This window comes from Modestobacter sp. VKM Ac-2982 (assembly GCF_026967935.1).
Lineage (GTDB): Bacteria > Actinomycetota > Actinomycetes > Mycobacteriales > Geodermatophilaceae > Modestobacter.
Genome location: NZ_JAPVBL010000004.1, coordinates 510,900 through 566,921, shown reverse-complemented (window position 1 = coordinate 566,921; position 56,022 = coordinate 510,900). Strand labels below are relative to the sequence as shown.

Annotated in this window: 60 protein-coding genes (2 of these 60 running past the window's edge); 35 read left to right on the top strand and 25 right to left on the bottom strand. The window is 73.3% G+C overall.

All coding sequences use genetic code 11. From position 1 onward, the window contains the following. Positions 1–259, bottom strand: partial view of an MMPL family transporter gene (locus O2W20_RS17280; RefSeq protein ID WP_269173958.1) — the beginning only. It extends 2,162 nt beyond the left edge of the window; only the first 259 of its 2,421 coding nucleotides appear in the window; it begins with the start codon at positions 257–259; its stop codon lies beyond the left edge, outside the window. A 93-nt stretch (positions 260–352) separates the two neighbouring features. On the opposite strand from O2W20_RS17280, the gene O2W20_RS17275 reads away from it, so the two are divergent. Next, positions 353–925: a hypothetical protein gene (locus tag O2W20_RS17275; RefSeq protein WP_269173957.1), complete on the top strand. Its 573-nt coding sequence runs from the start codon at positions 353–355 to the stop codon at positions 923–925. Positions 926–1,099: 174 nt separating this feature from the next. Next, a complete protein-coding gene (locus O2W20_RS17270) occupies positions 1,100–1,333 on the top strand; it encodes a hypothetical protein (protein ID WP_269173956.1) in 234 nt (77 codons plus the stop codon). Between the two features lie 8 nt (positions 1,334–1,341). Here O2W20_RS17270 and rfbF read toward each other — a convergent pair whose 3' ends face one another. After that, a complete protein-coding gene (gene rfbF, locus O2W20_RS17265; RefSeq protein ID WP_269173955.1) occupies positions 1,342–2,235 on the bottom strand; it encodes a glucose-1-phosphate cytidylyltransferase in 894 nt (297 codons plus the stop codon). A gap of 364 nt (positions 2,236–2,599) precedes the next feature. Between rfbF and rfbH the strand changes: the two genes are divergently transcribed. From rfbH to O2W20_RS17245, 4 genes are read left to right on the top strand one after another with little or no spacing between them, the layout of a single operon-like run. Continuing rightward, positions 2,600–3,961 carry a lipopolysaccharide biosynthesis protein RfbH gene (gene rfbH / locus O2W20_RS17260; protein ID WP_269173954.1) on the top strand — a complete coding sequence of 454 codons (1,362 nt, stop codon included), beginning with the start codon at positions 2,600–2,602 and terminating at the stop codon, positions 3,959–3,961. Position 3,962: 1 nt separating this feature from the next. Then, positions 3,963–5,006 carry a CDP-glucose 4,6-dehydratase gene (gene rfbG / locus O2W20_RS17255; protein ID WP_269173953.1) on the top strand — a complete coding sequence of 348 codons (1,044 nt, stop codon included), beginning with the start codon at positions 3,963–3,965 and terminating at the stop codon, positions 5,004–5,006. 2 nt (positions 5,007–5,008) lie between these two features. Next, complete coding sequence (rfbC, locus tag O2W20_RS17250) at positions 5,009–5,551, top strand: dTDP-4-dehydrorhamnose 3,5-epimerase (protein ID WP_269173952.1); 543 nt, start codon at positions 5,009–5,011, stop codon at positions 5,549–5,551. Beyond that, positions 5,548–6,432 (top strand): NAD-dependent epimerase/dehydratase family protein, encoded by an 885-nt coding sequence (locus O2W20_RS17245; protein WP_269173951.1) that lies wholly within the window; start codon positions 5,548–5,550, stop codon positions 6,430–6,432. The genes rfbC and O2W20_RS17245 overlap by 4 nt, the downstream gene beginning before the upstream one ends. Positions 6,433–6,442: 10 nt before the next feature. On the opposite strand, the gene O2W20_RS17240 is transcribed toward O2W20_RS17245, so the two are convergent. Continuing rightward, positions 6,443–7,219: a hypothetical protein gene (locus O2W20_RS17240; RefSeq protein WP_269173950.1), complete on the bottom strand. Its 777-nt coding sequence runs from the start codon at positions 7,217–7,219 to the stop codon at positions 6,443–6,445. Then, positions 7,216–8,052 (bottom strand): hypothetical protein, encoded by an 837-nt coding sequence (locus O2W20_RS17235; protein ID WP_269173949.1) that lies wholly within the window; start codon positions 8,050–8,052, stop codon positions 7,216–7,218. Before O2W20_RS17235 ends, O2W20_RS17240 begins: the two co-directional genes overlap by 4 nt. A 271-nt stretch (positions 8,053–8,323) precedes the next feature. On the opposite strand from O2W20_RS17235, the gene O2W20_RS17230 reads away from it, so the two are divergent. Then, on the top strand, positions 8,324–9,394 hold the full coding sequence (locus O2W20_RS17230; protein WP_269173948.1) for a glycosyltransferase family protein: 1,071 nt from the start codon (positions 8,324–8,326) through the stop codon (positions 9,392–9,394). Between the two features lie 9 nt (positions 9,395–9,403). Here the strand turns inward: O2W20_RS17230 and O2W20_RS17225 are convergent, their stop codons facing one another. Beyond that, positions 9,404–10,135, bottom strand: coding sequence for a spermidine synthase (locus tag O2W20_RS17225; RefSeq protein WP_269173947.1), 732 nt, complete (start codon positions 10,133–10,135; stop codon positions 9,404–9,406). 26 nt (positions 10,136–10,161) lie between these two features. Further along, positions 10,162–11,511 carry a reverse transcriptase family protein gene (locus tag O2W20_RS17220; RefSeq protein ID WP_269173946.1) on the bottom strand — a complete coding sequence of 450 codons (1,350 nt, stop codon included), beginning with the start codon at positions 11,509–11,511 and terminating at the stop codon, positions 10,162–10,164. Between the two features lie 279 nt (positions 11,512–11,790). Here O2W20_RS17220 and O2W20_RS17215 point away from each other — a divergent pair, with 279 nt between their 5' ends. Beyond that, positions 11,791–12,411, top strand: a complete 621-nt coding sequence (locus O2W20_RS17215) for a hypothetical protein (RefSeq protein WP_269173945.1) — start codon at positions 11,791–11,793, stop codon at positions 12,409–12,411. A gap of 12 nt (positions 12,412–12,423) precedes the next feature. On the opposite strand, the gene O2W20_RS17210 is transcribed toward O2W20_RS17215, so the two are convergent. Further along, complete coding sequence (locus tag O2W20_RS17210; protein WP_269173944.1) at positions 12,424–12,828, bottom strand: hypothetical protein; 405 nt, start codon at positions 12,826–12,828, stop codon at positions 12,424–12,426. A gap of 101 nt (positions 12,829–12,929) precedes the next feature. Beyond that, a complete protein-coding gene (locus tag O2W20_RS17205) occupies positions 12,930–13,268 on the bottom strand; it encodes a hypothetical protein (protein ID WP_269173943.1) in 339 nt (112 codons plus the stop codon). A 123-nt stretch (positions 13,269–13,391) separates the two neighbouring features. Between O2W20_RS17205 and O2W20_RS17200 the strand changes: the two genes are divergently transcribed. Next, positions 13,392–14,381, top strand: coding sequence for an LLM class flavin-dependent oxidoreductase (locus tag O2W20_RS17200; RefSeq protein WP_269173942.1), 990 nt, complete (start codon positions 13,392–13,394; stop codon positions 14,379–14,381). Between the two features lie 3 nt (positions 14,382–14,384). Here O2W20_RS17200 and O2W20_RS17195 read toward each other — a convergent pair whose 3' ends face one another. Then, positions 14,385–15,716, bottom strand: coding sequence for a C40 family peptidase (locus tag O2W20_RS17195; RefSeq protein ID WP_269173941.1), 1,332 nt, complete (start codon positions 15,714–15,716; stop codon positions 14,385–14,387). A 159-nt stretch (positions 15,717–15,875) separates the two neighbouring features. Here O2W20_RS17195 and O2W20_RS17190 point away from each other — a divergent pair, with 159 nt between their 5' ends. Together O2W20_RS17190 and O2W20_RS17185 are read left to right on the top strand one after the other, a co-directional pair. Continuing rightward, positions 15,876–16,073, top strand: a complete 198-nt coding sequence (locus tag O2W20_RS17190; RefSeq protein WP_269173940.1) for a hypothetical protein — start codon at positions 15,876–15,878, stop codon at positions 16,071–16,073. A gap of 60 nt (positions 16,074–16,133) precedes the next feature. Next, a complete protein-coding gene (locus tag O2W20_RS17185) occupies positions 16,134–16,742 on the top strand; it encodes a GDSL-type esterase/lipase family protein (RefSeq protein ID WP_269173939.1) in 609 nt (202 codons plus the stop codon). Position 16,743: 1 nt separating this feature from the next. On the opposite strand, the gene O2W20_RS17180 is transcribed toward O2W20_RS17185, so the two are convergent. Continuing rightward, the gene (locus tag O2W20_RS17180; RefSeq protein WP_269173938.1) at positions 16,744–17,124 is read right to left on the bottom strand and encodes a thiol-disulfide oxidoreductase DCC family protein; all 381 of its coding nucleotides are present in this window, start codon (positions 17,122–17,124) and stop codon (positions 16,744–16,746) included. 22 nt (positions 17,125–17,146) lie between these two features. After that, the gene (locus tag O2W20_RS17175) at positions 17,147–17,908 is read right to left on the bottom strand and encodes an endonuclease/exonuclease/phosphatase family protein (protein WP_269173937.1); all 762 of its coding nucleotides are present in this window, start codon (positions 17,906–17,908) and stop codon (positions 17,147–17,149) included. 80 nt (positions 17,909–17,988) lie between these two features. Here O2W20_RS17175 and O2W20_RS17170 point away from each other — a divergent pair, with 80 nt between their 5' ends. Further along, positions 17,989–18,540 (top strand): nucleotidyltransferase, encoded by a 552-nt coding sequence (locus tag O2W20_RS17170; protein ID WP_269173936.1) that lies wholly within the window; start codon positions 17,989–17,991, stop codon positions 18,538–18,540. Positions 18,541–18,624: 84 nt separating this feature from the next. Here O2W20_RS17170 and O2W20_RS17165 read toward each other — a convergent pair whose 3' ends face one another. Genes O2W20_RS17165 through O2W20_RS17155 form a run of 3 tightly spaced genes read right to left on the bottom strand, consistent with a single transcriptional unit; the run spans position 18,625 to position 22,077 of the window. Further along, positions 18,625–19,404 (bottom strand): succinate dehydrogenase/fumarate reductase iron-sulfur subunit, encoded by a 780-nt coding sequence (locus O2W20_RS17165; protein WP_269160516.1) that lies wholly within the window; start codon positions 19,402–19,404, stop codon positions 18,625–18,627. Then, entirely contained in the window at positions 19,401–21,347 is a 1,947-nt protein-coding gene (locus O2W20_RS17160) for a fumarate reductase/succinate dehydrogenase flavoprotein subunit (protein ID WP_269173935.1), read from the bottom strand. Before O2W20_RS17160 ends, O2W20_RS17165 begins: the two co-directional genes overlap by 4 nt. A 19-nt stretch (positions 21,348–21,366) precedes the next feature. After that, positions 21,367–22,077 (bottom strand): succinate dehydrogenase cytochrome b subunit, encoded by a 711-nt coding sequence (locus O2W20_RS17155; RefSeq protein WP_269173934.1) that lies wholly within the window; start codon positions 22,075–22,077, stop codon positions 21,367–21,369. A 184-nt stretch (positions 22,078–22,261) separates the two neighbouring features. On the opposite strand from O2W20_RS17155, the gene O2W20_RS17150 reads away from it, so the two are divergent. The 3 genes from O2W20_RS17150 to O2W20_RS17140 all read left to right on the top strand — a co-directional run bounded on the left by O2W20_RS17150 (position 22,262) and on the right by O2W20_RS17140 (position 24,696). Further along, on the top strand, positions 22,262–22,873 hold the full coding sequence (locus O2W20_RS17150; RefSeq protein ID WP_269173933.1) for a sulfite oxidase-like oxidoreductase: 612 nt from the start codon (positions 22,262–22,264) through the stop codon (positions 22,871–22,873). A gap of 4 nt (positions 22,874–22,877) precedes the next feature. Continuing rightward, positions 22,878–23,666: an FAD-binding oxidoreductase gene (locus O2W20_RS17145; protein ID WP_269173932.1), complete on the top strand. Its 789-nt coding sequence runs from the start codon at positions 22,878–22,880 to the stop codon at positions 23,664–23,666. A gap of 160 nt (positions 23,667–23,826) precedes the next feature. Further along, entirely contained in the window at positions 23,827–24,696 is an 870-nt protein-coding gene (locus O2W20_RS17140; RefSeq protein WP_269173931.1) for a formate/nitrite transporter family protein, read from the top strand. Positions 24,697–24,698: 2 nt separating this feature from the next. Here the strand turns inward: O2W20_RS17140 and O2W20_RS17135 are convergent, their stop codons facing one another. Beyond that, a complete protein-coding gene (locus O2W20_RS17135) occupies positions 24,699–25,247 on the bottom strand; it encodes a DUF1990 family protein (RefSeq protein ID WP_269173930.1) in 549 nt (182 codons plus the stop codon). A gap of 40 nt (positions 25,248–25,287) precedes the next feature. Here O2W20_RS17135 and O2W20_RS17130 point away from each other — a divergent pair, with 40 nt between their 5' ends. The 4 genes from O2W20_RS17130 (at position 25,288) to O2W20_RS17115 (ending at position 31,538) form a co-directional block, all read left to right on the top strand. Continuing rightward, complete coding sequence (locus O2W20_RS17130; protein ID WP_269173929.1) at positions 25,288–26,157, top strand: HipA family kinase; 870 nt, start codon at positions 25,288–25,290, stop codon at positions 26,155–26,157. Beyond that, positions 26,154–26,549 carry a DUF3037 domain-containing protein gene (locus O2W20_RS17125; RefSeq protein ID WP_269173928.1) on the top strand — a complete coding sequence of 132 codons (396 nt, stop codon included), beginning with the start codon at positions 26,154–26,156 and terminating at the stop codon, positions 26,547–26,549. Before O2W20_RS17130 ends, O2W20_RS17125 begins: the two co-directional genes overlap by 4 nt. A gap of 231 nt (positions 26,550–26,780) precedes the next feature. Beyond that, positions 26,781–29,009: a PhoX family protein gene (locus tag O2W20_RS17120; RefSeq protein ID WP_269185517.1), complete on the top strand. Its 2,229-nt coding sequence runs from the start codon at positions 26,781–26,783 to the stop codon at positions 29,007–29,009. A 297-nt stretch (positions 29,010–29,306) separates the two neighbouring features. Beyond that, positions 29,307–31,538, top strand: a complete 2,232-nt coding sequence (locus O2W20_RS17115; protein WP_269173926.1) for a PhoX family protein — start codon at positions 29,307–29,309, stop codon at positions 31,536–31,538. Between the two features lie 48 nt (positions 31,539–31,586). On the opposite strand, the gene O2W20_RS17110 is transcribed toward O2W20_RS17115, so the two are convergent. The 5 genes from O2W20_RS17110 to O2W20_RS17095 all read right to left on the bottom strand — a co-directional run bounded on the left by O2W20_RS17110 (position 31,587) and on the right by O2W20_RS17095 (position 35,175). Beyond that, positions 31,587–31,880, bottom strand: coding sequence for a 4a-hydroxytetrahydrobiopterin dehydratase (locus tag O2W20_RS17110; protein WP_269173925.1), 294 nt, complete (start codon positions 31,878–31,880; stop codon positions 31,587–31,589). Positions 31,881–31,904: 24 nt separating this feature from the next. Beyond that, positions 31,905–32,618, bottom strand: coding sequence for a phosphoadenylyl-sulfate reductase (locus tag O2W20_RS17105; RefSeq protein ID WP_269173924.1), 714 nt, complete (start codon positions 32,616–32,618; stop codon positions 31,905–31,907). Positions 32,619–32,781: 163 nt separating this feature from the next. Continuing rightward, positions 32,782–34,461: a nitrite/sulfite reductase gene (locus O2W20_RS17100; protein WP_269173923.1), complete on the bottom strand. Its 1,680-nt coding sequence runs from the start codon at positions 34,459–34,461 to the stop codon at positions 32,782–32,784. A 92-nt stretch (positions 34,462–34,553) separates the two neighbouring features. Next, entirely contained in the window at positions 34,554–34,640 is an 87-nt protein-coding gene (locus O2W20_RS22825; protein WP_371327776.1) for a putative leader peptide, read from the bottom strand. Positions 34,641–34,692: 52 nt separating this feature from the next. Further along, the gene (locus tag O2W20_RS17095) at positions 34,693–35,175 is read right to left on the bottom strand and encodes an RrF2 family transcriptional regulator (RefSeq protein WP_269173922.1); all 483 of its coding nucleotides are present in this window, start codon (positions 35,173–35,175) and stop codon (positions 34,693–34,695) included. A gap of 6 nt (positions 35,176–35,181) precedes the next feature. On the opposite strand from O2W20_RS17095, the gene O2W20_RS17090 reads away from it, so the two are divergent. The 9 genes from O2W20_RS17090 (at position 35,182) to O2W20_RS17050 (ending at position 44,242) form a co-directional block, all read left to right on the top strand. Continuing rightward, positions 35,182–35,967: a (deoxy)nucleoside triphosphate pyrophosphohydrolase gene (locus O2W20_RS17090; protein ID WP_269173921.1), complete on the top strand. Its 786-nt coding sequence runs from the start codon at positions 35,182–35,184 to the stop codon at positions 35,965–35,967. Between the two features lie 412 nt (positions 35,968–36,379). Then, the gene (locus O2W20_RS17085) at positions 36,380–38,074 is read left to right on the top strand and encodes an ABC transporter family substrate-binding protein (protein ID WP_269173920.1); all 1,695 of its coding nucleotides are present in this window, start codon (positions 36,380–36,382) and stop codon (positions 38,072–38,074) included. Positions 38,075–38,300: 226 nt separating this feature from the next. Beyond that, positions 38,301–38,819: an ABC transporter permease gene (locus O2W20_RS17080; protein ID WP_269185516.1), complete on the top strand. Its 519-nt coding sequence runs from the start codon at positions 38,301–38,303 to the stop codon at positions 38,817–38,819. Continuing rightward, positions 38,800–39,291 (top strand): ABC transporter permease, encoded by a 492-nt coding sequence (locus O2W20_RS17075; protein WP_269185515.1) that lies wholly within the window; start codon positions 38,800–38,802, stop codon positions 39,289–39,291. The genes O2W20_RS17080 and O2W20_RS17075 overlap by 20 nt, the downstream gene beginning before the upstream one ends. A gap of 27 nt (positions 39,292–39,318) precedes the next feature. Continuing rightward, positions 39,319–40,275 carry an ABC transporter permease gene (locus O2W20_RS17070; RefSeq protein ID WP_269173917.1) on the top strand — a complete coding sequence of 319 codons (957 nt, stop codon included), beginning with the start codon at positions 39,319–39,321 and terminating at the stop codon, positions 40,273–40,275. A gap of 8 nt (positions 40,276–40,283) precedes the next feature. Beyond that, positions 40,284–41,582, top strand: a complete 1,299-nt coding sequence (locus tag O2W20_RS17065; protein WP_269173916.1) for an ABC transporter ATP-binding protein — start codon at positions 40,284–40,286, stop codon at positions 41,580–41,582. Continuing rightward, positions 41,579–42,643 (top strand): ABC transporter ATP-binding protein, encoded by a 1,065-nt coding sequence (locus O2W20_RS17060; protein ID WP_269173915.1) that lies wholly within the window; start codon positions 41,579–41,581, stop codon positions 42,641–42,643. The genes O2W20_RS17065 and O2W20_RS17060 overlap by 4 nt, the downstream gene beginning before the upstream one ends. A 289-nt stretch (positions 42,644–42,932) precedes the next feature. Beyond that, entirely contained in the window at positions 42,933–43,829 is an 897-nt protein-coding gene (gene mshB / locus O2W20_RS17055; RefSeq protein ID WP_269173914.1) for an N-acetyl-1-D-myo-inositol-2-amino-2-deoxy-alpha-D-glucopyranoside deacetylase, read from the top strand. After that, the gene (locus O2W20_RS17050) at positions 43,826–44,242 is read left to right on the top strand and encodes a hypothetical protein (RefSeq protein ID WP_269173913.1); all 417 of its coding nucleotides are present in this window, start codon (positions 43,826–43,828) and stop codon (positions 44,240–44,242) included. Before mshB ends, O2W20_RS17050 begins: the two co-directional genes overlap by 4 nt. Here the strand turns inward: O2W20_RS17050 and O2W20_RS17045 are convergent. Next, the gene (locus O2W20_RS17045) at positions 44,199–44,951 is read right to left on the bottom strand and encodes a GNAT family N-acetyltransferase (RefSeq protein WP_269173912.1); all 753 of its coding nucleotides are present in this window, start codon (positions 44,949–44,951) and stop codon (positions 44,199–44,201) included. The genes O2W20_RS17050 and O2W20_RS17045 overlap by 44 nt on opposite strands. Positions 44,952–44,968: 17 nt before the next feature. After that, a complete protein-coding gene (locus tag O2W20_RS17040; protein WP_269173911.1) occupies positions 44,969–47,818 on the bottom strand; it encodes a bifunctional diguanylate cyclase/phosphodiesterase in 2,850 nt (949 codons plus the stop codon). Positions 47,819–48,016: 198 nt separating this feature from the next. Between O2W20_RS17040 and fdxA the strand changes: the two genes are divergently transcribed. Together fdxA and dapC are read left to right on the top strand one after the other, a co-directional pair. Beyond that, complete coding sequence (gene fdxA / locus O2W20_RS17035) at positions 48,017–48,337, top strand: ferredoxin (protein ID WP_269173910.1); 321 nt, start codon at positions 48,017–48,019, stop codon at positions 48,335–48,337. After that, the gene (gene dapC / locus O2W20_RS17030) at positions 48,334–49,437 is read left to right on the top strand and encodes a succinyldiaminopimelate transaminase (RefSeq protein ID WP_269173909.1); all 1,104 of its coding nucleotides are present in this window, start codon (positions 48,334–48,336) and stop codon (positions 49,435–49,437) included. The genes fdxA and dapC overlap by 4 nt, the downstream gene beginning before the upstream one ends. Here dapC and O2W20_RS17025 read toward each other — a convergent pair. Further along, the gene (locus tag O2W20_RS17025; protein WP_269173908.1) at positions 49,434–50,366 is read right to left on the bottom strand and encodes an AraC family transcriptional regulator; all 933 of its coding nucleotides are present in this window, start codon (positions 50,364–50,366) and stop codon (positions 49,434–49,436) included. The genes dapC and O2W20_RS17025 overlap by 4 nt on opposite strands. Positions 50,367–50,447: 81 nt before the next feature. On the opposite strand from O2W20_RS17025, the gene O2W20_RS17020 reads away from it, so the two are divergent. Both O2W20_RS17020 and O2W20_RS17015 read left to right on the top strand, forming a co-directional pair. Then, positions 50,448–51,281, top strand: coding sequence for an NAD(P)H-binding protein (locus O2W20_RS17020; protein WP_269173907.1), 834 nt, complete (start codon positions 50,448–50,450; stop codon positions 51,279–51,281). Then, positions 51,278–51,748 (top strand): anthrone oxygenase family protein, encoded by a 471-nt coding sequence (locus O2W20_RS17015; protein WP_269173906.1) that lies wholly within the window; start codon positions 51,278–51,280, stop codon positions 51,746–51,748. Before O2W20_RS17020 ends, O2W20_RS17015 begins: the two co-directional genes overlap by 4 nt. A 14-nt stretch (positions 51,749–51,762) precedes the next feature. Here the strand turns inward: O2W20_RS17015 and O2W20_RS17010 are convergent, their stop codons facing one another. Continuing rightward, positions 51,763–52,455 (bottom strand): hypothetical protein, encoded by a 693-nt coding sequence (locus tag O2W20_RS17010; protein WP_269173905.1) that lies wholly within the window; start codon positions 52,453–52,455, stop codon positions 51,763–51,765. A gap of 341 nt (positions 52,456–52,796) precedes the next feature. Further along, a complete protein-coding gene (gene dapD / locus O2W20_RS17005; RefSeq protein ID WP_269173904.1) occupies positions 52,797–53,780 on the bottom strand; it encodes a 2,3,4,5-tetrahydropyridine-2,6-dicarboxylate N-succinyltransferase in 984 nt (327 codons plus the stop codon). Between the two features lie 165 nt (positions 53,781–53,945). On the opposite strand from dapD, the gene dapE reads away from it, so the two are divergent. The 3 genes in view from dapE to O2W20_RS16990 are tightly spaced (at most 2 nt apart) and all read left to right on the top strand, a layout consistent with a single transcriptional unit that may run on beyond the window. Next, positions 53,946–55,076, top strand: coding sequence for a succinyl-diaminopimelate desuccinylase (gene dapE, locus O2W20_RS17000; protein ID WP_269173903.1), 1,131 nt, complete (start codon positions 53,946–53,948; stop codon positions 55,074–55,076). Then, positions 55,073–55,900, top strand: coding sequence for a TIGR00730 family Rossman fold protein (locus tag O2W20_RS16995; RefSeq protein WP_269173902.1), 828 nt, complete (start codon positions 55,073–55,075; stop codon positions 55,898–55,900). Before dapE ends, O2W20_RS16995 begins: the two co-directional genes overlap by 4 nt. 2 nt (positions 55,901–55,902) lie before the next feature. Further along, on the top strand, positions 55,903–56,022 hold the 5' end (the start) of the coding sequence (locus O2W20_RS16990) for a DivIVA domain-containing protein (protein ID WP_269173901.1). It continues 282 nt past the right edge of the window; the window shows 120 of its 402 coding nt (coding positions 1–120); it begins with the start codon at positions 55,903–55,905; its stop codon lies beyond the right edge, outside the window.

Below are 56,022 nucleotides of genomic sequence, written 5' to 3'. Positions count from 1 at the left end.
CCTGGACGGCCGCCGCCGGGCTGTCCTCGGGGAGCAGGTTGCCGATGTCGGCCCCGCCGCCCCCTCCGGCCGTGGGGAGGAACAACGACACCACCACGGTCAGCAGCAGCCAGCCTGCCACCACGAACCAGCGAGCCTTGACGACGGCGTCCCGGTAGGCGCGGGCGGCCCGTCGGGTCGCGTACCGGGCCGGTCGGGTCGCCCACCGGGCGGCACGGGTCAGCCCGGAGAGGCCTCGCGTCACGGCCGTGGCTGGCACCGGGGCCTCCAGCCTCGCGGTCCTACCGATTGAGCTGAGCAGCCGTAGGCTACCGGCGGTTGTGCGCCTGCGCTCGACGGTGAGAGGACGACCATGGCCGATCCCGAGACCGATCCTGACGTCGATCCCGCGAGCAGGCCCCCGGCCTCCGGGACGGGCGCCGGCCGTGCGGTGCGCTGGTGGCTGGCCGCGGCCACGTTCGTGGTCGGGCTCTTCGTCGGGGGGCTCGTCGTCGGCCTGCTGAGCGAGGGGTCGGCGCCGGTCCCGATCGCCGCCCAGGACGCCCCCGCGACCGACGACGCCGTCCCGCTGCCGGATGCCCCGGCGACGGGGGAGACCGCCGAGGTGGTCGTCAACGCCGCCTGCCTGCGGGCCGTCAACGGGGCACAGGACGTCGTCGCCGTCATCGACGACCTGGGTGAGGCGGTCAGCGAGTTCAACGCCGCCCGGCTGGACGAGGTGGTCCGGCGGCTGCAGCCCCTGCAGGGGCGGCTGAGCGCCGACATCGCCGGCTGTCAGGTCGTCAGCGAGGTGCAGGAGGCCACACCGTCAGGGACGCCCACCGGGGCACCTCCCGGGACGCCCACCGGGACGCCGCCGGGTGAGCCGGCCCCGCCGGCCCCGCCGGCCCCGCCGGCCCCCACCACTGTGGCACCGCCGAGCTGATCCGGGACACTGGCGGCTCGGCGTCCGGACGGCGGACCGCACCCGCCCGGCACCCACAGGCAGGGCACACCTGCAGCACAGCGGCGTGCCGACGAGCCCGGTGAGGCTGGCGGCATGCCACTGCGGACCTCACCCGGCACCGATGCGAGCGCACCAGTCGGGAGGGCGCCGGACATGGACGACGGTGCGCCCCCGCCGCGGCGGGACTTCCCGTTCCCCGAGCCCAGCGGTCACCACATGCGGGAGTGGCCGCTGGTCTGGGACCCGCAGCGCGGGCACTACGGCCGCACCTGCCCGCACGGCGTCGGTCACCCGGACCCCGACGACGTCGTGTTCCTCCAGTCGGTCGGCGGCGTCTCCGGCGTCCATCCCTGCGACGGCTGCTGCATCGCCCCGCTCCGGGACTGACCCGGCGGTCACCTCGGACCGACGACGAGGCCCCGATCCTGGTCGCTGGGCCGCGGCGCGGGGATCGACCCGAGACCGGCCGGGTCCCCGTCGGTCACCGGAGCCGGGGCGACGGCGGCCGGACGGTCCCAGACCGCCCACGGTGCGTTGCCGGCGTTCCACAGCTCGTTGAGCAGCACGTGCTCCCGGGAGGTGTCCATCGGCTGCCAGAAGCCGTCGTGCCGGTACGTGGCCAGCTGGCGGTCGCGGGCGATCGCCTCCAGCGGCTCGTGCTCCAGCATGAGGTGGTCGCTGTCCCGCAAGTGGTCGAAGACGCTGGGCTCGAAGACGAAGAAGCCCACGTTGACCCAGCCGTCGGACTGCGGCTTCTCCCGGAACCGGGTGACCACGCCGTCCTCGTCGGCGTCGACGAGGCCGAAGCGCGAGGTGGGCCGGACCGTGGTCAGCGTGGCCTGGCGACCGTGGCCCTCGTGGAAGGCGAGGAGCGCCGCCAGGTCGATGTCGGCCAGGCCGTCGCCGTAGGTGACCAGAAACCGCTCCCCGCGCACGTGCTTCTCGATGCGCTCCACCCGTCCGGCGGTCAACGTCGTGGGGCCGGTGTCGGCGACGGTCACCGTCCAGTCGCTCTCCTGGTGGGCGTCGTGGAAGGTGATCTCGTCGGGCCGGCCCAGCGTGACGGTGAAGTCGTTGTTGTGTGCTGCGTAGTTCAGGAAGTACTGCTTGATGTGCTCGCCCTTGTAGCCGGCGCAGATCACGAAGTCGGTGTGGCCGAAGGTCGAGAAGTACTTCATCAGGTGCCACAGGATCGGCTTGCCGCCGACCTCGACCATCGGCTTGGGGCGGAACTCGGTCTCCTCACGCAGTCGGGTACCGAGTCCACCAGCGAGCAGAACGACCTTCATCACGCCTCACCTCTCGTCGGGAGGGCCGCAGCCCCGATCAGGGCCCGACCAGGGCCCCGAGCAGGGCGCCGGCGGACCGCCGCACGCACCCGCCGTGGGGGCGCTCCGCCCCCAGCCGGGGCAACGTATCCGGCGGCCCGGTCCCGGCCCCGCTGCTCCGCCGTCGACGCCGCGCGTCGGTCCTCATCCACCCCCACCGTCACGGGTGCACCGCCGGGACCACCCGACCCGCGAGTCCGGTGGGCGCTCCCGCAGCCGGTGTCATAGTGAGGAGACCCCGGCGCGGCCCCCTTGCCGCCTGCCTCAGCGGACGTCCCGCAGCGCTCCCCGCGGCCTCACCCGGCGGAGCACCGACAGGAGGACCTTGACCACCGACGCGCCCGCCCCCTTCGACGCGCCCGACACCATCGACGCGCACCCCAGCCGGGACGGGATCCTGACCGCGGTGCGCGACTTCGCCCGCGGTTCCCTCGCTCCGGCGCCCTTCGTGCCCGGTGAGAGCACCGTGCCGGTGTCGGGCAAGGTCCTCGACGGGGACGACATCGCCGCCCTGGTCGACGCCTCGCTGGACGGCTGGCTGACCTCCGGCCGGTTCACCACGGAGTTCCAGCGCTCCCTCGCCGACTACGTCGGGGCCCGCTCGGCGACCTTCGTCAACAGCGGGTCGTCGGCGAACCTGGCCGCGTTGTCCGCGCTCACCAGCCCGAAGCTGGGGAAGCGCCGGCTGCGGCCGGGGGACGAGGTGCTCACCGTCGCGGCCGGCTTCCCGACCACGGTGAACCCGATCCTGCAGAACGGCCTCAAGCCGGTGTTCGTGGACGTCGAGATCGGCACCTACGACGCGATCGCCGACCAGCTGCGCGAGGCGGTCGGGCCGAAGACGCGGGCGATCATGATGGCCCACACCCTGGGCAACCCCTTCGACCTCGACGTCGTGACCGAGCTCTGCCAGGAGCACGACCTCTGGCTGGTCGAGGACTCCTGCGACGCCCTGGGCTCCACCTACCGCGGGCAGCGCACCGGCAGCTTCGGTGACACCGCCACGGTCTCCTTCTACCCCGCGCACCACATCACCACCGGGGAGGGCGGGGCGGTCTTCACCAAGTCCCCCCTGGTGCGGCGCCAGGTCGAGTCGTTCCGGGACTGGGGGCGTGACTGCTACTGCGAGACCGGCGTCGACGACACCTGCGGCAAGAGGTTCCAGTGGCAGCTCGGCGACCTCCCCGAGGGCTACGACCACAAGTACACGTACAGCCACATCGGCTACAACCTCAAGGCGACCGACATGCAGGCGGCGCTCGGGGTCAGCCAGCTGCGCAAGATCGACGAGTTCGTCAAGCGCCGCAACGAGAACTTCCACTACCTCTACGGCCTGCTGGACGGCGTGGAGGGGCTGATCCTGCCCCGGGCCACCGAGCACTCCGAGCCGTCCTGGTTCGGCTTCCCGATCACCTTGGCCGAGGACTTCCCGATCGACCGGCAGGCCCTGCTCCGGCACCTCGACGAGAAGAAGATCGGCACCCGGCTGATCTTCGCCGGCAACCTGCTCCGGCAGCCTGCCTACCTGGGGCTCGACGCACGGGTGATCGGCGACCTGCGGAACTCCGACATCGTGATGACCCGGTCGTTCTGGCTGGGCGTCTACCCGGGCCTGACCACCGAGATGCTCGACTACGTCGCCGACGTGCTGACCAGCTACCTGCGCGAGAACGCCGGGAAGCGCTGACGTGCGGTTCCTGGTCACCGGCCACACCGGCTTCAAGGGCGCGTGGCTGGCGCTGGTGCTGCACCACCGCGGGCACGAGGTCAGCGGGCTGTCCCTGGACCCGGCACCCGGGTCGCTCTACGAGCGCGCCCGGGTGGGCGAGTTGGTCGCGGCGGACCTGCGGGTCGACGTCCGGGACGCCGGGGCGGTGCGGGACGCCGTCGCCGCGGTCGCCCCGGAGGTCGTGCTCCACCTCGCCGCCCAGCCGCTGGTCCGTGAGTCCTACCGGGATCCGCGGGGCACCGTCGAGACCAACGTCATGGGCACCTTCAACGTCCTGGACGCCGTCCAGCGCGCCGGTGGGGTCCGGGCCCACCTGGTGGTGACGACGGACAAGGTCTACCGGAACGTCGGCCAGATGTGGGGGTACCGGGAGCCCGACCCGCTCGGTGGCCACGACCCCTACTCGGCCTCCAAGGCCGCGGCCGACCTGCTCACCCAGTCCTGGATCGCCAGCACGGCGTCGGTGGTGCCCACCGCGATCGCCCGAGCCGGCAACGTGGTGGGTGGAGGTGACGTGAGCCCCGAACGGCTGATGGTCGACCTGCTGGCCGCCTTCTCCGCAGGCACGCCGGCGGCGGTGCGCAGCCCGGGAGCCGTCCGGCCGTGGCAGCACGTGCTGGACTGCCTGGACGGCTACCTCGAGCTGGTCGACGCGCTGCTCGACGGGCGTGCCGCGGGCGCGGCGTTCAACGTCGGCCCGCCGGCGTCCAGCTGCCTGACGGTCGGGGAGGTCGCCACCCAGGTCGCCCAGCGGTGGGGGACCGGTGCCTCCTGGCGCGACGACAGCCACGGCAGCCACCCGCCGGAGGCCGGGCTGCTCACCCTCGACCCGCGCAAGGCCGAGGTGGAGCTCGACTGGCGGAGCGTGCTGTCCCTGGAGGAGACGCTGGACCTGACCGTCGACTTCGCCCGCCGGGTCGAGGCCGGCGAGGACGCTCGCGAGGTCGCCCTGGCCCAGGTGGCCGTCGTCGCCGACCGGGCCGCGACGCGACGGGACCGCTGACCGTGGAGCTGCGGGAGACCCGGCTGCCCGACTGCCTCACGCTGCACCCGGTCGTGCGGCCCGACGAGCGCGGCGCCTTCGTGAAGACCTTCCTGGCGTCCGCGTTCGCCGAGGCGGGTCTGCCGACGCACTTCCCGGAGCAGTTCTACAGCCGGTCCACCCGCGGGGTGGTCCGGGGTCTGCACTTCCAGACCCCGCCGGCCCCGCAGGCCAAGGTGGTCCACTGCGTGGCCGGGGAGGTGCTCGACGTCGTCGTCGACCTGCGGGCCGGGTCCCGTACCTACGGGGAGCACGTCACGGTCCGGCTGAGCTCGGCGGAGTGGAACGGGGTGTACGTGCCGGTCGGCTTCGCGCACGGCTTCGCGGCGCTCTCCGCGGAGGCGACGGTGGCCTACCTGGCGACCGCGGAGTACCAGGCGGGCACCGACGGCGGCGTCCACTGGGACTCCGCCGGCATCCGCTGGCCGTTCGACGCGCCGGTGGTCTCCGCCCGGGACGCCGGTCTCCCGGCCCTCGCCGACTTCCGGACGCCGTTCTCGTGGTGAGCCGGCGGGCCCTCGTGACGGGCGCCAGCGGCTTCATCGGACCGCGGCTGGCCCGCCGCCTCCTGGACGACGGGTGGGACGTCGCCCTGCTGGCGCGGTCCACGTCGCGGGTCGCCGAGGACCTGCGCGCCCGCTGCACGGTGCTGCCCAGCGATGTGCCCGCCGCAGAGTTCGGCGCGCAGTTGCGGGGCCTGGCCCCCGACGCCTGCTTCCACCTGGCCACGCACTTCACCGGCGTGCACACCGCGGCGGACATCGGCCCGCTCGTCGCGTCGAACCTCGAGCTGGGCACCCGGCTGGCGGACGCGCTGGCCGGCTCGCCGGGTGCGGCGTTCGTCAACGTGGGCACCGTCTGGCAGCACCACGACGCCCGCGCCTACGGCCCGTCCTCGCTGTACGCGGCGACCAAGCAGGCGTTCGTCGACGTCCTGCAGTTCTTCGCCGAGTGCACCCCGCTGCGGGTGGTGACCGTGGAGCTGTCGGACACCTACGGACCGGACGACCCACGGCCCAAGCTGCTGCCGCTCCTGGTGCGGGCGGCGCACACCGGGGAGCCGTTGCGGTTGTCGCCGGGGCAGCAGCTGGTCGACTACACCCACGTCGACGACGTGGTCACGGCGTTGCTGCAGGCCGTGCCGTTCGCCGGGGCCGGGGCCCCGTCGTACTCCGTGCACGGCACACCGTTGCCGCTGCGGGAGTTCGTGGCGCTGGTGGGCGAGGTGCTGGCCACTGAGGTGCCCGTCGAGTGGGGCGCCCGGGAGTACCGGCCGCGGGAGATGATGACCCCCTGGACCCACCACCCGGACCTGCCGGGCTGGGTGCCGGCGATCGCGCTGCGCGACGGGCTGACCGCGGTGCTGCGCCGGGCGCCGATCGGCTGACGAGGAGTCGTCAGCCCCCGCTGGTGTACGTCAGGTCCTCGCTCACCACGATGGCCCGGTTCTGCGTCACCCGGTCACCGGGCCAGGTGGCCACCAGACCGGCGAGCAGCATCCCGTGCAGCCGCTCGAGGCAGAAGCCGGTCGCCCGGCGCTGGTACCCCTCGCGCGGTACCGCGGCACGTGACTCGAACGCGTCGGCGACGCGCTCGAGGTCCTCGAGCAGCTGGACGTACCACCGGGTGGGGTACACCCCGATGGTCGGCGCGACCACCATGACCGACTGGGACAGGAAGCTGGCGGCCGCGCGGTCGTCGATCACCCCGAGGTCGATGGCGATGCCCATGAAGTGCAGCAGGTCGCGCACCGCGTGGTTGCGCCCGTACTGACCGAGGACCGTGCCGACCTGGGCGACCGAGGGCAGGAGCAGGGTCCCGGGTGCGGGCTGGAAGACGTCGTCGGGCAGCTCGCCGAACTCGGCCGGCGTCACCATGCCGTAGACGTCGGAGGGGACGCCGACCGGACGCGTCACCGGGTAGCGGCGGTACTGGGCGATGCCGCACATCTCGTCGTCCGACGGCGGTCCGGACTCCGACCACGACGCCTGCAGGTGGCGGCGGAGCGCGAAGAGCGTCGCGTACTCGCTCAGCTCGGGTCCGCGGCCCGCGTACTGCGGGTGTTCCGCGGAGAGGTCGAGCACGTCGTCCCCGGCGGGGACGGTGGAGATGGCCTCCATGAACGGGCGCAGCGGCCGGTCCAGGGGACGGTGGGTGACGACGAAGTACCTCACGCGGACGGCTCCGATCCGCTGGGGTGGTAGATCCCGTCCGGGCTCACGAGGAGGGCCGGGTGGGTGATGAGCGCGTCCCACCGGGAGACGAGCGAGGACAGCACCAGCCCGTGCAGCCGTTCGAGGCAGAAGGCGATGATCCGGCGCTGGTAGCCCTCCCGGGGCACGCCCACGCTGGCCTCGAAGGCGTCGACGACGGACTCCAGCGCCACCATCGTGGCGACGTACCAGTCCACCGGGTACACGCCGACCGCCGGCGCGGGGACCATCACGTCCTGGCTCAGCCAGGACGTCGCCTCCGCGTCGGTCACGACCCCCAGGTCGATCGCCAGCGCCATGAAGAAGAGCAGGTCGCGGGTGGGGTGGTAGGTGCCGAAGTGCGCCAGCAGTGTGGGGACGACCTTCATCGGCGCGGGGAAGAGCACGGTGTCCGGTGGGGGGACGAACAGGTCGCGGGGGAGCGTGGTGAACTCCTCGGGCCGCACCACGCCGTAGGCGTAGGAGCGTGTGCCCGTCGGCCGGGTGACCGCGAACCGGCGGTAGTGCGAGATGCCGACCATGCCGCCGTCGGTGCCCTCCCCACGCTCGCGGGCTTCCTCCAGGAGGCGCCGGACGGCGAACAGGGTGGCGTACTCGCCGAGGACGGGGTCCCGGCCGGCGAGCTCCGGGTAGCGGCCGCCGAGGTCGGTCACCCCGTCACCGGCGGGAGCGGTCGACACCGCCTCCATGAAGTCCGGCAGCGGCCAGTCCAGGGGCCGGTAGGCGATGCTGAAGTAGCGCACGAGCTCCCCAGGGTCCACCGGCGCCTGCACCGGGTCGGGCGGCTGCCGCACGACGTGGGGGAGTGTGCCGGGCGGGCTGCGGCCGGCTGGGCTGACACGCGCGACGCGTCCCCCGGCGGCCGCGTGCGCCCCAGCGGTCCCAGGTGCCACGCGGCGACGGCTGCGCCGGCCCGGTCGGCTGCCGGGCGGGCACGATCCCGCTGCGGGCTGCCGATGGAGGGAGGAGACGTCCCTCCGTCCCGTCGGTCGGGGCTCCCGGACGGCGCCGGACCCACGGTGCCGCAGTCGCGAAAGGCCTACGTCGACGATGCACGTGCTGCTGATGAACCAGGGCCACATCGGCCCCGACCACTACCGCGTCAAGGAGCCGGCCCGGGCCGTGCAGGAGGCGGGGCTGGGCGTCGCCGTCACGGTCGAGCGGGGCCTGGCGACCACCATGCGCCCGGTCGTCGAGGGCGGCGAGCCCGAGGTCGTCGACGTCGACGCCCAGGGAGCCGACGTGGTGGTGCTCCAGGCGCCCAAGACCAAGGAGATGCTGCAGTGCATCCGGGTCCTCCAGGCCCAGGGGGTCGCGGTGGTCGTGGAGTTCGACGACCTGCTCTCCGCCGTCCCCTTCGGTCACATGGGGCACAAGGGACTGGTCCGGGGCGGGCGGGCGAAGATCGCGCTGGAGTGCGCCAAGGAGGCCGACCTGGTCACCACGTCGACCCCGGCGCTGCAGCAGGAGTACGCATCGCACGGGCGGGGCGTCGTCGTCCCCAACGCCGTCCCGCGTCGGATCGCCGAGCTGCCCCCGGCCTACGAGCGTGACCCCGGGGTGGTGCGGATCGGCTGGACCGGGAACGTCGCCGGCCACCCCTACGACCTGCAGGAGATGGGGTCGGGGCTGCAGCAGGCGCTGGACCGGACCCGTGGGCGCAGCGAGTTCGTGGTGCTGGGGCAGAAGTGGGACGCCCGGGAGAGGTTGCGGCTGCCCGAGGAGCCGTCCGAGGTCCCGTGGATCCCGGACGTCGACGAGTACAGCCGGGCCATCGGTGAGCTGTTCGACGTGGGCATCGCCCCGCTCCGCATCGACCGGTTCAACACCTGCAAGAGCTGGCTGAAGCCGCTGGAGTACTCCGCCCGCGGGGTCTACTGCGTGCGGGCGCGCACCGAGGAGTACGAGCGCCTCGGGCTCGGGATGCCGGCCCGCGCGCCGAAGGACTGGGCGAAGTGGGTCGCCGCCGGGGTCACCGACGCCGACCGGCGTCGGGAGATGGCCGCGGCTGCGCGCGAGCAGGTGCTGGCCGGCCACCTGATGGAGCACACCGTCGAACGCTGGGTGGCCGCCTGGCGGCAGGCCCTGGACAACCGGGCCCGCGCCATGCGCCGGGGCGTGCTCGCGCAGGCGTAGCGGGCCGGGTCAGCGCGGCTTCGTGCCGAGGTAGACCGTGTTCGTGGCCGGCCGGTCCTGCAGGGGGTTGGGGAAGCTGACGACCTCGGCGGCGACGTCGGTGAAGACCTCGGCCAGGACGGAGAGGTAGCCGTCCTCGGGCGGGTCGTTCGACCACAGCGAGAACACGCCTCCCGGCCGCAGGTGCCGGGCCAGCCGCCGGGTGCCGGCGATCCCGTAGAAGCCGGCGCTGCCGTCGGCGAGCAGGTGCTGCGGTGAGTGGTCGATGTCGACGACGACGGCGTCGAACACCCGGCCGGGCGTCGCGGGGTCGAAGCCGGCGCCCTCGGCCATCGCGAAGAAGTCCCCGTGCACGAGCCGGCAGCGGGGGTCGGCGGTGAGCGTGGGGCCGACCGGCACCAGCCCACGCTGGTGCCAGCCGATCACCGGCTCGAGCAGGTCGACGACCACCAGCTCCCGCACCCGCGGGTCGGCCAGGACCGCCTCCGCGGTGTAGCCGAGCCCGAGCCCGCCCACGGCGACGTCCAGCCCGGGCGCACCGGGGGCGGGCCCGTCGAGCCGCGCCAGGGCGAGCCGGGCCACCGCCACCTCGGCCACGGTGAACTGGGTGGACATGAGGAACTCGTCCCCGAGCTTCACCTCGAAGACGTCGAGTCCGGTCACCGGGTCCCGCCGCCGTCGCAGGCTCACCTCGCCGATCGGCGTCGGGCTCCAGTCCAGCTCCTCGATCCGGGCGCTCATCCCGGGACCACGATCATCGGCCGAGCCTACGAGGGCGGGGCAGCCGACCAGTCGATCCGGTCGGCCAGGGTGTGCAGCCGGGCGCCGAACCCCGGGTCGACCGAGGCGGCCCAGGCCACCCGCCCCAGCACGTGGTCGCGGAAGGTGGCCGGGTCGTGGCCCCGGGTCTGGGTCGTCCAGCCGTGGACGGCGCAGTTGTGCAGCAGCGCCCGCAGCGCGTCCCGCTCCGGCCGCGGCAGGGTGGGGTGGTCGTTGACCACCGTGCCCAGCACCGACTGCCGACGGGCGGCGCTGGTGGCCGAGGTCTTCGCCGCGTTCACCCGGAAGCCCTCCTCCTCGACCACCGCGGTGACCAGGGCGGCGAACCGGTCGCGGGCGATCCGCCGGTCCCCGCTGAAGGTCAGGTCGTCGACGTAGCGGGTGTAGGTGGCACCGGCGGCCGTGGCGAGTCCGGTCAGCCGGCGGTCGAGGCGGTGGCAGACCAGGTTGGCCAGCGCCGGGGACGTCGGAGCGCCCTGCGGCAGGTGCGGCACTGCCAGCCGCTGACCCAGCCGCCGGTGCCGGTCCCGCGCCTCGATCCCGTCCGGGGCAGGGACGTGCCGCCACACCTCGGTCGGCAGCACCGTCGTCACCAGGCCGGTGAGCACGTGCGCCACCGGCTCGGGCAGACCGGCGACGCCCAGCAGCAGCCCGTGCACCCGCCCGGCGGCGACGCTGGCGAAGAACGCCTCCAGGTCCATCCGCAGCACGACGGCGGACCCGGCGTGCGGGGCGACCGCGGTGCGCACCGAGCGTCCGGGCACGCAGCCGTGCGCGGCGTCGTGCACCGGGATGCGGTCGAGCACGTGTCGCAGCACCCGCCGCTGCGCCTCCTTGAGCCGGGGCTTGGGCGCGGCGAGCAGCCGGACCCCCGCCGGGCGCGGCACCACCCGCCACCGGTAGTGCCGCAGCGCCTCACCGGACGTCCGCTCCAGCCGGCGGGCGTCGGCGAACCACGCCAGCTCGCCGGCGTCGACGTCGAGCAGCCGGGCGACCGCGGCCTGGTCAGGCAGGTCGGCGACCGGCCACCGGCGCCAGGCCAGCGCGGTCGGCACCGGTTCCCACCGGACGGCCCGGGGGAGTGGTCGCTGTGACTGCCCGCGTTCCCACCCCTGGGTCGTCCGGACGACGCGGGCCAGCTCCCGCGGCCGGTCGACCGGGGCGGTGGGGCAGACCGTCTGGACCTCCCCGACCAGTGTGCCCACCCAGGTGCGGGCGCGGGCCTGGCCCAGCGCCACCGCCACCCGGCGGACCATGTCCCGCCGCCGCCACGGGCCGGCCAGCAGCGCGGTCGCGATCGCTGCGGCGGTGGTCGCGGCCTGCCGCTCGGCGGTCACCGCGACCTCCCGGGTGCACGGCGGGGCGGCCAGCCGCTCCTCGCTGGAGGCGCCGCCTGGTGCGCGGAGCGCACAGCGCGGCTCATGACGCCATGCCCGACCTGCTCACGATGCCCCGGGGTTGCCCCGGGGTGATCGGCTGCTGCCGATCGTCCTGCCCGCCCCGCCGTGCACCCGGCCACCGTAGTGGCTGGGCCGGGAGACGGATCCGGGACACAGGCACCCGTCGTGCCCCAGGATGGGCTGCCCGCACCACCCGACCCACCCAGGAGCACCGCTGTGACCTCGTCCCCCTTCGGCCAGCCGCCGGCCCCGATGGTCGTGCCTGCCTTCTTCGTCTCGCAGCGGGTCACCATGATGGTCAACCGCTACGAGATCCGGGCCGTGCAGCCCGACGGCTCCGAGGGCCACCTGCTCGCGCTGGCCGAGCAGAAGCGGATGAAGCTGAAGGAGGAGGTGGTCTTCTACGCCGACGAGGCCAAGAGCCGCCCGGTCTTCTCCTTCAAGGCCCGCCAGCGGCTGGACGTCTCGGCCCAGCACGACGTCCTCGACGAGCACGGTGCACCGCTGGGCATGTTCAGCAAGCAGTTCGGGGCCAGCCTGCTCCGCTCGACCTGGACCCTCTCTGCCCCGGGCATCGAGGCGGTCGGCCGCGAGCGCCGACCGGCCCTCGCGGTCGTGCGCCGGGTCTGGACCGCGCTCCCCGTCGTCGGCGACGTCCCGGTGCCCTTCGTCTTCCACTTCGACTTCGTCGACACCGCGACCGGGGCCCCGGTGCTGATCAGCGAGCGGAAGAAGGCCATCCGGGACCGCTACACCGTCACGGTGCCCGACCCGCGGCTGGACTTCCGGGTCGCCGCCGCGATGGCCGTGGCCCTGGACGCGCTGCAGAGCCGCTGAGCCGGGCCGGCGCTACAGGTACCGGCTCTCCAGCTCCGCGAAGAAGGCCTTCGCCAACGCGGTGAAGTCGGCCTCGCGGACGGCGATCTCGTCGCCCACCCGGTACTTGAGCACGGTGCGCGCCGGGTCCAGCCGGACGTGCTTGTCGGCGATCATCCTGCCGCCGTGCACCAGCGACTCGGCGATCAGCCGCACCTCGTTCAGCGCGTTGCCGTCCGAGCCCTCGATGCCCCGGCCGCGGTGCACGAACCAGTTCTCCAGCACCACGACCAGGTCGTTGAAGAAGACGGGCTCGAACTCGCGCAGGGCGGCCGGCTCGGTGGCGGCGGCCAGCTCCCGGTAGGCGGCGACGCGGGCCTCGACCGCTGCGCGCCGTCCGTCGATGTAGTCCAGTGCGTAGGTGCTCTGACACAACACGGCTGCTCCTCCCCGGCTCGCGACGCTGCGCTCCGGCTGGTCCCCTCAGGGTGACACCCAGCGCGGCCGTCCGGAACCGGTCCGCGTGGCGGACCGGCCGGTCAGGTCCGGCTGGTGTCGGGCTGCAGGCTGCGGGGGACCGGCAGCGGGGGGAGCGGCGTCGGGGTCCGCCGGGCGCGTTCCGCGCCGGCGAGCAGCAGGTCCGGCCGGGTGCGCGGCTCGAGCGGGGCGGGGACCAGTGAGGCGGTCTGGGGCAGGCGGAGGTCGTCCAGCTGCATCCAGCTGGTCCGCCGGAGCCCGGAGACGACGGCCTGGACGTGCACCCGGCAGGTGCCGTCGGGCTCGTGCCGCCAACCGAGCAGGACCGCGGGCTGCCAGTCCCCGTCCAGCAGGAACTCCACCGGCAGGGGTCCACCCAGCAACGTCGTCATCTCCTGCACGGCGGCGACTGTAGGTGCGCTCCCGATCACGGAACGGCAGGCGCGCGTGCGGCGGCCCGGTCGGGAAGCGCCCCGGGGTGTCGTGCGTTGACCCGGACAACCAACGCGAAAGGCACCTCCCTCATGCGCATCCCGCTGTCCGTCCTCGACCTCGCCCCGATCGCCCGCGGGGAGACCGTCAGCAGCAGCATCGCGGCCAGCGTCGCCCTGGCGCAGCGCGCGGAGGAGCACGGCTACCAGCGGGTCTGGTACGCCGAGCACCACAACATGCCGAGCATCGCGTCGTCGGCCACCAGCGTGCTCATCGCCCACGTCGGCGCGCAGACCAGCCGGATCCGGCTCGGCGCCGGTGGGGTCATGCTGCCCAACCACGCGCCGCTCACCATCGCCGAGCAGTTCGGCACCCTCGACGCGATGTACCCCGGCCGGATCGACCTCGGGCTGGGCCGCGCGCCGGGCTCGGACCAGAACACGATGTACGCCCTGCGCCGCGACCCGAACTCCGCCGACACCTTCCCGCAGGACGTGCTGGAGCTGCAGGGCTACCTGGCCGGCCGGACCCGGGTGCCCGGCGTCGACGCCATCCCCGGCAAGGGCTCGGACGTCCCGCTGTACGTGCTCGGTTCCTCGCTGTTCGGCGCCCACCTGGCCGCCGCGCTGGGCCTGCCCTACGCCTTCGCCAGCCACTTCGCGCCGCAGGCCCTGGAGGCCGCCGTCGCCACCTACCGGCGTGAGTTCCAGCCCTCCGACCAGCTGGCGGAGCCGCACGTCATCGCCGGGGTCAACGTGATCGCCGCCGACACCGTGCGCCAGGCGGAGGAGAACCTCGAGGCGGTCCGCCGGAACATGGCCGTGGGCCTGTTCGGGCGGGGGCGCAGCTTCACCGACGAGGAGGCCGACCTGCTGCTCGAGCAGGGGGCCGGGCAGCACGTCAGCTCGATGTTCACCTACGCCGCGATCGGCACCCCGCGGGAGATCGGCGACTACCTCGAGGGGTTCCGCAAGCAGGCCGACGCCGACGAGCTGATCGTCGCCCACCAGGCCCCCACCACCGAGGGCCGGCTGCGCTCGGTGACCCTGACCGCCGAGGCCATGGAGTCCGTAAGCGCGTAGGCGTCAGCCGGTGGGGCGGACGCCGCCGATGAAGCCGCTCCACCGCATCGACGTGACCCGGATGACCGAGCCGCTCTGCGGTGCCTCCAGGATCTGGCCGCCGCCGAGGTAGATGGCCACGTGGTGGATGGTCGAGGGGCGGCTGGTGTCGGTGGCCCAGAAGACCAGGTCACCGCGCTGCAGGTCCGACCGGGAGACCGTGGGCAGGGCCGAGTACTGGGCCCTGCTGTTGCGCGGGATCGAGACGCCGGCCTGGGCGTAGGCGTAGCGGGTGAGCCCGGAGCAGTCGAAGCCGACGATGCCCGCGTCCACCCCCCAGCCCATGCTGGGCCCGGTGAGCGATCCGCCGCCCCAGGAGTAGATCGTGCCCAGGTGCCGGCGTGCGGCGGAGATCGCGGTCTCGACCGCGGAGGAGTCGCCGGTCCCGGCGGAGGTGCCGGCCCGCGGCTCGGAGACGATGGAGCGGGTGGGTGCCGACGCCCGCTCGGTGGCCGCCCGTTCGGCGGAAGCCCGTTCCGCAGCAGCGCGCTCGGCGGCGGCGCGCTCGGCGGCGGCCTGTTGGGCGGCGTGCTGCTCGGCGGCGGCGCGGGCGCCCTGCAGGCCGAGGAGGGCCTGCTGGGCCTGGGCGAGCTCCTGCTCCAGGCTGGCCTGTCGGGCGGCGAGCCCGGCCGCCTGCGCCCGGGCGCCGGTCTCCAGCTCCTCGGCGGTGGCCAGCGCGTCCTCGGCCTCCTGCTTCAGCGTCGCGGCCGCGGTCAGGCTGGCCTGCGCGGCGGACTCGGCGGCGCGGGCTTGCTCCTCGGCGGCCGTCACCGCGGTGACGACGTCGCCCTGGTGGGCACCGGCGGCCTCGAGAAGGGCGGCGCGCTCCAGCATCTGCGCCGGGCCGTCGGCGGTGGTCAGCGCCTCCAGCGTCGGGGAGGTGCTGCCCTGCTGGTAGCTCTGCCGGGCGAACGTGGCGATGTCCGCGCGGGCGGTGGTCAGCTCGGCCGCGGCCTGGTCGGCGGAGGCGGCAGCGGCGTCTGCGGCGGCCTGGGCCACCTCGTACTCGGCCTGCTGGGCCTGGAAGGTGTCCAGGGCGATCGCCGACTGCGCCCGGGCGGCGTCCACCTCGGCCTGCGCGGTGGCCAGCTCGGCGGAGAGGGAGCCGACCTGCTGCGCGGCGGCGTCCTGCTGCTGCCGAGCCGCGCTGATCTGATCGTCCGAGGGGTTGGTCGGGGTCGCCGCGGCGACGCCGGGGGCGGCCACCAGGCAGAGGGTCGCCGCGACGACCACGCCGGCCATGCGGCGCACCGGACGGGTGCCGGTCCGTCGCTGGGTCGATGCCTTGGTGCCCATGTCCTCGCGTCCCTCCGCTGCCGTCGTTCACCCGATCAGGTGACCTGGCAGAGAGGTCGGACGTTCCCGGACGGTCCTTGAGCACCTCGACACCATGAGTTGGCGGGAGCAACGTCGCCCGGTCCGGGGTCCGGTGCGGCGCTCGGGAGACCATGGGGCATGAACGTCTTCACCGACTACGCCGAGACGCACTGGGTCCCGATCAACGGCGAGATGGTGACCGTGCAGACCATCGACGCCGCGGGGAAACGGGAGACGCACGTGCTCTCGGTGCCGGACGCGCTCGCCCAGTTCAAGGTCAAGTACCCGTTCGTGGACGACGCCCAAGCTGCTGCGCTCTTCGCCCAGGGCGGCTGAGACGCCGCTCCGAGGCCTGGATCACGGCACACCCGACTGCGCCGGACCGTTGACCAGGGTGTGACGCTCCACTTCCTCGTCCTCGGTGACTCCCTCGCCTTCGGCACCGGTGCGGCGACGGTGCAGGACACCGTCGGCGCGCGGCTGACCCGTGCGCTCGTGCAGGCCGGGCACGACGTCGACCTGCAGGTGGTCGCCGTGCCCGGTGCCACCTCTCTCGACCTCGACGCACAGGTCCGCCGGGTGACCGGGCCGGTCGACGTCGCGCTGCTGGTCGTCGGCGCGAACGACCTGACCCGCCAGGTGTCACCGGTCCGGGCGGCCGCGGCGCTGGGCGCGGCCGTCCAGGAGCTGCGCGGGGCCGGCGCCTCGGTGCTGGTGGTCCCGACGCCCGACCTGTCGTCGGTGGCCTGGGTGCCCCCGGCCTTCCGCGCGGTCGTCGCCGGCCTCTGCGACCAGCTGCGCACCCGGCAGAGCGTCGCCGCCGCCCGGGGCGGGGCCGTCGTCGCGCCGGTCGCCCCGGAGCTGTCCCGGCGGTTCGCCGCCGACCCCGCGCTGTTCTCCGCCGACCGGTTCCACCCGTCCTCGGCCGGCTACGCGCTGGTGGCCGAGGCACTGGCACCGGCGCTGCTCCGGCTGGCTGCCGAGCGCACCGACGCTGCGGCCTGACTCAGCCGGGATCGTGCGGGGGCAGCCGGCAGGCCGCCGTGCCGCCGGGGAGCCGGTGCCGGTTGGCGGCGACCAGCCGGTAGCCGAACGGGGCCACCCACCGGACCGGTGGCGCGGCGAGGACGGCGCCGAGCAGCCACCACGGCCGGCCCGCCGCCCGCAGCGCCCGCGCCACCGCCGGCGCGCCACCGGTCACCGCACCGTCCCGGCCGACCCACAGCACCTCCGTCTGCGCCCGCTCGGCGCTGACCCCGATCTCCGCGAGGTCGACGAACTGCCAGGGGACCACCTGCACGTCGGCCGGCAGCAGCCGCCGGGCGACGTCGGCGCAGCGGGTGCAGAAGGCGCAGTCACCGTCGAAGACGAGCGCGGGTCCGGTCACGAGTGTCATCGTCGGCTCTCCCTCACCCGACGTCGACGGTCAGCGCACGGTGGTCCGACAGCGGCAGCACCGGTGCCGAGGTCGTCGTCACCGGCGGCAGCGACCCGCGGAGCAGCACGTGGTCCAGCTGCCGGTCGGGCTCCTCGAGCGGGAACGTCAGCTCCTCGGCCAGCGACGTCCACCCGGTCACGGCGGCAGGCGTGGGCGGGGTCATGTTCAGGTCGCCCATCAGCACCAGCGGCCCGGGGAACGCGGTCAGGTCCCGCTGCAGCCGCCGCAGCTGGCGGCGGTTCCAGCCGGGCACGAACGACAGGTGGGTGCTGGCCACGGTCAGCTCGCCGTGCGGTGTCTCCACCACCGCGACCACGGCGGCCCGCGGCTCCTCGTCGACGACGATCACCTTGCGCGGTCCGGGCAGCCACATCGGGAAGCGGAACGGGATCGCCGGCAGCCGGACCACCTGCCAGGAGCGCACCGGGTACCGCGAGAGCAGCGCGATCCCGTACTCCGCCGTCCCGGGCTGCTCGTCCCCGGTGGCGGCCATCCAGGTCGCCCCCGGGGTGCCGGAGATCGCCGCGACGAAGCGGTGCGCGACCGCGCCCATCGCCTCGGCGGCGACCGCCGTCAGGTCGGCGTGGTGCGAGCGGGGCTGGGCCCGGTCCACCTCCTGGAGCGCCAGGACGTCGGCGTCCAGCGTCCGGACGGCCGCGGCGAAGCGCTCGGCGTCGACCCGGTCGTCGGCCGGGGAACGTCCGTGCAGGATGTTGAAGGTCGAGAGTCGCACGGGTGGGCGCCTACCCGCTCGGGTAGGCGCCCACCCGATCCGCACCGCCGGAGACGCAGCCGCACAGCCGAGGAGCGCCCGTGACCGCCGACCGCGAAGCCCGGCGGGTCGCGCTCAAGCGCACGGCGTCCGCGCTGAAGCGCGACGGGTTGCCGTTCGCGCTGGCGGGCGGCTACGCGCTGTGGGCGCACGGTGCGCCGGAGTCGGAGAACGACGTCGACTTCGTGGTGGCCGAGGCGGACACCGAACGGGCGGCCGGGGTGCTGGCGGCAGCCGGCTTCGAGGTGGTCCGGCCATCGGAGGACTGGCTGTTCAAGGCCCGGAACGACGGCGTCCTGGTCGACCTGCTGCACCGGCTCGTCGGCGAGCCGGTGACCGCGGAACTGCTCGACCGGGCGGAGGAGAGGGACGTGCTCGGCATCCGGATGCCGGTCCTGCCGGCCACCGAGCTGCTGTCGGCAAAGCTGCGCGCGATGACCGAGCTCTACTGCGACATGGCGGGGCTGCTGCCGCACGTGCGGGCGGTGCGCGAGCAGCTGGACTGGCCCCGGTTGCGCAAGGAGGTCGACGACAACCACTTCGCCGCCGCGTTCCTGTTCCTCACCGACCGGCTGGGGATCAGCCCGGGCTGAGCGGCCCGCGACCCCGGGACGCCGAACGGGCCGGCCCCCAGGTGGGGTGCCGGCCCGTTCGTCCCCTTGGAAGGGGGTCCTTCGTCAGCTCATCGGGACGGCGCCGGCGCGCAGCGCACCGAGCAGGTCGTGGTTGAGCCGGGAGATGGTCTCCATCGAGATGCCCTTGGGGCACACGGCGGAGCACTCGCCGATGTTGCTGCAACCACCGAAGTCCTCGGCGTCCTGCTGGGCCACCATCTTCAGCACCCGGGTGTCGCGCTCGGGCTGGCCCTGCGGCATGAGCCCGAGGTGGGCGACCTTGGCCGCGGTGAACAGCATCGCCGAGCCGTTGGGGCAGGCGGCCACGCAGGCGCCGCAGCCGATGCAGGTCGCGGCGTCGAAGGCGGCGTCGGAGTTCTTCTTCGGCACCGGGGTGGAGTGCGCCTCGGGAGCCGTGCCGGTGGGGGCGCTGATGAACCCGCCGGCGGAGATGATCCGGTCGAACGCCGACCGGTCCACCGCGAGGTCCTTGACCACCGGGAAACCGCCCGCGCGCCACGGCTCGATGTCCAGCACGTCGCCGTCGGAGAACGACCGCATGTGCAGCTGGCAGACGGTGGCCTGCTCGGGGCCGTGCGCGATGCCGTTGATCATCAGACCGCAGGAACCGCAGATGCCCTCGCGGCAGTCGTGGTCGAAGGCCACCGGGTCGTCGCCGTCGAGGATCAGCTTCTCGTTCAGCACGTCGAGCATCTCGAGGAAGGACATGTCGGGCGAGACGTCGGTGACGTGGTAGGTCACCATCTTGCCCTTCTTGGTCCGGTCGCGCTGACGCCAGATGCGCAGTGTCAGGCTCATCATCGGTGTCTCTGTGCTGGTCACTTGTAGCTCCGCTGTGCGAGGTGGACGTACTCGTACTCGAGGGCCTCGCGGCGCAACACCGGCGGCTCGCCCTCCGGGGTGTACTCCCACGCGGCCACGTAGGCGTAGTTCTCGTCGTCGCGCAGCGCCTCGCCCTCCGGCGTCTGGCTCTCGACCCGGAAGTGCCCACCGCAGCTCTCGTTGCGGTGCAGCGCGTCGACGCACATCAGCTCGGCGAGCTCGATGAAGTCGGCGACCCGGCCGGCGTGCTCCAGGTTCTGGTTGAAGATGCCCTGCTCGCCGGAGACCTTGACGTTGGTCCAGAACTCGTGCCGGATCTCCGGGATCCGGTCCAGCGCCTTGCGCAGGCCCTCCTCCGAGCGCTCCATGCCGCAGAGGTCCCACATCAGCCGGCCGAGCTCCCGGTGGAAGGAGGCCACCGTCCGGGTGCCGTTGATCGACAGCAGCCGCTCGGTCTGGGCGCGGACCGACTGCTCGGCCTCGACCGCCGCCGGGTGGGTGGCGTCGACCGCCGGGAACGGGCCGTCGGCGAGGTAGTTGCTGATCGTGCTGGGGAGCACGAAGTAGCCGTCGGCCAGGCCCTGCATCAGCGCGCTGGCGCCGAGCCGGTTGGCGCCCTGGTCGGAGAAGTTGGCCTCACCGATGACGAACAGGCCCGGGATGTTGGACGACAGGTCGTAGTCGACCCACAGCCCGCCCATCGTGTAGTGCACGGCCGGGTAGATCCGCATCCCGGTCTCGTAGGCGTTCTCACCGGTGATCCGGTTGTACATGTCGAAGAGGTTGCCGTACTTCGCCTCGATCGCCGGCTGGCCCACCCGGGCGATGGCGTCGCTGAAGTCCAGGTAGACGCCCAGGCCGTTCGGCCCGACGCCGCGGCCCTCGTCGCAGACGTTCTTCGCCTGGCGGGAGGCGATGTCACGGGGCACCAGGTTGCCGAACGCCGGGTACTTGCGCTCGAGGTAGTAGTCGCGCTCGTCCTCGGGGATGTCCTTGGGGTTGCGGTCGTCGCCGCGCTCCTTGGGCACCCAGACCCGGCCGTCGTTGCGCAGCGACTCGCTCATCAGCGTCAGCTTCGACTGGTAGTCGCCGCTGACCGGGATGCAGGTCGGGTGGATCTGCGTGTAACAGGGGTTGGCGAAGAGTGCGCCCCGCTTGTGCGCCCGCCAGGCCGCCGTGACGTTGGAGCCCTTGGCGTTCGTGGAGAGGTAGAAGACGTTGCTGTAGCCGCCCGAGGCGAGCACCACGGCGTCGGCGAAGTGGCTGGTGATCTCGCCGGTGATCAGGTTCCGGACGACGATGCCCCGGGCCTTCCCGTCGACGACGATCAGGTCGAGCATCTCGGTGCGCGGGTGCTGCTCGACGTTGCCCAGCCCGATCTGCCGCTCCAGGGCCTGGTAGGCGCCGTAGAGCAGCTGCTGGCCGGTCTGGCCGCGGGCGTAGAAGGTGCGCGACACCTGGGCGCCACCGAAGGAGCGGTTGTCCAGCAGGCCGCCGTACTCGCGGGCGAAGGGCACGCCCTGGGCCACGGCCTGGTCGATGATCGCGGCGCTGACCTCGGCCAGCCGGTAGGAGTTGTCCTCGCGGGAGCGGAAGTCACCGCCCTTGACGGTGTCGTAGAACAGCCGGTGCACGCTGTCGCCGTCGTTCCGGTAGTTCTTGGCCGCGTTGATGCCGCCCTGGGCCGCGACGCTGTGCGCGCGCCGGGGGCTGTCCTGGAACCAGAAGTTCTTGACCCGGTAGCCCATCTCGGCCAGCGTCGCCGCCGCCGAGCCACCGGCCAGGCCGGTGCCGACCACGATGACCGACAGCCGGCGGCGGTTGGCCGGGTTGACCAGCCGGGCGCGGAACTTTCGCTCGTTCCAGCGGTCGGGGAGCGGGACGTCGCGAGGGGCGGTGGTGTCGGCGATCGGCTCGCCCACGGTGAAGAGCTCGAGAGGCATGGCGGTGTGTCCTTCTCTCTCAGTCGATCAAGCCGAAGGCGACGGACAACGGCACGAGCAGGAAGCCGACGGTGATGACCCCGGCGACGACGTAGGCGAGGCCGTTCACCGCACGCTCGCGCTTCTTGTTGGTCTGCCCGAGCGTCTGCGTGGCGGCGAAGATGCCGTGCCGCAGGTGCAGGCCGAGCAGCACCATCGAGACCACGTAGAAGAGCGTGATCGGGATGTTGGAGAAGCTGGCGACCAGTCGGTCGTAGGGCGTGGAGTCGTGCCCGACCGGGTTCACCGCACCCAGGGTGAGGTCCAGGATGTGCCAGATGATGAAGAGCGCCAGGATCAGCCCGCCCCAGCGGACGGTGCGGGAGGCGAAGCTCTGCTGCACCCGCTTCTTGGTCACGTAGGGCACCGGGCGGGCCCGGCGGGCCTGGCGCCACAGCGAGATGGCCGCCCAGAAGTGCAGCACCACCGCCGCGAGCAGCACGAGCCGGATGATCCAGAGGACCGTCTGGGTCGGCAGCGCCGGCTCGCCGATGGTGCGGATCCACCCGGAGTAGCTGTTGAACGACTCAGCGCCGGAGAAGGCCTTCAGGTTGCCCACCATGTGGGCGAGCAAGTACAGGATCATGATGATCCCGCTGACCGCCATCACGGTCTTCTTCACGACCGAGCTGTCGAACCGGCCGGTCTTGGGGGCCCTGCGCTGGGCCGGCTGCGTCGTCACTGTCGCCACAGGGCCAAAGGTAAGCCCAGTGCCCACATGACACCCAGGTGAACGCACCGTGACACAGCTCATGTAAGGCCACCCTCACCGGTTGGCCGGCCCTGCGGGACGTCCGCCACCCAGGGGGACAGCCGCCTCGAGGGTGGAGGAAGATCGGCTCCGCCCCAGTCCGGTGCCCCGAGAGGACGACGACGTGCCAGGACCCACCCGCGGCTTCCTCGGCCGCCGCCGCGCGGCCGGAGACCCCCGGCTCCCACCCGGTCAGTACGACGCCGGCAGCGACTGGCCGGTGCTCACCGCCGAGCCCACGCCCCGGATCACCCCGGAGACGTGGAGCATCACCGTCGACGGCGAGGTGGAGACCCCGACCACCTGGACCTGGGACGAGGCGCACGCGCTGCCCGCGGCCGAGTACCGCGGCGACATCCACTGCGTCACCACCTGGTCGAAGTTCGACACCCGGTTCGGTGGCATCAGCGTGGACTCGCTCCTGGACGTCGCCCGGCCCACGGCCGAGGGGCGGTTCGTGATGGCCACGTCGAAGACCGGCTACACCACCAACCTGCCGATCGAGGACGTCGCCGGTGGCAAGGCCTGGCTGGTGTGGGAGTTCGACGGCAAGCCGCTGACCGCCGAGCACGGCGGGCCGGTCCGGATGCTGGTGCCGCACCTGTACTTCTGGAAGAGCGCCAAGTGGATCAGCCGGATCACCGTGCTGAAGCGGGACCAGCCCGGCTTCTGGGAGCAGAACGGCTACCACGACCGCGGCGACCCGTGGAAGCAGCAGCGGTACCAGGGCGACTGAGCCGGTGAGCGACCTGACCCAGGACCCCGGACCGGACTCCGGCAGCACCTCCATGACCGCCGGCGGCCCGCCCGCGGGGGGCACCGCACCCGCCGGCGGCTGGCGGACGGCGACCGTCGCCGGGCTCCGCCGCCCGATCGTGCGCTCGGTGGAGCTGCGGCTGGACGTCCACGACCGGGTCGACCACCTGCCCGGCCAGCACTACGTCGTCCGGCTGACCGCCGAGGACGGCTACACCGCGCAGCGCTCGTACTCGTTGGCCTCGGCGCCGGGCGACCCGCTGGTGGAGCTGTTCGTCGAGCGGCTGGACGACGGGGAGGTCTCCACCTACCTCGCCGACGTCGTGGAACCCGGCGACGAGCTGGAGGTCCGCGGTCCGATCGGCGGCTGGTTCGTCTGGGACGGCGTCACCCCGGCCCTGCTGGTCGGCGGCGGCAGCGGCGTCGTCCCGCTGGTCGCGATGGTCCGGCACGCCCGGGCGCTCGGGCGGCTCGACCTGCTCCGGGTCGCGGTCTCGGCCCGCACGCTGGCCGAGCTGCCCTACGCCGACGAGCTGGCGGAGGCGGGGGCGTTGATCGCGCTGACCCGGGAGTCGCACGGCATCCGCCCGGCGGCCCGGCTGACCGCGATGGACCTGCTCCCGCTGTGGGAGCCCGGGCAGACCGCCTACGTCTGCGGTTCCGCCGGCTTCGCCGAGTCGGCCAGCCAGCTGCTCGTCGGGCTGGGCCTGCCGCCGGCGTCGGTGCGGGTGGAGCGGTTCGGGCCGTCGGCGCTGGAGCTGCCGAAGCGCTGAGCAGGTCCCCCAGGAGGTCCTCGGGTCGGCCCGGCCCGAGATCTCGTGCTGGCCCGGTGTCGTGTGACGTTGTCGGCGACGGGTGTGGGCGCCCCGGCTCCGGGTAGATCGCGCCCGGACCGCGGCGCCCGACTGCCCGGCCGTCGTGGCAGGAGAGACCGTGGGCACCACCCGTGAGGACCTCAGCGGAACCGATCCCGCGCACGAGGAGTTCGGCGACTCCGACCCGGCCCGCGAAGAGCTGGGGGAGACCGACGGCCCCACCGAGGACGAGCTCCAGCAGGCCTTCGACGCCATCGTCAGCGACGGGGCGCAGCGGCTGCACCGCAACTGGCGTGAGGTGCTCACCACCGGGTTCGCCGGGGGGCTCGAGGTCGGCACCGGCGTGCTGCTGTTGTTCGCCGTCTACGCCGAGACCGGCAGCCACCTGCTGGCCGGGCTGGCCTTCTCGGTGGGTTTCATCGCCCTCCTGCTGGCCCGCAGCGAGCTCTTCACGGAGGGCTTCCTCGTCCCGGTGACCGCGGTGGCGGCCGGCCGGGCCGGGTTCGCGCAGCTGGGCAAGCTGTGGGGCGGCACCCTGGTGGCCAACCTGCTCGGCGGCTGGATGTTCATGTGGCTGGCGGTCCGGGCCTTCCCCGACCTGCGGGCCACGGCGATCGAGAGCGCCGTCCACTTCGTGGACTCACCGCTGGACCTCCAGTCGGCCTCGCTGGCCTTCCTGGCCGGGATCGCCATCACCCTGATGACCCGCATGCAGCACGGCACGGAGTCCGACCCGGCGAAGGTCGTCGCCGCGATCGCCGGCGCCTTCGTGCTCGCCGGACTGCAGCTGTTCCACTCGATCCTGGACTCGCTGATCATCTTCGCGGCGCTGCACGCCGGGGCGCCGTTCGGCTACGGCCACTGGCTCGCCTGGCTCTGGTACACCGTTCTGCTGAACATGGCCGGTGGGCTGTTCGTGGTCACCCTGCTGCGGCTGGTCCGCAGCAAGGACATGATCAAGGAGGAGCGGGCGAAGGCCGGGGCCTGAGCTCAGCCGGCCCGTGCGGCGCGGCGGATCGCGACCACGTAGCGGTCCAGGGCCAGCCGCTGCACCTGTCGGCTCACCGGGCCGCCCAGTCGGGACAGCGGCGTCGCCAGCCGGGAGAACGCCCGCAGCGTGTAGACCACGTCGCCGCCGGGCTGCAGCGTGACGACGAAGGACTCCTCGCCGCTCTCCGGGTGCCCGGGCAGCGTGCCGTACCCGAACCCGCGTCGCCGGGGTTCGTCGGCCACCCAGACCACCCGGCAGGGGATGTCCACCCCCAACCGCCGCAGCCCCGCCGTCATCAGCACGACCGTGCCCGGGGTGCTGGCCGGCCCGTCGGCCCGGACGCGCAGCCCCGCGCCCCGCTGAGCGGCCCAGCGGAACACCGCGGCGGCGGCCCGGTCGAAGTCACCCCCGCCGGAACCGACGACGGCGGACCGCTCGACGTGGTGGTAGCCGGCCGGCAGGGTCGCGTCCCGCGTCGCCCCCACCTCGGGGTAGGTGAACGGCGCGCCCGCCAGCTGCGGCAGCGTCGTGCGGCGGAGGACTCCCACGCCGTCAGTGTCCCCGGCCGGGCCCGGGCCCGCCGGTAGGGTGCGCAGCACTGTGCTCCCCGCCGTCTCCGCCACCCGGTACGTCACCCCGCTGCGCGAGGGTGGCTCGCTGCCGGGGCTCATGGAGGCCGACGACCTCGGCACCTACGTGGTCAAGTGGCGGGCCGCCGGGCAGGGCGTGAAGGTGCTCGCCGCGGAGGTGGTCTGCGGGGAGCTGGCCCGCCGGCTGGCCCTGCCGGTGCCCGCGCTCGTCACGGTGGACGTCGTCCCGGAGCTGGCAGTCGGGGAGCCGGACCAGGAGGTCCAGGAACTGCTGCGCAAGTCCGCCGGGACCAACCTCGGGATGGACTACCTGCCCGGCGCGCTGGACTTCGAGGCCGGTGCCGCTCAGGTCGACCCGGAGCTGGCCGGGCGGGTGCTGTGGTTCGACGCGCTGATCGGCAACGTGGACCGGTCGTGGCGCAACCCGAACATGCTCTTCTGGCACGGTCGGCTGCACCTCATCGACCACGGCGCCGCGCTCACGTTCCACCACAACTGGCCCGGAGTCGCGGCGTCCGTGAGCCGGGCCTACGACGCCGCGCAGCACGCGCTGATCGAGTGCGCTCCCGACGTGCGGGCCGCCGATGCCGCGCTGGCCCCGCGGGTCACCCGGCCACTGCTCGCCGAGGTGCTGGCCCAGGTGCCCGACGCCTGGCTGGAGGGGGCCTCGCCCGAGGAGCCCGCCGACGAGGTGCGCGCGCGGTACGTCGGGCAACTGCTGGACCGGCTGGCCGCCCGGGACGGTTGGCTGCCCGGCGTCCTCGCGGCCGCACAGGCCGGCGGCGCCGGGCGGCGCAGTGCACCGCGGGGGCAGAACCGACCGTCCTGGCTGGGGCCGCCCCCGCCGGAGGGGGTGACGCAGCGGTGACCGGGTGGGACACGTTCGAGTACGCGGTGCTGCGCGTCGTGCCGCGGGTCGAGCGCGGGGAGTCGCTCAACGCCGGGGTGCTCGTCTACTGCCGGCAGCGGGACTACCTGGGCTCGCGCGTGCACCTGGACGTCGACCGGCTCCGCGCCCTCGACCCCACGGCGGACCCCGCCGCGATCACCGCCGCGCTGCAGGCGGCCGCCGACGTCTGCTCGGCCGCGGTCGCGGCCGGCGCGGCCGGGCGCGAGGCGCTGGGGTCGCGGTTCCGCTGGCTGACCGCCCCGCGCAGCACCGTCGTGCAGCCCAGCGCCGTGCACACCGGGCTCACCGCCGACCCGGACGCCGAGGCCGACCGGCTGCTGCGGCTGCTCGTCCTCCCCGTCCAGGCCTGACCTCCCAGTCAGAGGACCGCGGTCTTGGCCCCTCCGGTGGCGTGTCCACGACCCCGACGCCGCACCCGTCCCGGTCGGTGGCTACTCACTGTCTACGACTGGACACGATGCGCTCAGACGCCCCGTCGGGATCCCACAGGTCACCCAGCATTCGCGCCTCGCCCGTCGAGAGAGTGATGTACGTCACTTAGCGTCCCGGTCCTCAGCGCCGATCTGACCAGAGGACCCCCCATGACGGACATCGCGCCCACCCGCCGTCGCCTGCTCCTCCCTCTCCTGGACTCCTTCCGACATGGCAGTCGCACGCACACGACGTGCCACTACAAGTGCGGCAACGCCTGCGATGCCGCCGTGCCGAACAAGTCGGACAACCCGACCATCGGCGAGGTGGTCGAGAGCGCCTTCAGCCGGCGGACCCTGCTCAAGGCCGCCGGCGCCGGTGCGCTGGTCGTGGCAGTGGGCCCCTTGCGCTCCACGCCCGCGCTGGCCACCGGGCCGGGCGGAGGCTGGCAGCCGCACCCGGATGCGCCACTCACCTTCGAGCCGGTCGAGCAGAACCTCCTGGACGAACTCGTCACCGCCACCGGCTACCAGTACGCCGTCGTCCTGCGCTGGGGCGACCCGGTGCTGCCGGACGCCCCGGAGTTCGACGTCGACGCCCAGACGCCGGAGGCCCAGGCGAAGCAGTTCGGCTACAACTGCGACTACATCGGCGTGCTGCCCCTGGACCGCCGCGGGCACCGGGCACTGATCGTGGTCAACCACGAGTACACCAACGAGCAGCTCATGTTCGCCGGCGTGGCGGACGAGGACGCGCCCACCACCGACCAGCAGAAGCGCATCGCGATGATGGCCCACGGCCTCTCGGTCGTGGAGCTGCACCGGGAGGGGGACTCGGGCAACTGGCGACCGGACCGGATGGGGAAGCGCAACCGTCGGCTGACGCCGATGACGCCCTTCGAGCTCACCGGACCGGTGGCCGGCTCGGAGTACGTGCAGACCAGTGCGGACCCCGCGGGCCGCCTCGTCCTGGGGACGCTGAACAACTGTGCCGGGGGCACGACGCCGTGGGGCACCACCCTGCACGGTGAGGAGAACTTCAACCAGTACTTCGGGGCGACGACGCCGTTCGTGGAGGACCCGAGGGAGCCGCGGTGGTCCCGCTACGGCATCTCCACCGAGGAGCCCGGCGGCCGCCGGTGGGACCAGGTCGATCCCCGGTTCGACGTCACCCAGGAGCCCAACGAGCCCAACCGCTTCGGGTACATCGTCGAACTCGACCCGTACGACCCCACCTCCACGCCCAAGAAGCGGACGGCGCTCGGCCGCTTCAAGCACGAGGGGGCGAACGTCCAGATCGCCGAGGACGGACGCGTCGTCGCCTACTCGGGTGACGACGAACGGTTCGACTACATCTACAAGTTCGTGTCGAAGAAGCACTACCGGCCAGGCTTCGACCGCGCGTCGCGTGCGCACAACATGACGCTGCTGGAGGAGGGGGACCTCTACGTCGGGCAGTTCACCGGCGACTCGCCCCCCGAGCAGATCGACGGTCTCGCGACGCTGCCCGCCGACGGCGAGTTCGACGGCACCGGCCACTGGCTGCCCCTGGTCAAGGACGGGCAGTCGATGATCCCGGGCAAGTCGGTGCCCTGGGTGCTGACCTTCACCCGGCTGGCCGCCGACCGGCTGGGCAGGCAGCTGGACGCCAACGGCGACTTCCCCGACCCGGCCGCGCCCGTGGTCGTCGACCCCTCGCAGCTGCCCACCCGGATGGACCGCCCCGAGGACATCCAGGTCAACCCGGTCAACGGCCGGGTCTACGCCGCGCTGACCAACAACTCGCAGCGGGAGGTGGCCGACGAGCCCAACCCGGTGTCCCGGTCCTTCGCCTTCGACCTCGAGGACGGCACCTACGAGTTGCGGGACGGGAACCGGAACGGCCACGTCCTGGAGTGGCTGGAGACCGACGGGATCGCCGGCGACGACTTCTACTGGCGGGTGTTCATCGTGGCCGGGGACCCGGAGACCCCGGGGACGTACTTCGCCGGCTACGACAAGACCAAGGTGAGTGCCCTGTCCTGCCCGGACAACCTGGAGTTCGACCCGGCCGGCAACCTGTGGATCTCCACCGACGGGACGGTGCTCTCCACGAGGAACCGGGAGGTCGGCACGTACGCCGGGACGAACGACGGGCTCTTCGCCGTGCCCACGGCGGGGCCGGAGCGCGGCCACCTCAAGGCGTTCCTGACGGTGCCCGTCGGTGCGGAGTGCAGCGGGCCGCTGATCACCCCGGACGTCCGCTCGGTCTTCGTCGCGGTGCAGCACCCCGGCGAGACACCCGGGTCGACCCGGGAGGCGCCGTCGAGCACCTGGCCGGACCGGCTGGCCGAGCGGCCGTACCCGCGGCCCAGCGTGGCGGTCGTCTTCCGGCCCGACGGCGGTCGGATCGGCAGCTGACCCGGTGACGCAGGAGCCCGGCCGCACACGGCGGCCGGGCTCCTGCTGCGCTCTGGCCGCTGGACTCCCAGGCCGCTGCGGCCCACGTCGACCCGGAGCCGGCCGGACGGTCACTGTGGTCCGACGCGCTGATCGGCGGCCACCTCGGCTCGCCGGCGAGAGTGCCTCGGCGCGACACGCCCGGTCGCCCCCAGGGACCCCACCGGTCACCCTCATTTCTGCTGCCGTTCACCGGCTGGGTGGGCGGCCTTCCTAGCGTCCGGGTCGGACCGTCCACCCGACCAGAGGACTCCTCCCATGACGGACATCGTCCCCGCCCGCCGTCGTCTGCTGCTCCCGCTGCTGAACTCCGTCCGGCACGGCAGCCGCAGCCACACGACGTGCTACTACAAGTGCGGCAACGCCTGCGACACCCCCGTGCCGAACACCACGGGCAACCCCACCATCGGTGAGGTCGTCGAGGGCGCGTTCAGCCGGCGGACCATGCTGAAGGCCGCCGGGGCCGGAGCCCTGGTGGTGGCGGCCGGTCCGCTGCAGGCCGCCCCGGCACGGGCCGATGAGGTGGACCTGCTGGACTGGCGGCCGGCGCCCGACGCGCCGCTCACCTTCGAGCCGGTCGAGCAGAACCTCCTCGACGAGCTGGTCACCGCCGCCGGCTACACCTACGGCGTGGTGATGCGCTGGGGCGACCCGGTGCTGCCGGACGCCCCGGACTTCGACGTCGACGCCCAGACGCCGGAGGCCCAGGCCATGCAGTTCGGCTACAACTGCGACTACATCGGGCTGCTGCCGCTGGACCGGAAGGGGCGGCGGGCGCTGATGGTGGTCAACCACGAGTACACCGACGAACAGCTCATGTTCGCCGGCGTGGCGGACGAGGAGGCGCCCACCACCGAGGTGCAGAAGCGCATCGCGATGATGGCGCACGGCATCTCGGTGGTCGAGCTGGCCCGGGACGGGAGCTCGGGCAACTGGCTGCCCGACCGGCGGGGGAAGCGCAACCGCCGGGTCACCGCGATGACCACCCTGGAGCTGACCGGGCCGGTGGCCGGCTCGGAGTACGTGCAGACCAGCGCCGACCCGGCGGGCCGCCACGTGCTCGGCACGCTGAACAACTGTGCCGGCGGCGTGACCCCGTGGGGCACCACCCTGCACGGTGAGGAGAACTTCAACCAGTACTTCGGGACGTCGACGGTCATCACGGAGGACCCACGGGAGCCCCGGTTGTCCCGCTACGGCATCTCCGCCGAGGAGCTCCCCGGCCGCCGGTGGGACGAGATCGACCCTCGCTTCGACCTCACCCGGGAGCCCAACGAGCCGAACCGCTTCGGGTACGTCGTGGAGCTCGACCCGTACGACCCCACGTCCACCCCGAAGAAGCGCACGGCGCTCGGCCGGTTCAAGCACGAGGGGGCCAACGTCCAGATCGCCGAGGACGGCCGGGTCGTGGCGTACTCCGGTGACGACGAGCGGTTCGACTACATCTACAAGTTCGTCTCCAAGGCGCGCTACCGACCCGGCATCGACCGCGCGTCGCGGGCGCACAACATGACCCTGCTGGAGGAGGGCGACCTCTACGTCGCGCGCTTCACCGGCGACTCGCCGCCGGAGCAGATCGACGGCCTGGCCAGCGTGCCGGCCGACGGGGAGTTCGACGGCACCGGCCAGTGGATCCCGCTGGTGAAGGACGGGCAGTCGATGATCCCGGGCAAGTCGGTGCCCTGGGTGCTGACCTTCACCCGGCTGGCCGCCGACCGGCTGGGCAAGCAGCTGGACGCCAACGGCGACTTCCCCGACCCGGCCGCCCCGGTGGTCCTCGACCCGTCGCAGCTGCCCACCCGGATGGACCGGCCCGAGGACATCCAGGTGAACCCGGTCAACGGCCGGGTCTACGCGGCCCTGACCAACAACTCGCAGCGGGAGGTGGCTGACGAGCCCAACCCGGTGTCCCGGTCCTTCGCCTTCGACGTGGAGGACGGCACCTACGAGGAGCGGTCGGGCAACCGGAACGGGCACGTGCTGGAGTGGCTGGAGACCGACGGGATCGCCGGGGACGACTTCTACTGGCGGGTGTTCATCGTGGCCGGTGACCCGGAGACCCCGGGGACGTACTTCGCCGGCTACGACAAGAGCCAGGTCAGCGCGCTGTCCTGCCCGGACAACCTGGAGTTCGACCTGTCCGGGAACCTGTGGATCTCCACCGACGGGAACGTGCTCTCCACCCGGAACCGGGAGGTCGGCACCTACGCCGGGACCAACGACGGGCTCTTCGCCGTGCCGACGGCCGGACCGGAGCGCGGTCACCTCAAGGCGTTCCTCACGGTGCCGCTCGGTGCGGAGTGCAGCGGGCCGCTGATCACCCCCGACTCCCGCTCGGTGTTCGTCTCGGTGCAGCACCCCGGGGAGACCGCCGGGTCGACGCGTGAGTCGCCGTCCAGCACCTGGCCGGACCAGCTGGCCGAGCGGCCGTACCCGCGCCCCAGCGTGGCGGTCGTCTTCCGGCCCGACGGTGGTCGCATCGGCAGCTGAACCGAGGAGCACCGGACCCCGGCCGCGCTGCGCGGCCGGGGTCCGGCCTCAGCCGGGGAAGAGCACGTCCACCCGGCGGGCGAGCTCGAGGTCCAGCTCGGTGAGCCCGCCGGCGGAGTGGGTGACCACCGCCACGCGCACGGTGGTCCAGCGCAGGTCCAGGTCGGGGTGGTGGTCCAGCAGCTCGGCGACGTCGGCGATCGCGCTGATCGCCTCGACCGACGCGCGGAAGGTCGGCAGCTGCAGCGTGCGTTCGATGCCGTCCGGACCGCCGGACCACAGCGGCAGGCCGCTCAGCGCGGCGTCGACATCGGCGGGGGAGAGGCGCGGCGGGCGGGGCATCCGCTCATCCTGGTGCCGATCAGCTCAGGTGTGCAGGCCGCACTCGACCTTGTTCTTGCCGGCCCAGCGGCCGGCGCGCGGGTCCTCGCCCGGGGCGACCGGGCGGGTGCAGGGCGCGCAGCCGATCGAGGCGTAGCCGATCTCCGACAGCGGGTTGACCGGCACCTGGTGCTCGGCGATGTAGGCGTCCACGTCGTCCTGCGTCCAGGCGGCGAGCGGGTTGACCTTCACCATGCCGCGCTTGGCGTCCCAGTCGACGACCCTGGTGCCGGTCCGGGTGGCCGACTCGTCGCGGCGGACGCCCGAGCCCCAGGCGGTGAACCCGGCCAGCGCCTGCGCCAGCGGCTGCACCTTGCGCATCGAGCAGCAGAGGTCGGGGTCGCGCTCGAAGAGCTTCGGCCCGTGCTCGGCGTCCTGCTCGGCGACGGTGCGCAGCGGCTGGACGTTGTGCAGCGTGATCGGCAGGACGCTGGTGATCCAGTCGCGGGTGCCGATCGTCTCGGCGAAGTGGTACCCGGTGTCCAGGAAGACGACGTTCACCCCGGGGACGGCGCGGCTGGCAAGGTGCGCCAGCAACCCGTCGGCCATCGAGGAGGTGATGGCGAAGGACTCGCCGAACGTCTCCCCGGCCCAGGTGAGCACGGCCAGCGCCTGCTCGACGGGGTCGGTGATGCCCTCGAAGCGCGCATCGGCCTCGGCCGCGAGCTCCGGCGTCGGCGTGGTGATGGCGATCGTCATGGGTTCCGCACCCCCGTTCCGGTAAGCCGCAGGGTGAAGGTCCGCAGGCAGGCACCGCAGTGCCAGCCGGTCGCATCGTCACCGTGCGGGGTCAGGTCCTCTTCGCCGCAGTACGGACAGTGGAACGGTGGCAGCTGCCGCGTCCTTCCGGACGTGCTGTCTGTCACACCAGCCACTCGTCGTCGGCCCGCGCCACGTAGGCGGCGAACCGCTCGCCGGGCTCCCGGCGGTCCAGGTAGCCGCGGAGCACCCGCTCGCAGTAGTCCGCGGTCTCCTCCTTGGTGATCTTGTGACCGCGGAACTTGCGGCCGAACGAGGCGTCGACGCCGAGGTGGCCGCCCAGGTGCACCTGGAAGCCCTCGACGCTCTCACCTTCGGCGTTGCGGACGATCATGCCCTTGAAGCCGATGTCGGCGGTCTGGAACCGGGCGCAGCTGTTCGGGCAGCCGTTGACGTTGATCCCGATCGGCTCGTCGAACTCGGGCAGCCGGCGCTCCAGCTCGGCGTAGAGCTCCTGGGCGTGCTGCTTGGTCTCGACGATCGCCAGCTTGCAGAACTCCAGCCCGGTGCAGGCCATGGTGCCGCGGCGGAAGGCGCTCGGGCGCACCAGCAGGTCGTGCTCGGCCAGCGCGTCGACGAGGTCCTCGACCCGGTCGTCGGGGACGTCGAGGATGACCAGCTTCTGCTGCGTCGTGGTCCGGATCCGCCCGCCCTGGGTGCCGTACTCCTCGGCCAGGTCGGCGATCCGGGTGAGCAGCGTGCCGCTGATCCGGCCGGTGCGCAGCGCGAAGCCCAGCGCGTTGTTGCCGTCCTTCTGCTTGCTGACGCCGACGTGGTCGCGCTGGTCGTGCTCCGCCGGGGCCGGGGCCGGGCCGTCGGGCAGCTCGGCGTGCAGGTACTCGTCCTGCAGCACCTGGCGGAACTTCTCCGGACCCCAGTCGGCCATCAGGAACTTGATCCGGGCGTGGTTGCGGGACCGGCGGTAGCCGTAGTCCCGGAAGATCGAGGTGCACGCCGCCCAGACGTCGGTGACCTGGTCGGGGCGGACGAAGACGCCGATCCGCTTGGCGAACATCGGGTTGGTCGACAGACCGCCGCCGACCCACAGGTCGTAGCCGGCCTCGCCGGCGGAGTTCACCACGCCGACGAAGGAGACGTCGTCGATCTCGGGCTCGGTGCAGTGGTCGACGCAGCCGGACATCGACGTCTTCCACTTGCGCGGCAGGTTGCTGAACTGGGGGTCGCCCAGGTACTTCGCGACCGTCTCGGCCAGCACCTCGGAGGCGTCGATCACCTCGTTCTCGAGGATGCCCGCCATCGGGCAGTTCAGCATCACGCGCGGCACGTCGCCGCAGGCCTCCATCGTGCTCAGGCCGACCGATTCGAGCCGCCGCCAGATCTCCGGCACGTCCTCGATCCGGATCCAGTGGTACTGGACGTTCTGGCGGTCGGTGACGTCGGCGACGTCCCGGCCGAACTCGGTGCTGATCCCGCCGAGGACCCGGAGCGACTCACTGGTCAGCGCCCCGCCGTCGATGCGGGCCCGCATCATGAAGTAGGAGTCCTCGAGCTCCTCGGCCTCCAGCACGGCGGTCTTGCCGCCGGGGATGCCCTGCGCCCGCTGGGTGTACAGGCCCATCCAGCGCATCCGCCCGCGCAGGTCGCCGGGGTCGATGCCGTCGAAGCCGGTGTGCGCGTAGATGTCCAGGATCCGCTGGCGCACGTCCAGGCCGTCGGAGTCCTTCTTCATCCGCTCGTTCGGGTTCAGCGGCTCGCGGTAGCCCAGCGCCCACTGCCCCTGTCCGCGGACGGGGCGGTTGCTGCTGCGGGTGGGGGTCGACACGTCAGTCGTTCTCCTCTGCGCCGGCACGCCGAGCGTGCGCGACGCGGCCGGGTGTGGGTGCAGCAGGGAGGCTGCGGGGGAGCGGGCCGTGGTCAGCGCGCGGCGCGACACGCGGCGCTGGAGACCCGCGCCAGGTCGACGTGCAGGCGCTCCACGAGGAGGGCGCCGCAGTCCGTCACGGTTCGATCGTGCCACACCTGGCCGACTCGTGGACCGGGACGGCGGCAACGGTCACTCCGCGGCCGGGACGCCGAAGGAGCGCCAGGCGCTCTCGAGCTCGATCATCTCGGCCACCGACGGCGGCATCGTGCCGTGGACGACGTCGGCCAGGGTCACGTTCTCCAGCACCCGGCGGTAGGCCTCCCGGGCCGCCACCCAGACCGAGGCGAGGGGCTCGGCCGCGCCCGGGTACTCGACGTCCTCGGGGCGCTGCCCGTGCACCTCGGCGAGGAACCCCTGCTCGACCCGCATGACCCGGGCGATGGAGATCTCCGACGGTGGCATCGCCAGGCGGTAGCCACCCTCCCGGCCGCGCTGGCTGGTCACCAGCCGGGCGTGCTGCAGGTCGCCGAGGATGGCCTGCAGGAACCGGGCCGGGATCCCCTGCGCCTGGGCGATCCGCTCGGAGGTGAGCGAGCCGGGCGCCACGGCGGCCAGTTCCACGGCGGCGCGGACGGCATAGTCGACCCGGGCGGAGATGCGCACGCCGAGCATCCTGCCGTGTCTGGGACGCTGCTCCCCGTGTTCCAGCTGCGGTTCACCACCTTGGTGGAGGCCCCTCTGACCGTCGCCTTCGACGTGGCCCGGTCCCTGGGCCGGCCGTGGCCGGTCCGGCTGCAGGAGGTCGTCTCCGAGCGACCCTGGCGCGACGTCCAGGTGGCGGCCTCCGGCAACGGCTGGCGGACCCTGGTCCACACCCGCTCCTTCACCGCCACCGAGGCCGGCACGTTGGTGACCGATCAGGTGGACGCGGAGGCAGCGCTGCCGGGCTGGCTGGGCGCCCTGGCCGATCGGGCGGTGCTGCGGCGCCGCGTCGTCCGGTCGATGCAGGCGCACCTGGACGCGTACGCGGCCGCGGCCGCGCAGCGCGCGCAGGAGGTGACCCAGGTGGTCGGGGCCGCGTTGGTCGACGACCGGCAGCGGGTGCTGGTCGCCCAGCGGGGTTCGGGGTCGCTCGCCGGGTTGTGGGAGTTCCCCGGCGGCAAGGTCGAACCGGGGGAGCCCGAGTTGTCGGCGCTGGTCCGGGAGTGCCGGGAGGAGCTCGGCGTCGGGATCTCGCCTCGGTCGTTCCTCGGGGAGGTGCCGCTGGACGGCGTGGTCGCCGGCGGCGTGCCCGGCGCCTCGACCCTGCGCGTCTGGTGGGGGCGGATCACCGCGGGTGAGCTGGTCGCCCACGAGCACAGTGAGCTGCGCTGGCTGGGCTCCGACGAGCTGGAGGAGCTGGCCTGGATCCCCGCCGACCGCCCGCTGCTCCCCGCCGTGCGCGCGCTCCTGTCCCGCCGCTGACCCCGGGCCGGGGAGCGGAGGCCGTCGGTGCCCACCGACCGGGACCGGGACCGGGCGCGCACACGCTGCGTGACCAGGGCGGGACGACGCCATGATCACGTTGTCCGGGGCCCGTGCCGCACGGCCGGAAACTCTTCGGTCGACGGTCCCGTATTGCCGGGAAGTTCCAGGCTGCTCACGGTGGTCGTTTGCACAGGTCACAAAATGATGACGGCCGTGGACGGCCTCTTCCGGCTCTGCCTAGGGTCTGGCCGTTGCGCTCGTCTGAAAGCGATCCGACAGCTGGATGACAGCGCGTGTTCATGTAGGAGCCCAGTCCGCCCGGCGATCCCCGGTCGGTCAGACCTGATCGTCCCCCCGCACTCGCGGGTCGAGGAGGCAAGCGAACGTGAAGTTGAGCAAGCGCACTTCCATGCTCATCGCTACCGGGCTCACCGGCGCGATGGCGCTCTCGGCGTGCGGCGGTGGCAGCGAGGACAGCGAGGGTGGCGAGGCCAGCGGCGGCTCGGGTCGCGTCGTCTTCGGTGAGTCGACCGACTTCCCGGAGAACCTGTACCCGAACATCGCCGCGGGCAACGCCACCTCGGTGGCCAACGTCCTGATCAAGGTGCTGCCCTCGGCCTACCAGGTCCAGCCCGACTTCACCGTCGAGTTCAACGAGGACCTCTTCACCGGCGAGCCGACCCTCGAGGAGGTCGACGGCCAGCAGGTGAACACCTACGAGATCAACCCGGACGCGGTGTGGAGCGACGGCACCCCGATCACCGCGGACGACTTCGAGTTCACCTGGCGGGCCAACCGCAGCGGTGACCCGGCCGACGGCGGCTGCCCCGCCGTCCTGTCGACCACCGGCTACGAGCAGATCGCCTCGGTCGAGCCCGGCGAGGACGAGAAGACCGTCGTCGTCACCTACGAGACGCCCTTCGCCGACTGGCAGGGCAACTTCGAGAACCTGCTGCCGTCCCACCTGATGGACGCCGACGACCCGGCCGCGGTCTGCGAGACGATCACCGAGGGGTGGCCGATCGCGGAGGGTCTGCCCGAGGGCATCTCCGGTGGCCCGTGGCAGGTGTCGAACATCGACGCCGGCGCGCAGGTCATCGTGCTCGAGCCCAACCCCGAGTGGTGGGGCGACGGGCCGCAGCTCGAGCAGCTGATCATCCAGAACATCGGCAACGACCCGACGACCGCCGTCCAGGGTCTGCAGAGCGGCGAGCTGGGCGTCATCTACCCGCAGCCGCAGCTCGACCTCGTCGAGCAGGTCCAGGCGCTGGAGCCGAACGTCGAGAGCGAGATCAACTTCGGTCTCACCTTCGAGCACCTCGACCTCAACACCCAGGACCCGCACCTCGCGGACCCGCTGGTGCGCCAGGCCCTCGCCTACGCCCTGGACCGCCAGGAGATCGTGGACCAGACCGTCGGGCAGTTCTCCTCCGACGCGCAGGTGCTGAACAACCGGATCTGGCTGAACACCCAGCCGGAGTACGAGGACACCGCGCCGGAGCAGGTCAAGACCCAGAACGTCGAGGAGGCCCGCGCGCTGCTGGAGCAGGCCGGCTACACCGCCGGTCCGGACGGGTTCTACACCCACCCCGAGCGTGGCCCGCTGGACATCCAGATCGACACCACGGAGAACAACCCGCTGCGGCAGACCACGATCGAGGTCATGATCCCGCAGCTGGCCGAGGCCGGGATCAACGCGTCCTTCAACGCCAACCCGGACATCTTCGCCGGTGCCGAGTCGCCGACCTCGCTGGAGGGTGGCGGCTTCCAGGCGGCGCTCTTCGCCTGGGTGGGCAACCCGTTCATCACCTCCTCGCAGTCGATCTACCAGACGCCGCAGGGTGACAACATCCAGCAGAACTACAGCCGGATCGGCAACCCCGAGATCGACGCGCTCTTCGCCGAGCTGGCCACCGAGCCGGACCGCGAGCGGCAGGCCGAGCTGGGCAACCAGATCGACGGCCTGCTCTGGGAGCAGATGGCCACTATCCCGCTCTACCAGAAGCCGACCTTCGTCGCGCACCAGGCGAACATCGAGGGTGTGCAGGACAACCCGACCGAGGCCGGTCCGCTGTGGAACTCGGAGACCTGGACGGTCGAGTGACGCAGAGCTCCACCCAGCACGGCTGAGCACCACCTGAGCACGACCGCACCACCCGGCCCGGCGCCGCCCTCGGCGGCGCCGGTCACCGGCTGCCGCGGCCCCCGGGGAGACCGTTCCCGGGGGTCGCGGTGCGTCCGGACCCAGCACGACCTGCGGGGGTCCGGCGAAGGCACGCTGAACTGGTCGTTCGACCGGACAGCTTCCGCTCTCGGCGTAAGGTCACCACATGTTCTTCTTCACGATCCGGCGTCTGCTCGCGTCGGTCCTCGTGTTGCTGGTCAGTTCCTTCCTGGTGTTCGCGCTGTGCGCGGCGAGCTTCGACCCGCTGGAGAGGTACTACACGCAGAACCCCCGGCCGCCGGAGTCGTTCTTCAACAACCTGCGCGAGACGCTGGGCCTGAACGACAACTTCTTCGTCCGGTACTGGCGCTGGCTCTCCGGGGTCCTCACCGGCGACTTCGGCGAGACGATCAACGGCACGCCGGTCGTCGAACAGCTCTTCCCGCGGATGCTGGTGACCGGGCGGATGATCATCGGCGCGATCGTGATCGCCGTCCTGCTGGCGATCATCGTGGGCGTCATCGGTGCCGTCCGGCAGTACAAGGCGTCGGACTACACCTTCACGTTCATCGCCTACATCCTGATCGCCCTGCCGACCTTCTGGTTCGCCGCGCTGCTCAAGGAGTACGTCGCCGGGGGGGGTCAACGACCTGTTCGGGCAACAGGTGCTCTACACGCTCGGTGAGGAGACCCCGGGGTTGTCGCTGTACGCCTCCGGCTGGGAGCTCTGGTCCGACCGGCTCGGGCACCTGGTGCTGCCCACGGTGAGCCTGGCCGCGCTGTCCTTCGCCGCCTGGAGCCGCTTCCAGCGCGCGGCGATGCTGGACGTGCTCGGGTCGGACTACATGCGGCTGGCCCGGGCCAAGGGGCTCACCTACCGCCGCGTCGTCTTCAAGCACGGGCTGCGCAATGCGCTGATCCCGCTCACCACGGTGGTCGCGCTCGGCGTGGGCACGCTGTTCGGCGGCGCGGTCATCACCGAGACGGTCTTCGTCTGGCACGGCATGGGCGAGTACCTGATCAGCAACGGCATCCGCCAGGAGGACATCAACGTGGTGCTGGGCTGGCTGCTGGTCAGCGCCGTGTTCATCGTCGTCTTCAACCTGGTCGCCGACATCCTGTACGCGGTGCTCGACCCGCGCATCCGGCTGTCCTGACCCGGCATCGCGAGAAGGAACGAGCCCATGGCCACCACTCAGACCAGCACCGGACCCGTGGTCCCCGCGACCCCCGGCACCCCCGAGGGGGGCGGGGTCGAGCGCGAGTTCACCGTCAAGGCGCGCAGTCAGCGCCAGCAGATCGTCGGCCGCTTCCTGCGCAACAAGGTGGGCATGACCGGGCTGGTCATCTTCCTGCTCCTGCTGGTGTTCGGGTTCCTGGGCCCGCTGGTCACCGGCGTCGACTACGCCGACCAGGACAGCGGCTCGCAGTCGGTCCCCCCGGGCACCGCGGGCTACCTGCTGGGCAGCGATGCGATCGGCCGTGACCTGATGGCCGGGATCATGACCGGGGTGCAGCGCTCGCTGTTCATCGTGCTGCTCTTCGTCGCCATCGCGCTCCCGCTCGGCCTGCTGGTCGGCGCACTGGCCGGCTACTTCGGCAGGTGGGTCGACAGCGTCCTGATGCGGCTGGTCGACCTGATCCTCACCGTGCCGTTGCTGGTCGTGCTGATCGTCGTGGCCAGCAACTTCCCGGGCTCCCGCACCCCGTTGGGCGTGGGGATCATCCTCGGCCTCTTCGGCTGGCTGGACCTCGCCCGGATCGTGCGCAGCCAGTTCCTCTCCCTGCGGGAGAAGGAGTACGTCGAGGCCGCGCACGCGATGGGCGCCTCCAACGTGCGGATCATCTTCAAGCACCTGATCCCCAACGCGCTGGGGTCGCTGATCGTCTGGACGACGCTGGCCGCCGCCACCGCGATCATCCTCGAGGCCTCGCTGACCTACCTGGGCTTCGGCGTCAACGGCGCCAACCAGACCTCGCTGGGGCGCCTGGTGTCCGACGGTGTCCAGGCTGCCAGCACCCGCCCCTGGCTCTTCTACTTCCCCGGCATCACCCTGCTGATCATCGTGCTGTCGATCAACCTGATCGGCGACGGGATCCGGGATGCCTTCGACCCGAGCAACCGCCGCGTGCGGGCCTGAGGAGCTCCATGTCCACCATCGGGACCACGGGCCCCGCCATGTCCGGTGCCACCTCCACGGGGGCCATGACCCAGGGTCGGACCACCAGCCTCCCCGGCTTCGACCCGAGCGCGCCGCTGCTGGAGGTCACCGACCTCAACGTCCGGTTCCCCACCGAGGACGGCCTGGTGCACGCCGTCCGCGGGGTCGACTACAGCCTGCGCTCCGGTGAGGTGCTGGGCATCGTCGGCGAGTCCGGCTCCGGGAAGTCGGTGACGTCGCTGGCGGTGATGGGTCTGCTGCCCGGGTCGGCGCGGGTCACCGGATCGATCAAGTACCGCGGCCAGGAGCTGCTGGGGCAGAGCGACCGGAGCATGTCGCGGATCCGCGGCAAGGGCGTCTCGATGATCTTCCAGGACCCGATGACGTCGCTGGACCCGGTCTACAAGATCGGGGCGCAGATCGAGGAGACGCTGCGCATCCACGACAAGCAGCTGTCGTCCAAGGCCGCGGAGGCGCGGGCGGTCGAGCTGCTGGAGCTGGTCGGCATCCCGAACGCCGGCGACCGCGTGGACGCCTACCCGCACGAGTTCTCCGGCGGCATGCGCCAGCGGGTGGTCATCGCGATCGCGATGGCGAACGAGCCGGAGGTGATCATCGCCGACGAGCCGACGACGGCCCTGGACGTCACCGTCCAGGCGCAGATCCTCGAGGTGCTGCAGACCGCCCTCCAGGAGACCGGCGCCGCGATGGTCATGATCACCCACGACCTGGGCGTCGTCGCCGGGATCGCCGACCGCGTCCTGGTCATGTACGCCGGCCGGCCGGTGGAGGTCGGCAGCGTCGAGGACATCTACTACGAGCCCCGGATGCCGTACACGCTCGGGCTGCTGGGCTCGCTGCCCCGGCTGGACTCCACCAGCCGCGAGCGGCTCACCCCGATCAAGGGCGCGCCGCCCTCGGTGGTCAACATGCCGCCCGGTTGCCCCTTCGCCCCGCGCTGCCCGCTGCACATCGCCGAGTGCGACGAGGCCGAGCCCGAGCGGTTCCAGGTCGGGCCGGGTCACACGGCTGCCTGCATCCGCACCGAACAGGTCGCCGCCGCACACGGACGGGCCGCCGACATCTTCAGCGAGTCCGCCGATGACACGGCCCTGGCGGCGGACCGCACCCCGGCCGGGGTCGCCCTCGCCCAGGGCGACCTGGACGACGACGGTCCCGCCGTCCCGCCCGGCGACCAGACCGCACCCCGCGCGGGGCAGACCGACGCCGGCACCCAGAGCGTCGTCAGCTCCCCGCCACGCCCCACGAACGGAGACCGGGCATGACCGCCCCCACCACCCAGCGGCCTGCCGGCGGCGCCCCCGACCGCGGTGAGCCGATCCTCTCGGTGCGCGGCCTGGAGAAGCACTTCCCGATCAAGGGCGGCGGCCTGGTCAAGCGGACCGTCGGGGCGGTGCGTGCCGTCGACGGCATCGACCTGGACCTCTACCCCGGTGAGGTGCTCGGGCTCGTGGGTGAGTCCGGGTGCGGCAAGTCCACGACCGGGCGCGCCATCCTCAACCTCCAGCCGGCCACCGCCGGCTCGGTGGTCTTCGAGGGGCGGGAGCTCGTCGGGCTGGACCGCAAGCAGATGCGCCCGCTGCGCCGGGACATCCAGCTGATCTTCCAGGACCCCTACGCCTCGCTGAACCCGCGGCTGCCCGTCTTCGACATCGTCGCCGAGCCGATGGTCATCCACGGGCTCACCAAGGACCAGGCCGAGCTCCGCTCGCGGGTGCGGGCGCTGGTGGAGACCGTCGGGCTGAACCCCGAGCACACCAACCGGTACCCGGCCGAGTTCTCCGGCGGGCAGCGGCAGCGCATCGGCATCGCCCGGGCGCTCGCCCTGCAGCCCAAGGTGCTGGTCCTCGACGAGCCGGTGTCGGCGCTGGACGTCTCGATCCAGGCCGGCGTCATCAACCTGCTCGAGGACCTGAAGAACGACCTGGGGCTGAGCTACCTGTTCATCGCCCACGACCTGTCGGTGGTCCGGCACATCTCCGACCGGGTCGCGGTCATGTACCTGGGGCGGATCATCGAGATCGCCGACCAGGAGGAGCTGTTCAACCGCCCGGCGCACCCGTACACGCAGGCGCTGCTGTCGGCGATCCCGCTGCCCGACCCGCGCCGCGAGCGCGCCCGGCAGCGGATCATCATCACCGGCGACGTCCCGAGCCCGGCCAACCCGCCCTCGGGGTGCCGGTTCCGCACCCGCTGCCAGAAGTTCGCCAACGAGCTCACCGACGGCCGGCGCGAGCTGTGCCTGACCGTCGACCCGAAGCTCGAGGACCGCGGCGCCGGCCACCTCAACGCCTGCCACTACGCCGAGGTCAAGTCGGTGTTGTGACATGGCGATCCTGGCGGATCGCACCGCGGCCAGGTGCCGTGCCCGGCTGGCGTTTTGCCGTTTCGTCGGATCCGAGCAGGACCCTCCGGGTCCGTGCTCGGATCCGACAGCTCGCGCTGCTCGCGCACTGCTGCGCGGCCGAGTCGTGGGCCTGCTCCGGTGACGCGGCTCCGTCGGTGCCAGGCGGGGGTCCTCCGGACCCCGCGCCTGGCACCGACACTCGCGGCGCTCGCGGCCGTTGGCGGACACGGGTACGAGCGTCCTGGGCCGTCACGGTGTAATTGCTCGCGTGACTGCTCCACGCCGGCTGATGCTCGTGCACGCCCATCCCGACGACGAGACGATCAACAACGGGGCCACGATGGCCCGGTACGTCGCCGAGGGGGCGCACGTCACCCTGCTCACCTGCACGCTGGGGGAGGAGGGCGAGGTGCTGGTGCCCGAGCTCGCCCAGCTCGCCGCCGACCAGGCCGACCAGCTCGGTGGGTACCGGATCGGTGAGCTGGGCGCGGCCATGGCGGCGCTCGGCGTCACCGACTGGCGGTTCCTCGGCGGGGCGGGCCGCTACCGGGACTCCGGGATGATGGGGACGGCGGCGAACGAGCACCCGCGGGCCTTCTGGCAGGCCGACCTGGACGAGGCGGTCGCGCACGCGGTCGCCGTCGTCCGCGAGGTGCGCCCGCAGGTCCTGGTCACCTACGACGAGGACGGCGGCTACGGCCACCCGGACCACGTCCAGGCGCACCGGGTCGCGATGGGCGCCGTCGAGGCGGCCGCCGACCCCGGCTACCGGGCCGACCTCGGGCCGGCCTGGCAGGTCGGGAAGGTCTACTGGAACGCGGTGCCCCGCTCCGTGGTGCAGCGGGGGATCGACGCGATGGCCGCCCTGGCGGAGGAGTCCCCCTTCGCCTCGCTGGGCGACCTGGACGAGGTGCCGTTCGCCGTCGCCGACGACGTCGTCACCACCGAGGTCGACGCCCGCGCCCACGCCGGGGCCAAGGAGGCGGCGATGCGCGCCCACCCGACCCAGATGACCGTGGACGGCCCGTTCTTCGCGCTGTCGAACAACCTGGGCCAGGAGGTGCTGGCCACCGAGCACTACCGGCTGGTGCGCGGGGCGCGGGGCCCGGCCGGGGCGGGCCCGCAGGGCTGGGAGGACGACCTGTTCGCCGGGCTGCCGGGGTGAGGCTGCTCCGGCTGCTGGGCTGGTCGGTCCTGGCGGTGGTCGTCTCCGCCTGGCTCGCGCTGGTCGAGGTGTTCTGGCTGCCCTGGCGGGTCGGCGGGGTGCCGGTGCCGATCTCCCTGCTCGTGGCCGTGGTCGGCAACCTGCTGCTGGTCGATGCGGCCCGCCGGCTGTCCGGCTCCCGGCTGGTGGCCGTCCTCCCGGCCGTGGTGTGGCTGGTCATCGCGCTGGCCGGCGCGATGCGCCGTCCGGAGGGCGACCTGCTGCTGGCCGGCGGCAACGCCGTCACCCAGGCGATCACCCTCGGGTTCCTGCTGGTCGGGGTGGTCGCCGCGGCGTTCGCCGTCGGCCGGGCGCTGGGCGCCCCGCCGGTCAGGCCGGCCGGTGCCGGTAGTGGTAGCGGTGGTGCTCGATGAACCCCGCCTGCCGGTAGAGCGCCCGGGCTGCGGCGTTCCCCGCGGTGACCTGCAGGTAGGTGGAGTGGGCGCCCCGCTCGGCCGCCCAGCGGCCCAGCGCCGCCATCACGGCGGTCGCCAGCCCGCGGCGCCGGTGCTCCTCGGCGACGGTCACCGCGGTGACGCCCAACCAGCCGTCGGTCAGCGCACCCCGGCCGACCGCCGCCAGCGGCGCCGGCGCCGGGTCCAGCCGCACGGACGCGAAGACGACGTCCGCGGCGGAGGTCAGCACCTGGCGGGCGACCGGCGGCAGCGGTGCGCCACGGTGCCGGTACCCGGCCAGCCAGGCGTCGTCCGGCGTGGGGGAGAGGTCGACCCGGACGTTCGGCTCGGCCGGCCGGCCGGCCGCTGCGGTGAGCACCAGCACGTCCTCGTCCCGGGTCCAGCCGGCCGCGTCGAAGGCGGCGTCGGCGCGCCGGGACTGGACGCCGGGCAGCTGGGCGGCCGGCCGGAGCCCCCGGTCGTCGTACCACCGGGAGACGGCGGCGACCGCCTCGGGCAGCGGCACCCCGGGGTCGCCGACGACCAGGGCGGAGTTGGCCCGCCCGGTGAAACCGCCGCCGGCGCGCAGCAGCCAGTCGCCCAGCCGTTCCTCCTCCAGGGCCTGCCAGCCACGTGCAGCGAGCAGTTCCAGCTCCGGTACCCCCAGGGGTGAGCGCCTCTGTCCCATGGCTCGATCCTGCGGTCTCAGCCGGACAGCGGCGTCGCCGGGGTCGGCAGCTGCTGGGCGAGCCAGTCGAGGAAGTGCTCGGCCGGCATCGGCCGGGCCACGTGGTAGCCCTGGGCGACGTCGCAGCGCCACTCCCGCAGGGTCGCCAGTGCGGCGGCGTCCTCGACGCCCTCCACCACGATCGTCATCCCGAGGTCCCGGCCCAGCTGCAGCGTGCTGCGCACGATGGCCGCGGCCCGGACGTCGGAGGTGAGCTGCCCGACGAAGCTGCGGTCCAGCTTGAGCTCGTGCACCGGCAGCGCGCGCAGGTACGTCAGGGACGAGTAGCCGGTGCCGTAGTCGTCGATGGAGAGCCGGACGCCGAGCGCCCGCAGCCCGGCGAGCACCTGGGAGCTGCGCGCCGCATCGGCCATCAGCACGTCCTCGGTGATCTCCAGGGTGAGCGCCGGGGCGGGCACGCCGGTCGCCTCCAGGAGCATCGCGACCTGGTCGGGCAGGGCGACGTCGGCGAGGTTGGAGACCGACAGGTTCACCGCGACCGACAGGTCGTGGCCGGCGGCGCGCCAGCCCTGCAGGTCGCGGAGCGAGCGCTCCAGCACCCGCAGCGCCAGCCGGCGCATCAGGCCGGCCTGCTCGGCTAGGCCGAGGAAGGCGTCCGGGGCGAGCAGGCCGCGCTCGGGGTGCGCCCACCGCACCAGGGCCTCCACGCCGGACACCCGGCCGGTGTGCAGGTCCAGCTGCGGCTGGTAGTGGGGGACGAGCTGGTCGGAGTCCAGGGCGCCGCGCAGCTCCTCGAGGGTCTGCAGCCGGTCACGGGGGTCCGCCTCGCCGCCCGGGGTCCAGACCTGGGCGCCGTCCCGGGCCCGCTTGGCCGAGTACATCGCGGTGTCGGCCCGGGCGAGCAGCAGCGAACGGTCCCGGCCGTGGTCGGGGCACACGGCGATCCCGACGCTGGCGTCGACGTGCAGCGACATGCCGTCGAGCACGAACGCCTCCCGCAGGGCCGCCCCGATCCGGTCGGCCACCTCCTGTGCCCGGGCCGTGTCGGCGTCGGGCAGCAGGACGGCGAACTCGTCACCACCCATCCGGGCCAGCAGGTCCGTCGGCGCCAGCGGCTGCTGGAGGCGGGGGCCGACCAGGCGCAGCAGCTCGTCGCCCACGCTGTGCCCGAAGCTGTCGTTGACCTCCTTGAAGCGGTCCAGGTCGATCATCAGCACCGCACAGGACCGGGCCGGCGTCGCGTAGACGGTCCGCTCCAGCTCCTCGGTGAACCGCCGCCGGTTGGCCAGCCCGGTGAGCGGGTCGTTGTGCGCCTCGCGGGCCAGCTGCTGGACGCGCAGCTGCTCCACCGCCCGCAGCTCGGCGTTCTGAACGACCAGGGCGCCCTCGAGCACCACCTGCTGGACCGCCTGGCGCAGCGCCGGTGACCACTCGGCGGCCCCGCTGGAGGAGCCGGTGACGACCATGCCGAGCAGCCGGTCACCGGACAGCAGCGGCACGGTGAGGTAGGCGGTGAGGCCCAGTGCGCGCACCAGGTCGGCGTCCAGCAGGTCGCTGGCGACGGCGTCGGGGACGAAGACCGGGCGCCGGTCGCGGGCGGTCAGCTGCCACAGCCGGACGTCGCTGACGTCCCGGCCGACCAGCCGGTCGCGGATCACCCCGATGTTCTCCTCGGACCAGCCGACGTGGCGGACCTCGGCGAGTCGACCGGCGTCGTCGACCAGGAAGGCGGCGCTGCGCTCGGCGCCGGTCAGCCCCCGGACGACGGTGGCCAGCACCTCGCCGGCCTCGGCCACCCCGGTCACCGACGCCCCGTCCACGAGCAGCTGGCGGACGGCGCGCGCCGTGCTGAGCGATGCGGCACGGGCCTCGGTGGCGCGGGCCTGTTCGATGACCCCGCCCAGGTGGGCCCCTGCGGCCGAGGCGAGCCGGCGGACGTCCTCGGGGAAGGGCTGGATCGAGGAGCTGTCCAGGGTCAGGACGCCGGACAGCTGCGGGCTGCGGCCCAGGGGCACGGCCAGGCCGGAGGCGATGCCGAACGCATCGACCCACCAGCCGGTCAGCAGGTCGGAGTCCCGGTCGGCGGTCAACGGCCGGCCGGTGCGGAGCACCTCGTCGGCCAGCCGGAGCGGCTCCGGTGCCTGGCGGAACTGGGTCCACGAGTCGGGGTCGCGCCGGCCGTCGGCGTAGCTGGCCATCCGCGGCACCAGGACGCCGTCCTCCAGCAGGAACACGCAGGCGCGGTGCACCTCGCCCAGCGCGGCCAGCTGCTCGCAGGCCGAACCGAGCAGCTGGTCCATCGACCGGGCGAGGGCGGCGCTCTCGATCAGCCCGAGCAGCACGTCGGACTGGGCCAGCCGGCGCTGCGCCGACCGTCGCGTCCAGGCCTCCTGCAGGGCCAGGGCCAGCCGCGGGGTGGCGTGCCGGAGTTGTGACGCCGAGGCCGCGGCGGCCGGCTCGATGATGAGGGCACCGACGACGTCGTCGCCCACCAGGAGCGGTTCGCCGTGGGCCGAGCGGACGCCGTACCGGCCCGCCTCGTCGGCGAGGGACTGCGGGGCGTCGTCCAGGTGCATGTTCAGGGTGCGGCGCTCACCGATCACGGCGGACATCACCGGGGAGCGGTCCAGGGACAGCGGCACGCGGTCGGAGGCCGGCACCTGACCGACCGGCTCGCCGGACCGGACCTGCCGGAAGGGGAACGCGACGCCGGTGCTCGCCTCGTGCACCCAGACCGCCACCCGGCTGGCCCCGGAGCTGCGCTGCAGCCGGAGCATCAGCTGCTCCAGGGCGGCGACCGCGTCGTACGGCGAGGGCGGGCGCTCGGCTGGCTGCGCATCTGCACCGGACGTCGGGACCTCTGACACACCGCTCCATCGGCGGCACCGGCCGGCTCTTGAGCGTGTGCAGCAGGTCACCCCCCGATCGGGGGGCGTGGTCCGGTGGTGGTCGGCGGCCCACCCGTCGCGCTGAGCGAGGGGGCTTCGGGTGATACTGGGGAAGATCGATCCGCAGTCCCTGGCCCGCCAGGGAGCTCACCGCCCCGCACGTCCCGGAGGAACCCCGTGACCTACGTCATCACCCAGGCCTGTGTCGACGTCCTCGACAAGGCGTGCATCGACGAGTGTCCGGTGGACTGCATCTACGAGGGCGACCGGATGCTCTACATCCACCCCGACGAGTGCGTGGACTGCGGTGCCTGCGAGCCGGTCTGCCCGGTGGAGGCCATCTACTACGAGGACGACGTCCCGGACAAGTGGAAGGACTTCTACAACGCCAACGTGGAGTTCTTCTCCGACCTGGGCAGCCCCGGTGGCGCAGCCAAGACCGGCAAGATCCACAAGGACCACCCGCTGGTGGCCGCGCTCCCGCCCCAGGGCGAGTGAGCACGGTCCGGCTGCCGGACTTCCCCTGGGACTCGCTGGGTCCTGCGCGCGCTCGCGCCGCTGAGCACCCCGGTGGTGCGGTCGACCTGTCGATCGGCACGCCGGTCGACCCGACCCCGCCCGTGCTGGGGGAGGCGCTGGCCGCAGCCGGCAACGCGCCCGGGTACCCGACGGCGCTGGGCACCGCGGACGTGCGGCGGGCTGCGGCCGGCTGGCTCAGCCGCCGGCTCGGCGTCGAGGTCGCCGACCCCCTCGGGACCGACCCGTCGGTGATCCCGACGGTCGGCTCGAAGGAGCTCGTCGCGCTGCTGCCGACGCTGCTGGGGCTGTCCGGGACCGGGACGGTGCTGATCCCGGAGGTCGCCTACCCGACCTACGAGGTGGGCGCCGTCGTGGCCGGGCTCTCGGTGCAGCGCACCGACACCCCGCCGGCGGGGAGGGGTGACGCCGTCCTGGTCTGGCTGAACTCGCCGGGAAACCCGCACGGCCGGGTGCTCACCGACGACGAGCTGCGCGCGTGGGTGAGCTGGGGCCGGGCGCACGGCGTGCCCGTCGTCGCCGACGAGTGCTACATCGAGCTGGGGTGGGGCGACGTCCACCCGCGGTCCCTGCTGCACCCCGACGTCGCCGGACCGGACCACACCGGGCTGCTGGCCGTCCACTCGCTGTCCAAGCAGTCGACGGCGGCGGGCTACCGCGCCGGGCTGCTGTCCGGCGACCCGGCGCTGGTCCGCCGGGTGTGGGAGGTGCGGCGGCACCTCGGTCTGCTCGTGCCGACACCGGTGCAGGCGGCGATGGCCGCGGCGCTGGCCGACGACGGGCACGTGGACGCCCAGCGGGAGCGCTACCGGTCCCGCCGCGACCGGCTGGCTCCGGCCGTGCGCGCCGCCGGTGCCCGGATCGACCACTCCGCGGCCGGCCTGTACCTCTGGGTGACCCGGGACGAGGACTGCTGGGCGACGATCGACTGGCTCGCCGGACTCGGCATCGTGGCCGCGCCCGGCAGCTTCTACGGCCCGGCCGGGAACCGGCACGTGCGGATGGCGCTCACCGCCACCGACGAGCGGATCGACGCCGCGGTCGAGCGCCTCGCCGGCTAGCCCGCAAGGGTGGCGCGGTGGGCGGCCGGGCTCACCCCGGTGGCCCGCTTGAAGGCGGTGCTCAGCGCGAACGGGCTGGCGTAGCCCACCCGGCGGGCGATGCCGGAGAGGGTCAGCGTGCGGTCGCGCAGCAGGTCGGTGGCGAGTGCGATCCGCCAGCTGGTCAGGTAGCCCATCGGTGGCTCGCCGACCAGCTCGGTGAACCGGCGCGCCAGCGTGGCCCGGGCGACCCCGACCGCGTCGGCGAGCGAGGCGACGGTCCACGGCTCCGCCGGGCGATCGTGGATCAGGGTCAGCGCCGGCCCGACGACCGGGTCGCCGGCGGCGACGTACCAGCCGGGGGCACGGGCCTCCGGCCGGGCGGCCCAGACCCGCAGTGCGGAGACGAGGGCGACGTCCAGCAGCCGGTCGAGCACCGCCTCCTGGCCGGGCGCCTCCCGGGCCACCTCCGCGGCGAGCAGCCGGGTCACCGCGGCGGTGCCCTCGTCGGCGGGGACGGCCACCAGGGGCGGGAGCGCCCGCACCAGCCGCTCACCCACCGCGCCGGGCCGGGCATAGGTGCCGGTGAGCAGGACGGTGCCTCCTGCGGCGTCGTTGCCCCACGCCCGGGTGCCCAGTTCGGTCATCCCGGTGCCCGGCCCGACGGGGGTGCACCGCTGCCCGGGGCCGACGGTCACCTGCGGCGGTGTCGACGGCTGGTCGGCCACCGTGTAGTGCTGCGGGCCGCGGACCAGGGCGACGTCGCCGGCGCCGATGCGCGCGGTGCCGCCGTCGGCGAGCACCAGCCACGCCGAGCCGCGCAGGACGGCGAGCAGGGTCAACGGCGCCTCGTCGGCGATCCGCATCGACCAGGGCGGGCTGAGCAGGGAGCGCAGCAGGAAGGCCCCGCGGGCGTGCGGACCGTCGAGCAGGCCGGAGACGGCGTCCATGCGGCGCAGCGTAGACGCTGGAGCATGTTCCTGCGGCTCCTGACCATGGATCGTCTCGGTTCTCGGCGCTGTACTGACGGCATGACCGAACAGTTGATCCTCGTGACCGGCGGCACCGGGATGACCGGCAGCCGCATCGCCCACCGACTGCGTGCGCGGGACGTCCCCGTCCGGGTCGCCTCCCGGAGCTCCGCCTGCCGGCTCGACTGGGCCGACCGCACCACCTGGGACGCCGCCCTGGCCGGGACATCGGCGGTGTACCTGGCGTACGCGCCGGACCTCGCCGTCCCGGGGTCGGACAGCGTCCTGACCGACTTCACCGAGCGGGCTGCCCGCGCCGGGGTCGGCCGGGTGGTGCTGCTGTCCGGGCGGGGTGAGCCCGCCGCGCAGCGGGCCGAGCAGGCGGTGCAGCGGACGGCCACCGACGCCGGGCTGGCGTGGACGGTGGTGCGGTGCAGCTGGTTCGTGCAGAACTTCACCGAGGGTCAGTTCGCCGGCGCGGTGCGCGCCGGTGAGCTCGCGCTGCCCGTGGACGACGTGGTCGAGCCGTTCGTGGACGCCGACGACATCGCCGAGGTGGCCGTCACCGCACTGCTGGACGACGGGCACGCCGGACGGACCTACGAGCTGACCGGCCCACGGGCGCTCGGCTTCGGTGCGGCCGTCGCCGAGATCGCCGCGGCGACGGGCCGTCCGGTGGCCTTCCGGCCGGTGCCGCTCGGGGAGTTCTCCGCCGGCCTGACGGAGGAGGGCGCGCCGCCGGAGGTGGTGGAGCTGATGGCCCACCTGTTCACCGAGGTCCTGGACGGCCGCAACGCCGCGCCCACCGACGGGGTGCAGCAGGCACTGGGCCGCCCGGCCACCGACCTCATCGACGCGGTGCGGCGCAGCGCGCTCGCCGGGAGCCGGGCGTGATCGGGGAGCGCCCACCCGTGCTGGTGGTCGCGACCGTCGGGTCGGGGCTGGTCGCCGGGGCCTTCGCCGTCTTCAGCCTGATGGTGCTGCCGGCGCTGACCGCCCTGCCCGGCGCTGCCGGTGCGACGGCGATGCAGTCGGTCAACCGCGCCGCCATCCGCCCCGGCTTCATGACGCTGCTCTTCGGCACCGCGCTGGTCTGCCTGGTGCTGGGCGGCGCCGAGTTGGCCGGGCAGCGCCGGCCCGCTGTGCTCACCGGTGCCGCGCTCTACCTGTTCGGCGTCGTCGGGGTGACCGTGCTGGCCAACGTGCCGCTCAACGACGCGCTGGCCCGGCTGGACGCCGCCGCGCCGGGAGCAGCGGAGACGTGGCGGGAGAACGCGGCCCGCTGGAGCAGGTGGAACACCGTCCGCGCGCTCGCCGCGACGGGTGCGGCGACCGCGTTCGTGCTCGTGCCGGCCGACTGACCCCGGCCCCGAGCTCAGCCCAGCTGCAGCTGGAGCGGCAGCTCGAAGGTGCTCGGGGTGCTCTCCCAGCCCACCTCCGGGGTCCAGCGCCAGCCGTCCATCGTCACCTCGGTCAGCCCGAACCGCTCGGCGTGCGTCACCGCCCAGGTGGCCTCCGGCCAGCCGGCGTCGGCGATCGTCACGGTGCCGTCGGTCTCGACCGTGGGCGCACCGGCCTCCCGCCGGGCGGCCTCGGTGACCAGCGCCGTCCGCTCGGCGACGGGGGCCAGCGCGACGCCCGGCGCGGCGCCACAGGTCAGGGCGGAGGGAGAGGTCGCGAGCAGGGCGCCGGTCAGCGCGGTCGCCATCGGCTCCCACTGCTGGTACGCCTCCGGGAAGCCGCTGCGCTGAACTTCCTGAGCCACCTCGGTGAGCCGGCCGGTCTCCCAGCCGGGCACCTTCACCAGGCCGTCGAAGAACTTGCCGGCCGAGTAGACCGGGTCCTGCACCTGGGCCTCGCTGCCCCAGCCCTGGGAGGGCCGTTGCTGGAAGAGGCCGAGGGAGTCGCGGTCCCCGTAGTCGAGGTTCCGCAGCCGGGACTCCTGCTGGGCGGTCGCCAGCGCGATCACGGTGGCCCGCGGCGGCAGCCCACGGGAACGGGCCACCGCGGCGATCGTCGCGGCGTTGGCGGCCTGCTCGGTGGTGACGGTGACGTCTGAACCGGGCACGGTGCACCCGGCGACCCCCGACGGCGTGCCCTCCTCCTCGCTCCAGACCAGGGCGACGGCGGCGATCAGGACGGCGACGAGGACCAGCGGCCACAGACCACTCGCACGGGACCTGCGTGCGGTCCTGCGGGCCGGGGGGCGAGCCGCCGGCCGGCCCGCGCGGGCCGGTGGCCGGCTCGACGGGCGAGGTGCCCGGGCCGGGGGCCGTCGGCTCGCGACCGGGCTGCTGACCATCGCGCCGATGGTAGGTCGCCGCGCTGGGAGTCAGCTGGACGTCGGTGGCCTGCGCGGCGGTCGTGTCCGGTGGGGAGGACGAGCCCGATGAGCCGGTCGCGCCCGCGTCAGTTGGCGTGAAGCGCGGCGTTGAGCGCGCCCCAGTCGCCGTCGCGGGGCAGGGCCTCGAGCGCGCCGCTGAGGGAGTTGCGGCGGAACAGCAGGCCGCTGCGCCCGGAGAGCTCGCCGCCCTTGATCGACGTCCCGTCGGGGAGCAGCACCTTCGACCCGGCGGTCACGTAGCAGCCGGCCTCGACCACGCAGCCGTCGCCGAGGGAGATGCCGATGCCGGCGTTGGCGCCGAGCAGGCAGCCCTTGCCGATCGAGATGACCTGCTTGCCGCCGCCGGAGAGCGTGCCCATGATCGAGGCGCCGCCACCGATGTCGGAGTCGGCGTCCACGACGACCCCGGCGCTGATCCGGCCCTCCACCATCGACGGGCCCAGCGTGCCGGCGTTGAAGTTGACGAAGCCCTCGTGCATGACCGTGGTGCCCTCGGCGAGGTGGGCCCCGAGCCGGACCCGGTCGGCGTCGGCGATCCGCACACCCGAGGGGACGACGTAGTCGACCATCCGCGGGAACTTGTCGACCCCGAAGACGGTCAGGTGCCCGCCCTCGGACCGCAGCCGGGCCCGCGCCGCGTTCAGCTCGGTGGCGAGCACCGGGCCGGCGCTGGTCCAGGCCACGTTGGCCAGCAGCCCGAAGACGCCGTCCACGTTGACCCCGTGCGGCCGCACCAGCCGGGCGGACAGCAGGTGCAGGCGCAGGTAGACGTCGTGGGCGTCGACCGGCGGGGCGGAGAGGTCGGCGATGGTCGTGGAGACGGCGACCGACTGCACGCCGCGGGCATCGTCGGTGCGCACCAGACCGGAGAAGTCGGGCCCGAGCAGGCCCTCCAGCTCCAGCACCCCGATCTGCTGGGTGCCGCTCTCGCCCTGGTCGGCACCGCTGAGCGCCGGCGAGGGGAACCAGGTGTCCAGCACCGTCCCGTCGGTGGTGAGGGTGGCGATGCCGACGCCGTTCGCGCCGGTGGTCTCTGCTGCGGTCGTCACGGGCAGTCAGGCTACCCAGGGCGCCGCGGCCTGGCCTGGCTGCCGGGGCAGCGCGGCCTGGCCTGGCTGCCGGGGCAGCGCGGCCTGGCCTGGCTGCCGGGGCAGGGTGCGGGCGTCGGCGAGGGGCGGGGGGAGCCGGGGCCTCCCTCACTAGGCTCGGCGGTCGTGAGCCCCGCCGAGCAGCCGCTGCCCCCGCTCGACCTGAGCGCCGACGTCCTCACCCTGACCCGGGCACTGGTCGACGCGCCCTCGGTGTCCGGCAGCGAGGGGGCGCTGGCCGACGCCGTCGAGGCGGCGCTGCGCGGGCTCGGTGGGCTGGAGGTGGAGCGGATCGGCGACTCGGTGCTGGCCCGGACGAACCTGGACCGGGACACCCGGATCGTGCTCGCCGGGCACCTGGACACGGTGCCGATCGCCGACAACGTGCCCAGCCGGCTCGAGGTCGTCGACGGCGAGGAGCGGCTCTACGGCTGCGGCACCAGCGACATGAAGGCCGGTGACGCGGTGATGCTGCGGCTCGCCGGGATGTTCGGCGTCCCCGGGGCGCAGCCGGCCCGCGACCTCACGTTTGTCTTCTACGACAACGAGGAGGTCGAGGCGGTCCGCAACGGGCTGGGCCGGGTGGCCCGCGAGCGCCGCGGCTGGCTGTACGGCGACCTGGCGGTGCTGCTCGAACCCACGGACGGGGTGGTCGAGGGCGGCTGCCAGGGCACGCTGCGCGTGGTCCTCACCGTGCCCGGGGCCCGCGCGCACAGCGCCCGTTCCTGGCTCGGGGTCAACGCCGTGCACGGTGCCGCCGGCATCCTCGCCACCCTGGCCGCCCACCGGTCCCGCGAGGTGGAGATCGACGGGCTCCAGTACCGCGAGGGGCTCAACGCCGTGCGGATCGAGGGCGGGGTGGCCGGGAACGTCGTCCCCGACGAGTGCCGGGTGACCGTCAACTTCCGGTTCGCCCCTGACCGGGACGAGGACCAGGCCCTGGCGTACGTGCGGGAGGTGTTCGCCGACGCGCTGGCCGCCGGGGTCACCCTGGAGCTCACCGACAGCTCCGGCGGCGCGCTGCCGGGTCTGTCGGAGCCGGCCGCGGCTGCGTTCGTCGCCGCGGTCGGGCAGCCGGCCCGGGCGAAGCTGGGCTGGACCGACGTGGCCCGCTTCGCCGCCTTCGGCATCCCCGCGGTGAACTACGGCCCCGGTGACCCGAACCTGGCCCACACGGTCGACGAACACGTCCGGGTCGACCGGCTGCAGCCGGCCGAGGACGCCCTGATCGCCTACCTGAGCGGGAGTGACGCATGAGCGAGGACGAGGGCGGACGGCGGCGGCCGATCCGGCACCGCGGGCCGATCACGCTGCGCGGCGGCGAGCCCGACCCGCAGATGGCCGGGACGACGACCGACCAGCGCCTGCTGGACCGGCGCGGCAGCAGCGACTGGGTGCACACCGACCCGTGGCGCGTGCTGCGGATCCAGGCCGAGTTCGTGGAGGGCTTCGGGCTGCTGGCCGACCTGCCGCGGGCGGTCAGCGTCTTCGGCAGCGCCCGCACGCCGCGGGACTCCGAGTACTACGCCACCGGGGAGCAGCTGGGCGCGGCGCTGGCCGAGGCCGGCTACGCGGTGATCACCGGCGGCGGGCCGGGCGCTATGGAGGCGGCCAACAAGGGCGCCTGCGACGCGGGCGGCACGTCGGTCGGGCTGGGCATCGAGCTGCCGTTCGAGCAGGAGCTCAACGAGTGGGTCGACGTCGGCGTGCTGTTCCGCTACTTCTTCGTGCGCAAGACGATGTTCGTCAAGTACGCCCAGGCGTTCGTCATCCTGCCCGGCGGCTTCGGCACCCTCGACGAGCTGTTCGAGGCGCTCACCCTGGTGCAGACCGGCAAGGTGACCCGCTTCCCGGTGATCCTGTTCGGCAGCGAGTACTGGGCCGGGCTGGTCGACTGGATCCGGCAGACGATGGTGGCCCAGGGAACGGTGAGCCCGGGGGACCTCGACCTGCTGCACGTCACCGACGACGTCGCCGAGGCGGTCGCCATCATCCAGGCCGCGGACGCCACCCGCGCCGAGCACGAGTCGGAGCCGCCCGCCGGGGAGGCGGTCCCCGACCCCGCCCCGGTCGACGACTGAGCATGGCCGGTCTCGTCTTCGTCATCGGCCTGCTGCTGGTCGGCGGGCTGCTCTTCCTGGGCGCCTCCCTGCTGCTCGGCCGGGGCGAGACCCAGCCGCCCGCGGAGCCGGAGCGGTCTCCG

Coding starts and splice junctions, on each gene's coding strand:
- O2W20_RS17095 (WP_269173922.1), bottom strand. CDS start 35,175: ATGCTCGGCGTGCGCATCTCCGCCCGGGTCGACTATGCCGTCCGCGCC.
- O2W20_RS17115 (WP_269173926.1), top strand. CDS start 29,307: ATGACGGACATCGTCCCCGCCCGCCGTCGTCTGCTGCTCCCGCTGCTG.
- rfbF (WP_269173955.1), bottom strand. CDS start 2,235: ATGAAGGTCGTTCTGCTCGCTGGTGGACTCGGTACCCGACTGCGTGAG.
- O2W20_RS17065 (WP_269173916.1), top strand. CDS start 40,284: ATGTCCACCATCGGGACCACGGGCCCCGCCATGTCCGGTGCCACCTCC.
- O2W20_RS17110 (WP_269173925.1), bottom strand. CDS start 31,880: ATGCCCCGCCCGCCGCGCCTCTCCCCCGCCGATGTCGACGCCGCGCTG.
- O2W20_RS17275 (WP_269173957.1), top strand. CDS start 353: ATGGCCGATCCCGAGACCGATCCTGACGTCGATCCCGCGAGCAGGCCC.
- O2W20_RS17270 (WP_269173956.1), top strand. CDS start 1,100: ATGGACGACGGTGCGCCCCCGCCGCGGCGGGACTTCCCGTTCCCCGAG.
- O2W20_RS17060 (WP_269173915.1), top strand. CDS start 41,579: ATGACCGCCCCCACCACCCAGCGGCCTGCCGGCGGCGCCCCCGACCGC.
- O2W20_RS17105 (WP_269173924.1), bottom strand. CDS start 32,618: ATGACGATCGCCATCACCACGCCGACGCCGGAGCTCGCGGCCGAGGCC.
- O2W20_RS17195 (WP_269173941.1), bottom strand. CDS start 15,716: ATGGGCACCAAGGCATCGACCCAGCGACGGACCGGCACCCGTCCGGTG.
- O2W20_RS17160 (WP_269173935.1), bottom strand. CDS start 21,347: ATGCCTCTCGAGCTCTTCACCGTGGGCGAGCCGATCGCCGACACCACC.
- O2W20_RS17200 (WP_269173942.1), top strand. CDS start 13,392: ATGCGCATCCCGCTGTCCGTCCTCGACCTCGCCCCGATCGCCCGCGGG.
- O2W20_RS16995 (WP_269173902.1), top strand. CDS start 55,073: ATGAGCGAGGACGAGGGCGGACGGCGGCGGCCGATCCGGCACCGCGGG.
- O2W20_RS17085 (WP_269173920.1), top strand. CDS start 36,380: ATGCTCATCGCTACCGGGCTCACCGGCGCGATGGCGCTCTCGGCGTGC.
- O2W20_RS17120 (WP_269185517.1), top strand. CDS start 26,781: ATGACGGACATCGCGCCCACCCGCCGTCGCCTGCTCCTCCCTCTCCTG.
- O2W20_RS17020 (WP_269173907.1), top strand. CDS start 50,448: ATGACCGAACAGTTGATCCTCGTGACCGGCGGCACCGGGATGACCGGC.
- O2W20_RS17070 (WP_269173917.1), top strand. CDS start 39,319: ATGGCCACCACTCAGACCAGCACCGGACCCGTGGTCCCCGCGACCCCC.
- O2W20_RS17225 (WP_269173947.1), bottom strand. CDS start 10,135: ATGAGCGCCCGGATCGAGGAGCTGGACTGGAGCCCGACGCCGATCGGC.
- O2W20_RS17230 (WP_269173948.1), top strand. CDS start 8,324: ATGAACCAGGGCCACATCGGCCCCGACCACTACCGCGTCAAGGAGCCG.
- O2W20_RS17045 (WP_269173912.1), bottom strand. CDS start 44,951: ATGGGACAGAGGCGCTCACCCCTGGGGGTACCGGAGCTGGAACTGCTC.
- O2W20_RS17025 (WP_269173908.1), bottom strand. CDS start 50,366: ATGGACGCCGTCTCCGGCCTGCTCGACGGTCCGCACGCCCGCGGGGCC.
- O2W20_RS17080 (WP_269185516.1), top strand. CDS start 38,301: ATGTTCTTCTTCACGATCCGGCGTCTGCTCGCGTCGGTCCTCGTGTTG.
- O2W20_RS17190 (WP_269173940.1), top strand. CDS start 15,876: ATGAACGTCTTCACCGACTACGCCGAGACGCACTGGGTCCCGATCAAC.